47 protein-coding genes, 1 tRNA gene and 1 other annotated feature are annotated in these 54279 nt (G+C 49.2%); of the genes, 8 read left to right on the forward strand and 40 right to left on the reverse strand.

Annotation, left to right across the window (positions count from 1 at the left end):
- Positions 1 to 641: 641 nt before the first annotated feature.
- The 10 genes from SOI44_RS04470 to SOI44_RS04515 form a co-directional block, all read right to left on the reverse strand.
- Positions 642 to 1607 carry a PhoH family protein gene (locus SOI44_RS04470; protein WP_331348027.1) on the reverse strand — a complete coding sequence of 322 codons (966 nt, stop codon included), beginning with the start codon at positions 1605 to 1607 and terminating at the stop codon, positions 642 to 644.
- 66 nt (positions 1608 to 1673) lie between these two features.
- Complete coding sequence (rpsU, locus tag SOI44_RS04475) at positions 1674 to 1856, reverse strand: 30S ribosomal protein S21 (RefSeq protein ID WP_108774035.1); 183 nt, start codon at positions 1854 to 1856, stop codon at positions 1674 to 1676.
- Positions 1857 to 1924: 68 nt separating this feature from the next.
- The gene (gene deoC, locus SOI44_RS04480; RefSeq protein WP_331348028.1) at positions 1925 to 2560 is read right to left on the reverse strand and encodes a deoxyribose-phosphate aldolase; all 636 of its coding nucleotides are present in this window, start codon (positions 2558 to 2560) and stop codon (positions 1925 to 1927) included.
- Positions 2547 to 4016 (reverse strand): UDP-N-acetylmuramoyl-L-alanyl-D-glutamate--2,6-diaminopimelate ligase, encoded by a 1470-nt coding sequence (locus tag SOI44_RS04485; RefSeq protein WP_331348029.1) that lies wholly within the window; start codon positions 4014 to 4016, stop codon positions 2547 to 2549. Before SOI44_RS04485 ends, deoC begins: the two co-directional genes overlap by 14 nt.
- The gene (gene mtaB, locus SOI44_RS04490) at positions 4013 to 5290 is read right to left on the reverse strand and encodes a tRNA (N(6)-L-threonylcarbamoyladenosine(37)-C(2))-methylthiotransferase MtaB (RefSeq protein ID WP_331348030.1); all 1278 of its coding nucleotides are present in this window, start codon (positions 5288 to 5290) and stop codon (positions 4013 to 4015) included. Before mtaB ends, SOI44_RS04485 begins: the two co-directional genes overlap by 4 nt.
- Complete coding sequence (locus SOI44_RS04495; RefSeq protein WP_331348031.1) at positions 5271 to 6008, reverse strand: RsmE family RNA methyltransferase; 738 nt, start codon at positions 6006 to 6008, stop codon at positions 5271 to 5273. The genes mtaB and SOI44_RS04495 overlap by 20 nt, the downstream gene beginning before the upstream one ends.
- 21 nt (positions 6009 to 6029) lie before the next feature.
- On the reverse strand, positions 6030 to 7313 hold the full coding sequence (locus SOI44_RS04500) for a hemolysin family protein (RefSeq protein WP_331348032.1): 1284 nt from the start codon (positions 7311 to 7313) through the stop codon (positions 6030 to 6032).
- Positions 7314 to 7512: 199 nt separating this feature from the next.
- Positions 7513 to 8325, reverse strand: a complete 813-nt coding sequence (locus SOI44_RS04505; protein ID WP_331348033.1) for an SDR family NAD(P)-dependent oxidoreductase — start codon at positions 8323 to 8325, stop codon at positions 7513 to 7515.
- A 148-nt stretch (positions 8326 to 8473) separates the two neighbouring features.
- A complete protein-coding gene (gene ftsZ / locus SOI44_RS04510) occupies positions 8474 to 9601 on the reverse strand; it encodes a cell division protein FtsZ (protein WP_331348034.1) in 1128 nt (375 codons plus the stop codon).
- Positions 9602 to 9616: 15 nt separating this feature from the next.
- Positions 9617 to 10882, reverse strand: coding sequence for a cell division protein FtsA (locus SOI44_RS04515; protein WP_331348035.1), 1266 nt, complete (start codon positions 10880 to 10882; stop codon positions 9617 to 9619).
- 159 nt (positions 10883 to 11041) lie between these two features.
- Here SOI44_RS04515 and rpmB point away from each other — a divergent pair, with 159 nt between their 5' ends.
- Positions 11042 to 11260, forward strand: coding sequence for a 50S ribosomal protein L28 (gene rpmB, locus SOI44_RS04520; RefSeq protein ID WP_108774045.1), 219 nt, complete (start codon positions 11042 to 11044; stop codon positions 11258 to 11260).
- 49 nt (positions 11261 to 11309) lie between these two features.
- Here rpmB and SOI44_RS04525 read toward each other — a convergent pair whose 3' ends face one another.
- The 8 genes from SOI44_RS04525 to priA are packed head-to-tail and all read right to left on the reverse strand — an operon-like array spanning position 11310 to position 20475.
- On the reverse strand, positions 11310 to 11915 hold the full coding sequence (locus tag SOI44_RS04525) for a thiamine diphosphokinase (protein WP_331348036.1): 606 nt from the start codon (positions 11913 to 11915) through the stop codon (positions 11310 to 11312).
- Positions 11912 to 12559, reverse strand: coding sequence for a ribulose-phosphate 3-epimerase (gene rpe, locus SOI44_RS04530; protein WP_331348037.1), 648 nt, complete (start codon positions 12557 to 12559; stop codon positions 11912 to 11914). The genes SOI44_RS04525 and rpe overlap by 4 nt, the downstream gene beginning before the upstream one ends.
- Position 12560: 1 nt before the next feature.
- Positions 12561 to 13418: a ribosome small subunit-dependent GTPase A gene (rsgA, locus tag SOI44_RS04535; protein WP_331348038.1), complete on the reverse strand. Its 858-nt coding sequence runs from the start codon at positions 13416 to 13418 to the stop codon at positions 12561 to 12563.
- A 2-nt stretch (positions 13419 to 13420) separates the two neighbouring features.
- Positions 13421 to 15271, reverse strand: coding sequence for a Stk1 family PASTA domain-containing Ser/Thr kinase (pknB, locus tag SOI44_RS04540; RefSeq protein ID WP_331348039.1), 1851 nt, complete (start codon positions 15269 to 15271; stop codon positions 13421 to 13423).
- A complete protein-coding gene (locus SOI44_RS04545; protein ID WP_331348040.1) occupies positions 15268 to 16017 on the reverse strand; it encodes a Stp1/IreP family PP2C-type Ser/Thr phosphatase in 750 nt (249 codons plus the stop codon). Before SOI44_RS04545 ends, pknB begins: the two co-directional genes overlap by 4 nt.
- Positions 16014 to 17060, reverse strand: a complete 1047-nt coding sequence (gene rlmN, locus SOI44_RS04550; protein WP_331348041.1) for a 23S rRNA (adenine(2503)-C(2))-methyltransferase RlmN — start codon at positions 17058 to 17060, stop codon at positions 16014 to 16016. Before rlmN ends, SOI44_RS04545 begins: the two co-directional genes overlap by 4 nt.
- A gap of 23 nt (positions 17061 to 17083) precedes the next feature.
- Entirely contained in the window at positions 17084 to 18304 is a 1221-nt protein-coding gene (rsmB, locus tag SOI44_RS04555; protein ID WP_331348042.1) for a 16S rRNA (cytosine(967)-C(5))-methyltransferase RsmB, read from the reverse strand.
- Between the two features lie 2 nt (positions 18305 to 18306).
- A complete protein-coding gene (gene priA / locus SOI44_RS04560; protein WP_331348043.1) occupies positions 18307 to 20475 on the reverse strand; it encodes a replication restart helicase PriA in 2169 nt (722 codons plus the stop codon).
- An 87-nt stretch (positions 20476 to 20562) separates the two neighbouring features.
- Here priA and proB point away from each other — a divergent pair, with 87 nt between their 5' ends.
- From proB to proC, 3 genes are read left to right on the forward strand one after another with little or no spacing between them, the layout of a single operon-like run.
- The gene (gene proB / locus SOI44_RS04565) at positions 20563 to 21345 is read left to right on the forward strand and encodes a glutamate 5-kinase (protein WP_331348044.1); all 783 of its coding nucleotides are present in this window, start codon (positions 20563 to 20565) and stop codon (positions 21343 to 21345) included.
- The gene (locus tag SOI44_RS04570; protein ID WP_331348045.1) at positions 21342 to 22583 is read left to right on the forward strand and encodes a glutamate-5-semialdehyde dehydrogenase; all 1242 of its coding nucleotides are present in this window, start codon (positions 21342 to 21344) and stop codon (positions 22581 to 22583) included. Before proB ends, SOI44_RS04570 begins: the two co-directional genes overlap by 4 nt.
- Entirely contained in the window at positions 22580 to 23392 is an 813-nt protein-coding gene (gene proC / locus SOI44_RS04575) for a pyrroline-5-carboxylate reductase (RefSeq protein WP_331348046.1), read from the forward strand. The genes SOI44_RS04570 and proC overlap by 4 nt, the downstream gene beginning before the upstream one ends.
- A 66-nt stretch (positions 23393 to 23458) precedes the next feature.
- Here the strand turns inward: proC and SOI44_RS04580 are convergent, their stop codons facing one another.
- From SOI44_RS04580 to sufC, 9 genes are all read right to left on the reverse strand, one after another.
- Positions 23459 to 24766, reverse strand: coding sequence for a CpXC domain-containing protein (locus SOI44_RS04580; RefSeq protein WP_331348047.1), 1308 nt, complete (start codon positions 24764 to 24766; stop codon positions 23459 to 23461).
- Between the two features lie 118 nt (positions 24767 to 24884).
- A complete protein-coding gene (locus SOI44_RS04585; protein ID WP_331348048.1) occupies positions 24885 to 26105 on the reverse strand; it encodes an MFS transporter in 1221 nt (406 codons plus the stop codon).
- Positions 26106 to 26208: 103 nt separating this feature from the next.
- Positions 26209 to 26280: transfer RNA gene (locus SOI44_RS04590), tRNA-Val, on the reverse strand.
- Between the two features lie 10 nt (positions 26281 to 26290).
- Positions 26291 to 26839 (reverse strand): 5-formyltetrahydrofolate cyclo-ligase, encoded by a 549-nt coding sequence (locus SOI44_RS04595; protein ID WP_331348049.1) that lies wholly within the window; start codon positions 26837 to 26839, stop codon positions 26291 to 26293.
- Entirely contained in the window at positions 26832 to 28250 is a 1419-nt protein-coding gene (sufB, locus tag SOI44_RS04600) for a Fe-S cluster assembly protein SufB (RefSeq protein WP_331348050.1), read from the reverse strand. Before sufB ends, SOI44_RS04595 begins: the two co-directional genes overlap by 8 nt.
- Entirely contained in the window at positions 28247 to 28702 is a 456-nt protein-coding gene (gene sufU / locus SOI44_RS04605; protein WP_331348051.1) for a Fe-S cluster assembly sulfur transfer protein SufU, read from the reverse strand. The genes sufB and sufU overlap by 4 nt, the downstream gene beginning before the upstream one ends.
- 12 nt (positions 28703 to 28714) lie before the next feature.
- A complete protein-coding gene (locus SOI44_RS04610; protein WP_331348052.1) occupies positions 28715 to 29935 on the reverse strand; it encodes an aminotransferase class V-fold PLP-dependent enzyme in 1221 nt (406 codons plus the stop codon).
- Positions 29923 to 30729: a SufD family Fe-S cluster assembly protein gene (locus SOI44_RS04615; RefSeq protein ID WP_331348053.1), complete on the reverse strand. Its 807-nt coding sequence runs from the start codon at positions 30727 to 30729 to the stop codon at positions 29923 to 29925. Before SOI44_RS04615 ends, SOI44_RS04610 begins: the two co-directional genes overlap by 13 nt.
- Positions 30726 to 31568 carry a Fe-S cluster assembly ATPase SufC gene (sufC, locus tag SOI44_RS04620; RefSeq protein WP_108774063.1) on the reverse strand — a complete coding sequence of 281 codons (843 nt, stop codon included), beginning with the start codon at positions 31566 to 31568 and terminating at the stop codon, positions 30726 to 30728. The genes SOI44_RS04615 and sufC overlap by 4 nt, the downstream gene beginning before the upstream one ends.
- 218 nt (positions 31569 to 31786) lie before the next feature.
- Here sufC and SOI44_RS04625 point away from each other — a divergent pair, with 218 nt between their 5' ends.
- The 4 genes from SOI44_RS04625 (at position 31787) to SOI44_RS04640 (ending at position 34817) form a co-directional block, all read left to right on the forward strand.
- The gene (locus SOI44_RS04625; protein WP_331348054.1) at positions 31787 to 32842 is read left to right on the forward strand and encodes a peptidylprolyl isomerase; all 1056 of its coding nucleotides are present in this window, start codon (positions 31787 to 31789) and stop codon (positions 32840 to 32842) included.
- Complete coding sequence (locus SOI44_RS04630) at positions 32842 to 33792, forward strand: hypothetical protein (RefSeq protein WP_331348055.1); 951 nt, start codon at positions 32842 to 32844, stop codon at positions 33790 to 33792. Before SOI44_RS04625 ends, SOI44_RS04630 begins: the two co-directional genes overlap by 1 nt.
- A gap of 126 nt (positions 33793 to 33918) precedes the next feature.
- Entirely contained in the window at positions 33919 to 34314 is a 396-nt protein-coding gene (locus tag SOI44_RS04635; RefSeq protein ID WP_331348056.1) for an HIT family protein, read from the forward strand.
- On the forward strand, positions 34314 to 34817 hold the full coding sequence (locus tag SOI44_RS04640; protein WP_331348057.1) for an NUDIX hydrolase: 504 nt from the start codon (positions 34314 to 34316) through the stop codon (positions 34815 to 34817). Before SOI44_RS04635 ends, SOI44_RS04640 begins: the two co-directional genes overlap by 1 nt.
- Positions 34818 to 34840: 23 nt before the next feature.
- On the opposite strand, the gene SOI44_RS04645 is transcribed toward SOI44_RS04640, so the two are convergent.
- From SOI44_RS04645 to SOI44_RS04705, 13 genes are all read right to left on the reverse strand, one after another.
- Entirely contained in the window at positions 34841 to 35587 is a 747-nt protein-coding gene (locus tag SOI44_RS04645) for a type 1 glutamine amidotransferase (RefSeq protein WP_331348058.1), read from the reverse strand.
- Positions 35578 to 36894, reverse strand: a complete 1317-nt coding sequence (locus SOI44_RS04650; protein WP_331348059.1) for a MurT ligase domain-containing protein — start codon at positions 36892 to 36894, stop codon at positions 35578 to 35580. The genes SOI44_RS04645 and SOI44_RS04650 overlap by 10 nt, the downstream gene beginning before the upstream one ends.
- 5 nt (positions 36895 to 36899) lie before the next feature.
- Positions 36900 to 37844 (reverse strand): 3'-5' exoribonuclease YhaM family protein, encoded by a 945-nt coding sequence (locus SOI44_RS04655; RefSeq protein ID WP_331348060.1) that lies wholly within the window; start codon positions 37842 to 37844, stop codon positions 36900 to 36902.
- Positions 37837 to 39834, reverse strand: coding sequence for a glycosyltransferase (locus tag SOI44_RS04660; protein ID WP_331348061.1), 1998 nt, complete (start codon positions 39832 to 39834; stop codon positions 37837 to 37839). The genes SOI44_RS04655 and SOI44_RS04660 overlap by 8 nt, the downstream gene beginning before the upstream one ends.
- Positions 39831 to 40946 carry a lysylphosphatidylglycerol synthase transmembrane domain-containing protein gene (locus tag SOI44_RS04665; protein WP_331348062.1) on the reverse strand — a complete coding sequence of 372 codons (1116 nt, stop codon included), beginning with the start codon at positions 40944 to 40946 and terminating at the stop codon, positions 39831 to 39833. The genes SOI44_RS04660 and SOI44_RS04665 overlap by 4 nt, the downstream gene beginning before the upstream one ends.
- 20 nt (positions 40947 to 40966) lie before the next feature.
- A complete protein-coding gene (locus SOI44_RS04670) occupies positions 40967 to 41989 on the reverse strand; it encodes a glycosyltransferase family 4 protein (RefSeq protein ID WP_331348063.1) in 1023 nt (340 codons plus the stop codon).
- 89 nt (positions 41990 to 42078) lie between these two features.
- Positions 42079 to 45627 carry a pyruvate:ferredoxin (flavodoxin) oxidoreductase gene (gene nifJ / locus SOI44_RS04675; protein ID WP_331348064.1) on the reverse strand — a complete coding sequence of 1183 codons (3549 nt, stop codon included), beginning with the start codon at positions 45625 to 45627 and terminating at the stop codon, positions 42079 to 42081.
- Between the two features lie 271 nt (positions 45628 to 45898).
- Positions 45899 to 46147 carry a YneF family protein gene (locus SOI44_RS04680; RefSeq protein WP_331348065.1) on the reverse strand — a complete coding sequence of 83 codons (249 nt, stop codon included), beginning with the start codon at positions 46145 to 46147 and terminating at the stop codon, positions 45899 to 45901.
- A 74-nt stretch (positions 46148 to 46221) separates the two neighbouring features.
- Positions 46222 to 47613, reverse strand: coding sequence for an ROK family protein (locus SOI44_RS04685; RefSeq protein ID WP_331348066.1), 1392 nt, complete (start codon positions 47611 to 47613; stop codon positions 46222 to 46224).
- A 252-nt stretch (positions 47614 to 47865) separates the two neighbouring features.
- A complete protein-coding gene (gene aspS / locus SOI44_RS04690; protein WP_331348067.1) occupies positions 47866 to 49623 on the reverse strand; it encodes an aspartate--tRNA ligase in 1758 nt (585 codons plus the stop codon).
- Positions 49620 to 50894 carry a histidine--tRNA ligase gene (gene hisS, locus SOI44_RS04695; RefSeq protein WP_331348068.1) on the reverse strand — a complete coding sequence of 425 codons (1275 nt, stop codon included), beginning with the start codon at positions 50892 to 50894 and terminating at the stop codon, positions 49620 to 49622. Before hisS ends, aspS begins: the two co-directional genes overlap by 4 nt.
- Positions 50895 to 50926: 32 nt before the next feature.
- Positions 50927 to 51133 (reverse strand) — a binding site (T-box leader).
- Positions 51134 to 51157: 24 nt separating this feature from the next.
- On the reverse strand, positions 51158 to 53368 hold the full coding sequence (locus tag SOI44_RS04700; protein WP_331348069.1) for a RelA/SpoT family protein: 2211 nt from the start codon (positions 53366 to 53368) through the stop codon (positions 51158 to 51160).
- 54 nt (positions 53369 to 53422) lie between these two features.
- The gene (locus SOI44_RS04705) at positions 53423 to 53950 is read right to left on the reverse strand and encodes an adenine phosphoribosyltransferase (protein WP_108774078.1); all 528 of its coding nucleotides are present in this window, start codon (positions 53948 to 53950) and stop codon (positions 53423 to 53425) included.
- Between the last annotated feature and the right edge of the window lie 329 nt (positions 53951 to 54279).

Below are 54279 nucleotides of genomic sequence, written 5' to 3' on the forward strand. Positions count from 1 at the left end.
GTTTTGAAAACCACAAAACACTCAAATATAGAGATCTTTTTAGCGTAAACAAGCCACAATCAGAGAATAAATAGACCCACTGTGCAAAAACAGCATCTTTCTTTTTCATCATAGACTCCTTTGAAAAAACAAGGGCAATGAAAAACCGCCCTTATTTTCTTACTTCAGATAGTCAGATGCTGGTAATACGCCAGATTCATAAATACTGTCAGGACTCCAGTAACCAGATGCAGTGCCTGCAGAAGATTGATGATGACCATAAACTCCCGCAGTAGAATAACCGTTTTCTTTTGAGGCTTCTGGCATGATTGTGGGTAAACCTGCACTATCTGTTAGATAACAAAAATTGAAAAAGCCATCCTGGTTCTTGTAATGTTATATGCGCCAATAACCCCTGTCTCCATTCTTATATCGCCCCATCATATAATCTCCTTTACATTTTTACAGAAATCCTTGATCTTCTAATTAGTATAGCAATGTAACCGGATACATTCAACAACGTAAGATCGTTTTTTTGTTCGCCATTAAATTATTTCAGTATATGCATCTTCAATGCTGCAAGAATAGGAATCATGGGGGAATACATTTGTTTTCCTGCTGGTACAAATGAATGATGAGATATCAATTCTTTTCAGCTTGACTTAATGCCTTTCAAAGCGGCTGTATCTTTCAATGATTTTCTGAACTAATGGATGCCGGACGACGTCATCAGCACTGAGTTCAAGGATGGCAATATCATCCATGCCGGACAGGATCCTCCGGGCTGAAAGAAGACCACTCTCAACTCTTTCATTCAGGTCAATCTGGGTAACATCTCCTGTGATGACCATATGAGAATGAAAACCAAGTCTTGTCAGAAACATCTTCATCTGGGAACTGGTTGTATTCTGTGCCTCATCAAGAATGACAAAGGCATCGTTGAGGGTGCGGCCGCGCATATAGGCCAAAGGTGCAATTTCGATGGTTCCCTTCTCCATCAGTTTTTCTGTCTGTTCATTGCCAAGCAATTCATGCAGGGCATCATAGAGAGGGGTCAGATATGGATCTACTTTTTCTTTCAGATCACCAGGAAGAAAGCCAAGGCTTTCTCCTGCTTCCACAGCAGGTCTGGTCAGAACAATACGGCGCACTTCTTCTTTCTTCAGTGCAGCAACGGCAGCACTGACTGCCAGGAACGTTTTGCCGGTGCCGGCAGGCCCGATGGCAAAAACAACCGGTTTTTCCGCCATTGCTTTGACAAAGTCGTACTGTCCCTGGGTCTTGGGATAGATGGGACGGCCGGAAAATGTACGGCATACGGTCACGGTTTCAAAGTTGGAAAACTGGACATCCTGGTGTGACTGGATGCGGCGGATGGCATAGCGCACATTCTGCTCACTGACTTCTTTTCCAGAACTGCTGATCTGCCGCAGAGCCTGCAGCACCTTTTCAATCTGCGAAAGGGTATCCTGTTCACATGCATCAAGCATGAAGGTATGATCCCGGAAACTCACTCTTGTATCAAATGCATCACTGATGATCTGCAGATTGCGGTCATTTGTCCCAAGCAGAGCTGCTGCTTCATCCGCGCCCAGATCCTCAACTGCCAGTATTCTCTTCTCTTTCAAAGCTGTACGCCTCCTGTATGTATCTCTTTCATTGTATAAAAAAAGAGAAGCTTTCGCTTCTTCTTTTTACTTGCCTCTTCTGCGTGCCTTACGTGCAGCTTCGGACTTCAGCTTTCTCTTGACGCCCGGCTTGACGTAGTACTCTCTCTTGCGAGCTTCAGCGAGGGTTCCATTGCGGGATACCTGACGCTTGAAACGGCGCAGCGCATCATCAAGGTTTTCGTTTTCTTTCACGACAACTCTAGCCATCTTCCAAACCCCCTCTCTGTTTCAACGTTACGATTATACCAAACCCGTATTGTTAAAGCAATTGCTTTTTACATCAGTTTGGTGCCGTTGCTTGTGCCGATTCTTTCTGCACCTGCCGCAATCATGGCATCCATGGCTTCCTTTGTACGGATACCACCGGATGCCTTGACCTTCAGGCGGTCACCAACCGTCTTCTTCATCAGAGCAACATCTTCCACTGTTGCTCCACCTGTGGAGAAGCCGGTGCTTGTCTTGACAAAGTCAGCACCTGCCTTTTCGGCATCCTGGCATGCTCTGACTTTTTCATCATTGGTAAGCAGGCATGCTTCAATGATTACCTTGAGAACATGATTGCCAACTGCTTCCTTGACGGCCTTGATCTCATTGGTCACAGCTTCATCATCGCCATCTTTCAGCCAGCCGACATTGATGACCATATCGACCTCATCTGCGCCTCTTTCAATGGCATCTTTTGCCTCAAATACCTTGGAAGCACTGGTCATGGCACCAAGCGGGAAGCCAATGACCACACAGACATTGACATCACTTCCGGCAAGTTCTTTTCTGGCCGTTTCAATCCAGCATGGATTGACGCATACCGACGCGAAGTCATATTCTCTGGCTTCCTTGCAGAGCTGAATGATCTGTGCCTTGGTTGTGTCCGGCTTGAGCAGCGTGTGATCGATGTACTTACTTCTCTTCATTTTCCTCTTCCTCCTGCGTGAAATAGTATTTATGCAGAACCTCACGGGCGATGGCATCGTCTCCCTCATAAGGCTCACGTCCGAATTCACGGTAGATGAACTTTTCATCTCCCTTGCCTAAGATAATGATGGTATCGTTGGGATCAGCGAGTTCAACTGCCTGACGGATGGCATCATATCTGTCTTCAATAATAATATAATTCGTTTTCTTGATGCCGGACGCAATTTCATGTGCAATTTCGATCGGATCTTCATCACGCGGATCATCTTCCGTCAGAATGATCATATCCGTATAGCGGTCCAGAATCTCACCGAACTGGGGACGCTTCTCGGTATCACGCTTGCCGGCACTGCCGGTGATGGCAATGATGCGCTTGCCCTTTGGCGTGATGGCACTGGCAAACTGGCATACCTGTTCAATGCCGTCCGGTGTATGGGCAAAGTCAACGATGATGTTGAAGGGCTGACCTTCATCAATGCGCTCCATTCTGCCTTCAATCTGCTTGAGATGCCGGATCTGCGGCAGCATCATCTCGATCGATATTCCTTTGACATGGCATGCCGCAATCGCTGCCACAAGATTGTAGACATTGAGCTTGGCAACCAGGTTGGTCTCAATTTCATATTCCATGTCACCGATTTTCAGCGTAATTCTCGTCTTGTCGGCAAGCAGCTGGTATTTGGTTACCTGATAGTCTGCCTTGTGGTTGACGCCATAGGTAATGACTCTGGCCGGGCAGTCTTCCACAATCCGCATACCATAGGGGTCATCCACGTTGGTGATGGCAATGGCATCCGGCTTGAGATGGTCAAACAGCTTCTTTTTGGCAAGGAAGTACTTTTCCATGGTGCCATGGTAATCCAGATGGTCATGGGTCAGGTTGGTAAAGACCGCCACATCAAAGTCAATGGCATCCACCCTGCCCTGCTCGATGCCGATGGAGCTGGCTTCCAGAGCACATGCCTTCATACCAGCATCTACCATATCGCGCAGAATGCCATGGAGATCATCAATGTTCGGGGTTGTCAGCAGCGGCGGCAGTTTGACGTTGCCATATTCAATAGAGATAGTGCCGATATATCCGGTTGGCTCAATCTCGTTCATGATGTCGCGGATGATGCAGGAGATGGATGATTTGCCGTTGGTGCCGGTCACGCCGAACATCAGAAGATCATGGCTTGGATAGCCATAGAACGCATCTGCTACGGCATTGAAGGCAGCAGTGACATCCTTGACTTTGATATAGACGATATCATCCCGCATATGATCCAGCGGTTCACTGTAAACAATTGCTCTGGCACCATTGGCAATGGCCTGGTCTACAAAGTTGTGGCCGTCGCTCATGATACCCTTGACACAGAAAAAGATGGAATCCGGCCGTTTGGTACGGGAATCTGCCATCAGGCTCTTGATTTCAATATCAGGTACATTCTCGAATAATGCTGAAAGTTTCATATGCTCTCCTTCACGCAGCCATACAGGGCATGCGATTCATATGCCTGCACATGTACATCATACATGCCTCTTGGCAGGCTCCCTCTGATACTGACAGGAAAATACTGCGACGCATGGCCGACAGAATATCCGTCTTTATGTGTTTCCACAATGACCTGCACATCTTTGTCAAGCCACTGCTGCTGGTAGGAATCACTGAGCATCTCAGACATTTCCATGACCCTGCGGGTGCGTTCCTTCTTGATGCGCGGATCAATCTGGTCCTCCATGCCCGCGGCCACAGTCCCCTGGCGCATGGAGTATGGAAAGGCATGAATGAATGAGAACCGGCATTTCTGCAGGAATGCCAGTGTTTCTTCAAACTCCTGTTCCGTTTCGCCCGGGAAGCCGGCAATCAGATCACATGAGATGGCAATGTCCGGGATTGCTGCACGGATCTTCTCTAGTTTGGCAAAATAGGCAGCCGTATCGTATGGCCTTCTCATGCGTTTCAATACCGTATCACATCCAGACTGCAGTGGGATATGCAGATGGCGGGCAATGCGCGGTTCCTTCCTGATCAGATCAATCAGTTCATCGGTAACTTCATTCTGTTCAATGGAGGAAATGCGCAGCCGTTTCAGAACCGGTGCTCCCTGCAGGATGCGCTGCATCAGCTGGGCAAGGGTAACACCATACTCCCTGCCATAGCGGCCGGTATGAATGCCGGCCAGCACGATCTCTGGATAATTTTCAGAAAGACGTTTTGCTTCCTGTACAACTGCATTCGGTGCCATGGATCTTTCCTGGCCGCGGGCATAGGGGATGATGCAATAGGAACAGAACTGACCACAGCCATCCTGCACTTTCAGATAGGCGCGGGTATGGTTTTCAAACTGGGTTGTTTCCAGGTTATCAAAGGTCAGATGGTCAAGCCCGCCGCGCAAAGAGATGCGCCGGTGATTTTCCATGTATTCTTGCAGATGCTGCGGCACATTCTTCTTTTCACGGGTGCCGATGATCAGATCTGCATCCGCAAGATCCTCATCTGCCACCTCGGCATAGCAGCCGATCATGGCAATGGCTGCGTCGGGACTGATACGTCTTGCCCGGTGCATCATCTTTCTGCTTTTCTGGGCAGCCATGTTGGTGACGGCACAGGTGAAGATCAATACGGCATCGGCGTTCTGCTCAAAGTCAACTCTCTGCCAGCCCTCTTCTTCCAGCGTGTGGGCAATGCTCTCTGCTTCAAAGGCATTCACTTTGCAGCCTAAATTACATACTGAAAACTTCATTCTGATCTCCTGCTGCCTCGCTCAATACACTGCCGGCATAGATTGCGGCTGTTTCTGCCCGCAGTATGCGGGATCCAAGTGTTACGGCCTGATAGCCATGGTCCATGAGCCATTGTACCTCATCAGGGCTGAAACCGCCTTCCGGACCAATGACAATGGCAGCGCTCTTCTGGCCATGGTACAGATGGGAAAGCCGTTCAGATGTGCCATAGGCATTTTCATAGGCTGCTGCTTTGAGCTGTGCATGGACCTGATCCAGATGGTCAAAAGGAATGGTTTCAGAAAGGGATGGGACAAGGTTGCGCTTGCACTGCTGTGCCCCTTCCAGCAGAATGGACTGCCAGCGGGCCGCAACCCGTTCCTTTTTGTCATGTTTTTCCTTCACCACACAGCGGCTTGAAACAAACGGAACGACTCTGGCAAAGCCGATTTCACTTGCTTTCTGCAGAACAAGTTCAAACTTCTCACGGCGGATCAAAGCCATGCACAGTGTCATCTCACAGGCACATTCATGTACCTGGGGATCTTCTTTTTCCACCATGGCCGCAAACTCTCCGTCGATCGTACAGGTAACACCGAAATACGCTTTTCCTTCATACACAAGACGGACGGTTTCCTGATGCAGACGGACAACATCACTGGCATGATGGGCCTGTTCCTTTGTAAAGAAATATGGGTTCCCCACCACAAGGGGTGTATTGGCAAAATACTGCTGCATACTGATGTGAAAAGAAAAGGATTATTCCTTTTCCTCTTCCTCCTGTTTCTTCTGCGGATTTCTGATTTCTACTTTCAGCTCAATGACTTTGCGCTGGTCAGCTTTTGTGATGGTGACATGCAGGTTCTTGAAGTCAAATTCTTCACCGACCCGGGGAATATGTTCCAGTTCGTGGATTGCCCAGCCTGATACCGTGATGTAGTCATCATCGTCATCCTCATCATCCACATCGACGCCAAAACGCTCAAACATGTCATCCGCATCCGCATCTGCCTTGACCAGATACGTCGTCTCATCGATCTTCTGATAGTATTCCTTCACAGTGTCATGCTCATCCCAGATCTCACCGACAAGTTCCTCAATGATATCTTCCAGCGTAATGATGCCCTGGGTGCCGCCATATTCATCCAGCACCACAGCAAGATGCAGCTTAGCACCCTGCAGCTGTTTGAGCAGCGTCGAAATCTTGACATTGGTGCTTGTATAAATCACCGGCTTGATGATCTTGCGGATCGGGCAGTGCTCATACTTCATCTGGGCATAAAAGTCCTTTTCATGAATGACACCGACAATGTTGTCGATGGAATTCTCATAGACCGGCAGACGTGAAAAAGAACTGTAGCGGAATGTCTTTTCAATCTCGTTGGGCGGCGTGGTAATGTCAATCGCCAGTACGTCTACACGCGGGGTGAGAACATCTTTTACATCCAGATCATTGAATTCAATGGCAGCTGAGATCAGATCACTCTCATGTTCTTCCAGATCACCGTCTTTTTCAGCCTCGTCTACCATCGTAATCAGTTCATCCTGGAAGTCAGAATCGTCATCCTTCACCTTGATGAAGCGTGTCATCAGCTTCTGCAGCAGGTTGAAGAGAAAAGACAGCGGGGTAAAGACAAACTCACAGAAATGAACGAATCCTACCGTATGGACGGCAATGCGCTCCGGCATGCGGCTGGCAAGTGTTTTCGGCATGATTTCGCCAAAGATCAGTACGACAATCGTGATCACAATTGTCGATACGGTCGGTCCGTTGGTGGACCCAAGCCATTGGGTAAACAGCAGTGTGCCGATGGTTGCGGAAGCGATATTGACAATGTTGTTGCCAATCAGAATCGTCGTCAGGAAACGGTCGAAATGATCAAGAATTTCCAGGACAACACCTGCTTCGGCGTTGCCATCGTTTTCCATGTTCTTCAGCCGGATCCGGTTTACGCTGGAATAGGCAGTTTCAATAGCAGAGAACAGACCGGAAAGTGCAACCAGTATAATCAGGGTCAGTAAATATTCACTTGAACTGCTCATTTCTGCCACCCTTTCATATTCAGTTTATTCAGTTTTTGAAAAAGCGGATAACAGGAAGAATCATCCATATTTTCTGCATCACCTTTCAGTGGTGCAATTATAACATTATGGCTGTTGGCAGGCAAACCAGCCCCCAGACAGCAGGCATAAGAAAAGGATCTTCCTGCATGCTGCAGAAGATCCTCTGTTTCCTTGCATTTTAATCTTTCTTCATAGCACCGAACGCAGCCATGATGGTAGCCGGGCTGACCTGTCCCATACCGCCGTCAATCTCAATGATCTGGCCGTTGATGTAGGATCCCTGCTCACTGGCAAGGAAAGCCAGCAGCGGTGAAACATCCTCATATGGCTTGCCAAAGACACCAGTAGGTGCCAGTGCATTCATGATGTTGACCGGAATGGCGGCTGCTGATGAGCCGTTTTCAAAATACTGATTTGTCGCAACCGGCAGGAAGCAGTTTGTTGTAATGCCATATTTGCCAAGCTCCATGGCAGCCGTTTTTGTTAATGAGATGATAGCTGCCTTGGCCATGCCATAGGCACATGTATTTGGCGTATAGCGGATGCCTGCCCCGGATGCACATGTCAGGATGCGTCCATAGTGCTGTTTCTTCATGTATGGCAGGCATTTCTGGATCATTTCCAGGGTATATACCGGTCCGCCCTCCATGAATGCTCGCACATTTGCAGCATCGGTATGCTCAAAGTCACGCTGGTCATTCAATGCCCCCTGGGCAATGCAGGCAAGAATGTCCACCGTTCCATAGGCAGAAACAGCCGCATCCAGAATACGGTCCAGATCACCTTCGGTATCCACGTCACATTTCACCGGTGTGATCTTACCTGTAAAGCCGCGCTTTTCAGCATCATTGGCAAGTTCTTCCAGCTTGTTCAGCCTTCTTGCCCCGGCAATGACATTGGCACCCTCCTTGGCATAGCGGAGTGCCGTTCCATAGCCAACACCAGAACTTGCACCAATGATAATTGCGGTACGATTTTCAAGAATTCCCATTATTGTCTCCTTTGCTATAAAAGTCTCTTGTGAGATTTACAAGTATTATAACATTTTGCAGAGAATACAATCGCAGGATGCTCAGAAAACAGTAAAATTGTACAAAAAGCAGAAAAGGCAGAAAAAAACCGGCCTCAGCCGGTTTATGTCAGTTTCTCTTGAAGAAGCCCGGGATGCCGTCATCGTCATCCTCTTCCTTGGCATTGCTGTCAAAGGAGGAATTGAAGCCCAGACTGTCATCATCATTTGTTTCTGGAACAACACCCGGATCAGCAGGCTTGGTGCCGATAATCGGCTGTGTATCCTTAGCCGGCTTATCGCTCTCAATCATTTCCGGACGCGGCAGGTCAAAGCCTGTAGCGATGATGGAAACAATGATGGAATCACCGATCTTATCGTTGATGGCAACACCGAAGATGATATCGATATCATTGCCGGCTGCCTCACGGATATAGTCAACTGCCTCACTGGCATCATATGCAGACATGCTGGCACCGCCGGTGACGTTGATAATGGCATTCTTTGCACCCTTGATCTGTGCTTCCAGCAGCGGTGACTGAATGGCACGCTCAGCAGCTTCCTTAGCCTTATTCTCACCATCTGCCATGCCAATGCCGAACAGTGCAGAACCCTGCCCCTGCATGACACTCTTGATATCTGCAAAGTCGAGGTTGATCATTGCCGGAACTGCAATCAGATCTGTAATGGTCTGCACACCCTGACGCAGAATATTGTCTGCTTCCTTGAATGCATCTTCGAACGGAATGTGTCCGATAACATCCAGTACCTTATTATTGGAAATGATGATCAGGGAATCCACATACTCTTTCAGCTGTTCCAGACCCTGCTCAGCCTGTACCATTCTGCGCTTGCCTTCAAAGGAGAACGGTTTGGTAACAATACCAACTGTCAGACATCCAAGTTCCTTGGCAATCTTGGCAAACAGAGGAGAAGCACCTGTACCAGTGCCGCCGCCAAGACCTGCTGTCAGGAATACCATGTCTGCGCCTTCCAGTGCCTTGCGGATTGCATCCTCGCTCTCCACTGCTGCTTTGCGTCCATTGTCAGGATTGCCGCCAGCGCCAAGGCCTTCCTTGCCAAGCTGAATCTTATTCGCAACAGGCGAAACATCCAGTGCCTGTACATCAGTGTTGGCTACATAAAATTCAACGCCCTGGACACCTTCCTGCACCATCCGGTTCACGGCATTTCCACCGGCACCGCCAATGCCGAAAACCTTGATTTTTGCTACCTGGTTATACGTTAAGTCTGCCATAAATTCTACCTCACATTACCTTTTATTATCCAGGAACAGACCCTTGAGCTTACTTGTCAAAGTGTCCTCTTTTGCGTTCCCTTCATTTTTCTTATCTCTGTAGGATACAGCCTTGATAAATGCATCCATATCAATGCTGTCATCGGTATAGCCGGTGATCGGCAGACGATCCTGATATGCATAGAACAATCCAAGGCAAGTTGTCAGCCCCGCATTTCTGCCCCCCAGAGTATCAGGCACATAGCTGCGGACATTGACCTGCAGCTTTGCACCAAGCACCTCTGCAAGCCCCTGTGTCTCGCCGCCTTCGCCTGTAATAATAACAGCAGTCTGGCCTGCTTGCAATATCGGGGCGCACGTTTTTTGGATATAGGAAGCCCATGCATTTACGCCTGGCATCACACAGTCAATCAGCTGCTTTTTCGTAATTGTATGTGTTTTTCCGCCTGCTGACCAGATATGAACCGGATTGTCAGACGGATTCGGATTGTTCAGAACCGCACTGTATTTGAACAGTTCAACTGCATTTTCCGGAGAGATTGCATACTGATCTGTCAAAGCACCGGCAATGGTGCCAATACCAATCGGCATGACCATCGCGGTTGTCAGTCTGCCCTTGCGCAGCAGACCGAGCGATGTTGACTGACGTTCCACCTTCAGCACAATCATCTGCTGATTGACAGACTGTTCAAACAGAGCTGCTTCTTTACCGGCAGCATAAACATCCAGGAAGATGTCCATGATCTTGATGCCGGCCTTTTCCACACAGCTGCACATTTCATAGGACAATGTCCGGTTTGCACACAGCAGGTCAATATCAACGGACATCGAAGAACACTTCTCACCGATCGGAATCCGCCGGGTAGAAATGCCATTCACGGTGTAGCGCACATTCACTGTCTGGATCAGGGCATACTCTTTGCCGATATCCATATTCTGTGCCTTTGCCATTGCATTGCGCACATCCTGTACCGTTACAGTCTGGTCAATACCGGTAATATCCACGGTTGATTTGAAGCTGTAACGCTTCATGCCATAGGATGGCATTGCCAGAATCGCACTCTTGATTGACGCGCCAATCATCTTATGTGCATTATCCACTGCCTGCTTCACGGCACTGGTCACGGCAGCGGGATCCGTAATCTTTACCCCATCAAAGCCGCTGCAGGCGACGCGTTCTACTTTAATAATATTAAAACGGGTATTGAAGAACTCACCGACAATCAGGCGCACCTCATGGTCGCTGACTTCAACCGCCGCAAAAATCTGTTTATCGTTCACTTGCCAGCCGCTCCCTTCCTTAACAAAAGTTATATTATCACACTTCCTTCACAGGTCCTAGGATTTTTCCCATCCAGCAGGGTGCCGACTTTGTTTTTTGTTGCAAATGAAATTGAAGCATGATAAAGTATTTTAGCATTATGTGAAGGAGGTTATGGTATGTCCAGAGTTTGTGCCGTATCCGGTAAGAAAGCTATGTCAGGAAACAGACGTTCACACTCCCTGCGCGCAACTCGCCGCAAGTGGAACGTTAACCTTCAGAAGGTTCATATGGTCGTAGATGGAAAGCCTGTGACCGTTAAGATCTCTGCCCGTGCTCTCAAGACACTGAAGGGAACAGGCAGGAAGGCAAAGACAGCTGAAGCTGCTGCTGAGTAAGCATTAAGAAAAAGAATCCCGAAGGATTCTCTTTTTTTTGCTCTTTTCTTTAGTCTCTGCACTGCAGCACCATGACACGGCCCTTCTTCACATCCACAATGCCCGTGTCACTGAGAATTTCATTGGATACTGTATAGAGATCTGAAGATGTCAGCGTGCGGTCTGTCAGAGGATACTTGAAGCCTGACAGTGTAATGACGGCATCTTCCCAGGTGAAAAAGGAAATGTAATCATAGCCGTTCTTTTTGATTTCATGGCGGCCCGGACCAATGACATAGGCATCATTTTCAGCATCCCACAGTTCCAGGCAGTCTGCATACTTCCAGAGCAGACGCAGATTGACCAGGGCATGGTCTGCCCTTCCGCCAAAGGCACCGCACATTACAATCTGATCATATCCCAGATCAATGGCAGTCTTAACAGCATGCTCGGAATCGGAATCATCCTTGATCGGATTCAGACGGATGACCTGATCGCTCCACTTTGTAATTAAACTGATATCTTCTTCTCTGACAGAGTCAAAATCACCAACGGCACATACCATATGCCGATGCTGCTCTGCTAATGTCAGTGCTCCCTTGTCACAGCCGATCAGGTCTGCTTTTCCTTCCGGCAGCTGATCTGCCAGTTTCAAAGCAATCAGGACTATCTTCATTTCTGCAGACTCCTGACGGCAGTACAGATATCATTCTTGAAAACATAGGAGCCTGCCACCAGAACATCGACACCAGCCTGTGCGCACTGTGCACCTGTTTCCGCATTGATGCCGCCGTCCACTTCCACCAGGGCATCCGGATGGACCTCATTGAGCCATGTGCGCAGGGTATGAATCTTATCCAGTGCAGACGGCATGAACTTCTGGCCGCCAAAACCCGGATTGACAGACATCACCAGGAACAGATCAAAATCTTTGAGAAGATCTTTCAGTACAGCAGGATCTGTGGCCGGCTTGATGGCGATCCCGGCTTTGCCGCCGGCTTCATGAATATGAGCTGCCAGCTGCTTCATCTGGGTGATATTTTCCATGGCTTCATAGTGGAAGGTCACAAGATCTGCGCCTGCCTTCAGAAAGACATCCGCAAAGAAAGCAGGATCGGTTACCATCAGGTGTACATCCTTGTACAGTGGTGAAGTACGTACAAAGGCTTTGAGAATATCCGGGCCAAATGTCAGGTTCGGCACAAAGTGACCATCCATGACATCGAAGTGCAGCCACTGTGCACCGGACTTGTTGAGCTCTTCGATCTGGCTGGGAAAGCGGCTGTAATCGAGTGATAAAACAGACGGTGATACGATCATGTTAGTACTCCCTTCTTGTATGAATCAGTTTCAATACATCAAGATAATTCTGATATCGCCGGGCTGGAATTTTCCCCTGTGCCACGGCATTTTTAACAGCACAGTCCGGCTCATTTTCATGAATGCAGTCATTGAAGCGGCATTTGCCAAGATACGGCTGGAAATCCAGCACACAGGCGGCCAGTTCATGCTTATCCATGCGGCTGAAATCCAGAGAGGAAAAGCCCGGTGTATCGGCAACCAGACCGCCGGCGACGGCATGCAGCTCATTGTGGCGGGTTGTATGCTTGCCTCTGCCCAGTGCCTTGGAAATCTCCTGGGTAGCCAGATGGAAGGAAGGATCCAGCCGATTGAGCAGGCTGCTTTTGCCAGCGCCGCTCTGTCCGGTCAGAACAGATATCTTCCCTTTGAGTACATCGGCCAGCGCAGGTTCCAGATAATCCTTTGTGGAGCGGATAACCTGCATCGGTCCCTGCTCGTATTCTTCAATCGCCTGTTTCGTGTCATCCGACATGCCCAGATCACACTTGGTCACAATCAATACCGGCGTGATATGGGCCTGCACAATCAGGAAAGACAGCCGGTCTACAAGGGCTGAAGAAAATTCCGGATCATGGGTACTCATGACGATCAGTGCCTGATCGACATTGGCACATGCCGGTCTGACAAGATAGCTTTTTCTTGGCAGGATTTTCTGTACGGTCCACTGACCGGAAATCTGTTCACATTCAACCAGATCGCCGGCAACCGGTTTTGTCTGCAGGCGGATCTTGCCCGTCAGAACGGCTTTTACCCGCATGCCTTCTTCGGTATACAGGGTATACTCACGGGATACGATTTTAATGATTCTTGCCTGCATAATCAGTTTCCATCTGTCTGTGATGCGGTTGTATCACTGCTTTGGGTCTGGCTTTGATCAGAGGATGATACATCCTGATAGGAATAGTAATAGAGCGTAATGGCATTGTTTCCCTTCTGCGTATAGGTACTGCCGGCAGATGGGGTGGAATACTTGACTGTGCCAACCAGGTTGTTTTTGGAGATTTCCTTGAGCTCATCATCAGACAGCGTGGATGGATCAATTTCAGAGGCATATGCCTGGGCACCCATGCTTTCAAGAAGTGAAGCAGCGGAATTGACGTTCATGCCAATAATGGAAGTTGGAATGGTGAAACTGTCATAGGCAGAATAGACAAGTGTCATTGTATTGTCCTGGTCTGGATCAAACAGATCGCCTGCCGCTATGCCTTCCTGTGAAATGACGGTACCTGGTGTTTCATCACTGTCTCTGGCCTCTGTTTTCACGGTCAGATGGGAATACTTTTTTAATTCTTCTGTCACCTGATCTACATCCTGCCCGGTATAGTCGGCCATCTTTTCACCAATGCCGCTGGATGCGGTCACCGTGACGCTGCTCTTGCGGTCAACCTTTGTACCGGCAGAAGGATCACTGGAAAGAATGATGTCCTTCTGGGTATCTTCGGTCAGCTGATATGTGACATTGTCCTGATCCAGAACAAGGCCGCTCTTTTCACAGGCTGCCGCCGCATCCTCCAGGCTCATCCCGCTCAGAGCAGGGACCGTAGTCTGCCCCACTGGCAGTGAAATATAACCTTTGCGGCCAGCTGCATATACACCTGCTGCTGCCAGTGCACATACCACAAGCACAATCAGGAATTTTGGCAGAAAACGGTGCTTCTTCTCTGGCTTGTCCTTCTTTTCTTCTTTCTGTTTCTCCTTACGGTGAAAATGCGGAAACAGAGCATCCTCATCCTCTTCTTCCTCATCGTCATCATCTTCATCCACCGGTCTGCCTTCATCAAAGCTCTTCGACTGTGCCATTTTGATATCCGCAAAAGGCCTTGTTTCAATTCTTGGCTCATTGGCTCTTGCCGGATCCAGACACGTGGAAAGATCGGCCAGCATATCCGCTGCACTCTGGTAGCGGTCAGCCGGATTCTTGGCAGCTGCCTTGAGAATGATGTTTTCCATCGGCTGAGGCACATTGGGATTGATCTGTCTGACATTGGGCAGCGGATCGCGCATATGCATCAGGGCAATCTGTACCGCCTGATCTGCTTTGAATGGCACATCGCCAGTAAGCATCTCAAACATGACAATGCCCAGGGCATAGATATCCGACTGCACCGTTGCCGGCTCACCCTTGGCAAGCTCCGGGGCAAGGTAATGCACGGATCCCATGACATTGTTTGCCTGGGTCAGCTGCATGGACCCTTTGGCTGTAGCAATGCCAAAGTCCAGGATCTTCAGGGTGCCGTCTGATTTGATGATGACGTTCTGCGGTTTGATATCACGGTGAATGATGCCGCGGCTGTGTGCTTCGGAAATAGCACTGACAAGCTGCTTCATGATATCTACTGTTTCTTCATTGAGCAGCGGTCCTCTTTCCCGGATAATCTGTTTCAGTGTCTTGCCGGGCACATATTCCATGACGATATAATGATGTCCCTTGTAATCACCGACATCATAGATTTCCACGATATTGGGATGGGCAAGGGCTGTGGCGGCCTGGGCTTCCCGTTCAAAGCGCAGGATACTGACCGCATCTGTGGACAGATCGGCACGCAGGATCTTGATGGCAACCTGCCGGTTGAGAATGGTATCAATGGCAAGGAAGACATCTGCCATGCCTCCCTGTCCGATATGCTGAATCACTTCATAGCGGTTGGCGATCATATTCTTGCCGCTCATATCATGTCACCCTCTTCCAGATCAATCAGAATCACCGTCACATTGTCAAATCCACCTGCATCCAGACTTGCCTTGACCAGCTTGCGGGAGCGCAGTGCCGGATCAAATTCCTTGTCCAGAACGATAGAGCGGATCTTTGCCTCATCCACATATGAATGCAGGCCGTCCGAACACAATAGAATCCCATTGAGATCTTCATGATGCACATCAATATCACTGCGCACACTTTCCCATACGCCAACCGCATTGGTCAGCACATTCTTGCGTGGGAATGTTTTCGCCTGCTCCTTGGTCAGCTCACCATGCATGATCATGTCATTGACAAGTGTATGATCCATGGTCAGCTGCCGGAATTCACCATTGTTTTTAAAGCCATAGGCGCGGGAATCACCGACATTGACGATGAAACGCCCCACCCTTGTCAGCATTGCCCCGCACAGGGTTGTGCCCATGCCATGCAGATCCGGACGGGACTGGCCCAGATCATAGATCTGCTTGTTCACCGTACGGATGCCATTGGCAATGAAGGCACGGGCATCATCTTCCCCTGCAAAGCCCTTGTTCTCAGAGAAAGCAACGGAAAACCAGCTGACCGCCATACGGCTGGCAACATCTCCGCCGAGATTGCCGCCAATGCCATCACACACAAGTGCGAAAACATCCCCTGCTTCATTGCAGGCGATGACATAGCTGTCCTGATTGGTTTTCCGCATCTTGCCGCGGTCGGTCAGGCCGTAATACTTCATTGTGCTTCTTTTTCCCTTTCATGCTTTGCCCGCAGCTGTCCGCATGCCGCATCAATATCATCGCCATGCTTTGTACGCAGGGTAGCCTTGACGCCATGCTTCATCAGCACATCATAGAAATGCAGTGCTGTCTTTGCGTCAGTTGTACGGTAGCCGTTTTCATCCACCTCATTGTAGGGAATCAGATTGACATAGGCATTCATGCCCCGGATCAGATTGGCCAGTTCAATGGCATTTTCATCCCGGTCATTCACATTGCGCAGCAGAATGTATTCAAACGTCAGCCGGCGGTGGTTGTTCTCACTGTACCTCTTCAATGCGGCTATCAGCTGATCCATCGGATATGCCTTGTCAATCGGCATCAGTTTGCGCCGCAATGCATCATTGCTGGCATGCAGGGAAACAGCCAGGTTGTACTGCAGATGCGCATCCGCAAAATCATTGATGCGGGGCACAATGCCGCAGGTACTGATCGTAATATGGCGGGCTCCGATGGCCAGGCCATGATCTGAGTTGATGATGGCACAGAAGCGCATCACATTGTCATAGTTATCAAACGGTTCCCCGGTGCCCATGATAACAATGTTGTCGAGCCGGCGCTGATCTTCATCCAGCAGCTCCTGCACAAACATGGCTTCACCAGCCATCTCTCCAGCGGTGAGGCTGCGCTGCTTCTTCAACAGGCCGGAGGCACAGAATGTGCAGGCCATGTTGCAGCCAACCTGTGAAGATACACACAGGCTCTCACCATAGGCAAAGTGCATCAGCACACTTTCCACACTGGAACCATCCTGCATCTCAAACAGGAATTTCATCGTACCATCATGAGCAACCTGACGGTCAATTTCCTTCAGCGGCATGATCACAAAACGCTGCTTCAGCTCCTGGATCAAAGCTGCCGGCAGATCGCTCATTTCATCAAATGTCTTTGCTCTTTTACGATAGAGCCAATTAAAAAGCTGCTTTGCACGGTATGGCTTCTGGCCCAGGGTGCCAAGCATCTCTTCTAATCCTTTTAAATCAAAATCATATATTGTCTGCATACGCCGCTATTCTACCATGTTTTTTATGATCTTTTCTGTTTCTCTTCTCGGATTAGCTGTGCTGCATAAAAGCCATCCCCATCTGTTGGAAACCATGTCTTTTCCTTGAGCAGCTGATACTCCGGATGCCGCTGCAAAAAGGCGTGGATCTGTGCCTCATTCTCCTTGCGATTCAATGTACACGTACTGTAGACAAGAATGCCGCATTCCGCAAGCAATGGTGCAATGGCATCCAGAATCTCTTTCTGTGTCCTGACAATCTCATCCAGACTTTGCGGACTTACCCGATAGCGGATCTCCGGCTTATGGGACAGATCGCCCAAGCCAGAGCACGGTGCATCCAGCAGGATGCGGTCAAATCTGGGATTGTTTTCCCATTCTTTCCTGCCATCATGCACACATGTCTTTACGATACTGACACCGGTGCGCTGCATCAGCTGATCAATCAGTTCACAGCGGGCCGGATACAGATCACAGGCTGTGATCTCGCCTTTGTTTTCCATCAGCATTGCCGTTTCCTGCGTCTTGGTGCCGGGAGCTGCACATACATCCAGCACCTTCATGCCGGGTTTGACATCCAATAGCAGCGGCACCATGGCCGAATGTACATCCTGAATGACATACTTTCCTTCTGAAAGCATGGGATCAGAGGCAAGCGGGAAATCGGCCGTAAAGGATAGATCATTGACGAAGTGGCAGCGGGGATCAAGGCGCAGATCTTCACCCTGTTTTAATGTATTGATGCGGCCATAGACATGGGATGGCTGCTGGTCTGCTTTTGCAATTTCAAGTGCCTTGTCTTTGCCATAATGTGCTTTCCACATCTGCAGCAGCCACTGGGGATGGCTGTAACGGATGCCGGCATGTTCAAAATCATCCGGTAGCATCTGCAGGCCAGCCTGCTGTACTTTGCGCAGCACAGCATTGACAAAGCCGCGCTCCTTCCTGCCTGCCAGAGATACGGTGCTGTTAATGGCCGCATAGGCTGGCACGCCATCCATGAAAAACAGCTGACAGACACCAAGATTGAGCAGAACGGCTGTTTCCCGGCGCACCTTGTGCTGTATATACGGGTGCCACTGTGCTTCCAACAGATACTGATTGCGAAGCGTTTCATAAACCATGGCCGTGATCTGGGCCATTTCCCTGCTGTCTGCCTGTACATGGCGCAGCAGCAGGCCGGCATAGGCATTGTCCTTTTCTACCCGGCAGAGTATTTCATATGCTTGTTTTCTTGTATCCATAGCTACTCCAGTACAAGTGGATTGACATCCACCTTGATGCGGTTGATGCGGCCGCTGCTGTCACTTTGCAGCAGTGCTGCCGTATCATGGCGCATTTCCTCCAGATTCTTTCCTTTGAGAATCACCCGGCAGCGGAAAAGATCCCGCAGCTTCAAAAGTGAAATAACACCGATCGTTTTATAGTTTCCATGCAGATTTTCCCGCAGCCATACAGCATCCCGCATGGCCTGGCGTTCATTGGCACTGGCCACAGTCAAAGAGATGAGATAGGTATAGGGAGGATACTGGCCGGCATGGCGGAACTGCATTTCATGCTGAAAGAAGGAACGGTAGTCCTGTCTGGCCGCACACTGTACAGCATAGTGATCCGGATCAAAGACCTGGTATACGGCTTCCCCGGCATCTTCCCCTCTCCCGCTGCGGCCGGCTGCCTGCATCAGCAGATCGAAGGCACTCTCACAGCTGCGGAAATCATTTCTGGCCATACCGGCATCACCATTGATGACACCTACCAGCGTGACATCGGGATAATCCAGTCCCTTGGCAATCATCTGGGTGCCAAGCAGTATGTCTGCCTCGCCTCTGCCAAAAGCAGCCAGCAGTTTCTGATGAGCATCCTTGCGGGAAGTGGTATCGGCATCCATACGGATGGTACGGGCAGAAGTAAACAGGCGGTGTACTTCTTCTTCCAGTTTTTCCGTGCCAAAGCCATAGGTCATGAAACCCTCCTGTGCCCCGCAGGAGGGACAGCGCTGCGGCACTTTCATCACGGTACCGCAGGCATGGCATTTCAGCAGGCGTTCATCCCGGTGGTATGCCATGGCCAGCTCACAATGCGGGCAGAGAATCACTTCCCCGCAGGAACGGCAGCGCAGCTGGGGGCTATAGCCCCTTCTGTTCAGCATCAGAATGACCCGCTTCTTTGCCGCAAGCACCGCTGCCATCTTTTCCTGCAGAGGACGGGAGATAATGCCGTCTCCTCCAGCCTTCATTTCCTGTTTCATGTCAATGATTGAAACACGGGCCGGCTGCTGGTTGATTCTTTCATCCAGCTCGACAAGATGGTATACCCCGCGCAGTGCCCTTGCATAGGAATCCAAGGATGGTGTGGCAGAGCCAAGCAGAACCATGCAGTGATGGTATTTTCCGCGCCATATGGCAATATCGCGGCAGTGATAGGCTGGCATGCTGTCCTGTTTGTAGGAGCTATCATGTTCTTCATCCATCACAATCAGGCCAAGATTGACAAAGGGCAGAAAGACAGCACTGCGCGTACCGACAACAATGCCCGCCCTGCCGGATCTCACTTTAAGATACTGCTCATATTTCTGCTGAGCATTGAGGCCGCTGTGATAGATGGCAGCCGCTGTGCCAAAGCGGGAAGTCACCCGCTCCACCATCTGTGGTGTCAAAGAGATTTCCGGCACCAGGATCAATACCTGTCTGCCAAGGGCTAGCTGTCTGGCCGCAAGGTGCAGATAGATTTCCGTCTTGCCAGAGCCTGTAGCACCCCGCAGCAGGGTTACACCATCCGGATGAGAAAGTATCTCATCCATGGCTTTCTGCTGGGCAGGTGTTAACTGCAGGCCTGGTCTGCACTGTATCTGTACCTCTTCACTCTGCCGCTGTACTTCTTCCACCACTAAAGCACCAAGCTCAATGAGCTTCCTGGCCTGATTGGGATATTTCTGGCGCAGCAGATGGTATGGCATGCGGCCGGCAGCCTGTACATACTGCCAGGCTTCCAGCTGCTTTGGTGTCAAGGATGTTTCCTGATCTGAGACTTTGACCCAGCGCTCTGTAACTGCCCTTTTCTCACTGGCAGAAAGAGATGGCTTGATGATGCCCGGCAGCATGCATGAAAAACAGGATATGGTGGGAGACAGTGTCATTTCTTTCATGGCAAAGGCCAGCTCATGGAGTTCCTCAGAAAGCAAAGGTTCATGGTCCAGCACGGAAGACACCATTTTCACCTGATAGCCAAGCCGCTTTGCAATCTGGGATGATGATTCCTGTGTTTCCTGTACACTTTCCACAAAGCCGATGGTGCGGCGGTGATTGAAATCAACCATGACACGGCACAGCGGCTGTACTTCCTCTGTGCATAAATAGGTAAATGTTCGATCGATGGAACGAACGGGATGTTCGATCCAGCACTCCAGTATTCTCATGGCCTTATCTTACTATTTTTGCAAAGACTCTGCACAGGTGTATCAGGCAGGTGTGTATAATAAGACACAACAGGAAAGAGGTATTTCATGAACGCATGGAAACGTATTGTTGTCAAAGTCGGCACATCAACAATCTGCCGCAGCGACGGCACGCTGAATCTGCGCAAAATTGAGCGTTTTGCCAGAATTCTGACAGATCTGAAAAATGAAGGCCATGATGTGATTCTGGTGACATCCGGTGCCATCATGGTCGGTGCCCATAAAATCGGCTGGGGGAAGCGGCCGGCTACCATAGCTGGCAAGCAGGCAGCTGCGGCCATCGGCCAGTGCGAGCTTATGTCGATCTATGACCGCTATTTCATGGAGTACGGATCCACGACTGCTCAGCTGCTGCTGACCAAAGATGTGACCGAAAATGAAGAGGCCCGCAACAACGTGATTGCGACCTTCCAGGAACTGCTCAAAACCCATGCCATTCCGATCATCAATGAGAATGACTCCATTGCCACCGAAGAAATCGTCTATGGTGACAATGACACCCTCTCTGCTGTGGTGGCTTGTCTTTGTGATGCAGATCTGCTGATTATTCTGTCTGATATCGAAGGGCTCTATGAAGCCGATCCCAGCATTCATCCGGAGGCACGGCTGATTCCGGTCGTGCATGATCTGGATGCGGTGATCAAGGCAGCCGGCGGCTCCCATACTGAAAACGGCACCGGCGGCATGGTAACCAAGCTGCATGCCGTATCCATTGCCGCAAAGCAGCACATCCCGGTCATCATTGCCTCGGGCGAAGATCCTCATATTCTGTATGACATCAGTGACGGCCATCAGCGCGGTACACTGTTTGAGATTGGAGATGCAAAATGAAAGTACTGGAACAGGCAGCCAGAGCAAAGCAGGCATCAAGGAAAGTCAGACAGCTTCCCCTTTCAATGCGCAATCAGATCCTGAAAGATTTTGCGGAAAATCTGCGCAATCATACAGAGCCCATTCTTGAAGCTAACCAACAGGATATGGCCGAGGCAAAGAAAAACGGAATGCGCCAGTCCATGCTGGACCGGCTTGCCCTGGATGAGGCCCGCATTGAGCAGATGGCTGTTGGCATTGAAAAACTGATAGACCTGGCAGATCCGTTAAACATTATCCTGGAAGACAGAGTACTCAAGAGCGGTATTCATCTGCAGAAGATTTCCGTACCGCTTGGTGTGGTGGCAATTATCTATGAAGCACGGCCCAATGTGACTGCAGACTGTGCAGCATTGTGTCTGAAAGCAGGCAATGCCTGTGTGCTCAAAGGCGGCAAAGAGGCATGGCGTTCATCAAATGCCATCATAGCCTGTGTCAAGAAAGCACTGCATGACAATGGTGTTTCTGAAGACAGCATCATGCTGTGTGATCCGATCTCCCATGAGGAAACAGATGCCCTGATGCAGGCACGGGAATCGATTGATGTATTGATTCCCAGAGGATCCAGAAGACTGATTCAGGCAGTGGTTGCCAATGCCAAAGTGCCGGTGATTGAAACCGGAGCCGGTGTGTGCCATGTGTATGTGGAAAATACAGCGCAGCCAGAAATGGCAGACAGGATCATCGTCAATGCCAAGTGTCAGCGTCCATCGGTATGCAATGCCATGGAGACACTGCTGGTAGAAAAACAGATTGCCACAGCATATATTCCACACATTGCCGCCATCATGCATGCGCATGGTGTCACCATGTATGGCGATGCGCAGAGCTGTGCGCTCAGTGACCTGATTATTCCAGCCAGAGAAGACAGCTTTGATACCGAATATAACGATCTCATCATGAATGTGGGCGTTGTGAAGGATACGCTTTCAGCAATCGAACATATCGAAAAGCATGGCACCCATCATTCCGATGCCATCATCACCGAGAATGATGCTGAAAAAGAGCTGTTCTTTGCCGGGGTTGACAGTGCCTGTGTCTATCACAATGCCTCTACCCGGTTTACCGATGGCTTTGAATTCGGACTTGGTGCCGAGATTGGTATTTCTACCCAGAAACTGCATGCCCGCGGTCCGATGGGACTGCAGGCTCTGACAACCTATACATATCACCTGGAAGGGAAAGGAGAAATCAGATGAGAACAACGAAGAAGTACATGCTTGGTTTTATCGGCTGCGGCCACATGGGTATGGCAATTGCCCGCGGTGCTGTTGCCAAGGAGTATCTGGAAAGATATCAGCTGGTTGTGTATGACCACCATGATACCAATATGAAGACAGCCAGAGGAGAACGCTTCGGGCTGGCAGAGGATGAGGCAGATGTGGCTGAAAATGCCCATATCGTTCTGCTTGCCGTCAATCCTACCCAGGCTGATGCCGTGCTGGAAAAGCTGAAAGAGCATAAACCGGAATGCCTGCTGTCTATTGTGACAGGGCTGTCCATTGCCCATATCCAGAATATCCTTGGCAAAGATACACAGGTCATCCGGGCCATGCCGAATACACCATTACAGATCGGGGAAGGCTCCACTGCCCTGTGCAAGTCTGAGAACTGCAAGGCAGATGAATATGACTTCATCTTCCAGATGTTTGCCGGCATGGGTGTTGCCCGCACCATTCCGGAGGAGCAGATGAATGCGATTGTGGCTGTTCATGGTTCTGTGCCTGCCTATGTGTATTACTTCATTGAGTGCATTCTCAAGGATGCTGTATCCCGCGGCATTGATGAGGAAGCTGCCCGTGCCCTGCTTGTGCAGACTGTGATTGGATCCGGCAACCTGCTGAAACAGAATGCCGGCAAGCCGATTGAAGAGTTCATCAATGAAGTTGCCTCCAAGGGCGGTACTACCATTGAAGCCATTAACACCTTCAAAGAACTCAATCTTGCTTCGATTATTCATGAAGCAGATGAAAAGTGCGTCAAGCGTGCTGAAGAACTGTCACATTGAGAAAGAAGCGTAAAAGCCGCCATGGGATCATTAAAGTGATCCCAATGACGGCTTTTTGCTTTGGTATCAGACAATCGAAGACGACTTTCTCAATATTTCTGCCTGCCTGACTTTTGCGTCCTGTCTGCATTCCCGATACACATTCTCACAGCTGTCATACAGCCAGGAATCGCCGCTTTCTTTCATTGGCATGGAAAGATAACGGTCTGCCAGCTTTTCTGCCTTTTCAAGATCATGATTTATCAGATACAGATCAACTTCACTGGCTGCCACATAGGCACTGCCCGGCTCTTCCTTCTGCCACTGCTGCAGATACTGCTTAGCCGCATCCATTCCTTCACTGTAGTAGATGCATTCCAGAATATTTCTTTTGAGATTATGATAGGCGAGCCGCTCCCCATCCAGATTGATTTCCTTCAGCTGCAATTCACTGAGTTTCCTGGAATAGTCATAGGCTCGGGCATTGTTCAGAATCATGTCAAGTTCTTCGAGCCAGTTAGGCACATACTCATCATAGGGATCTTCCTCGATATCAAACAGAAGCTTGTCGTTTTCATCTTTCTTTGCATGCTTTCTGATGATTGCCCAGATCTTATCAAAATTCTTCTTGAGATAGGCAGCTGCCGAATCATCATAAAGATTGCCCTCCAGCTCATAGAGCTTATCGACAAAGGCATTGACTGCATCTGTGTCATCAAGCTCATCCAGCGGAATCTCATCCTCCAGAACAAGATCCTGATGTTCCTGGGCAAACTTCAGCAGATTCTGAGCCCAGTTCTGGTCAACTTCCAGACAGCTGCCCGGATAGTTGTCAATGTAAATATCAAATTCATTCTCCAGCTGCTCAATCTTCAGTCTATTGAAAGCCAGTGCCTGTGCCTCCACAATTCCTTCTGTTGTATAAGGAAACAGCCCATCAGATTCACTGCCATCCTCACAGACGCCGACATTGAACAAATAGCCAAGATACTCCGGATGTTCTTTATGGTGCAGATCAAACATCAGTTTTTTAAAGATCTCAATGATTCTGTCATCATAGCCACTGTCAAAAATGAGTGCTTTCTCACTGAAGGAGCGGGTGTCTCTGACAATCCGGTCAATGCCTTCTTCTTCCGCTTCCTTCACAAACTTCTGATAAGCCGCATCATCTGCTGCATAGGCAATAAATTTATCCTGAGACAATTCATGATAGACAGTACTGTACGGAATCTCACTGTCTGTTTTGCAGAACGGACAGCGGACATGAAAGAACATTCCCTGAAAAATCTTCTCCCGCACAGACTGTTTTGCACTGTCAAATGCCGGATAGCGTTTTACCTTGATGGACTTGCCGCATACTGGACAAGCAATACGATCCACTTTATATGCTGTCATGATACATTTCCTCCCAGGTTTCTGCTTTGATTATCTCATACGATACAGATCCGTCCAAGTGCTCACAGAATCAAAAAAAGATGCCTGCCGCATTACTGTGGGTAAGCATCTTCTGACATCAAAGAGAACGGATCGTTTCTTTCGGGAAACGCTTTGGATCGGTTGCAAGGAAAATCAATACAAAAGCAATGATATTTGCCACCAGGCCAACCCCAAGGATGACCGGAATGGATACCCTCTCCAGCAGGAAGCCGCCGATCAGGTTGGCCAGCATCATACAGATACCGCCGGTCGCAATTCCCATGATGGCCTGTCCTTTGGCAATATCGCCAACGCCGACAATCCGATAGACGTAATAGACAGCTGCGACCTGATAGAAGCCGGAATACAGAAGATGGGCAATGTTGCACCAAACAAAGAAATGGATGCCTGGAGAAATCAGGAAGAGAACAGCTTTCAGGATACCGCCGAAGGCAGAGATTCTCAGCATGGTATCGGCACCGATGCGGCCCATCAGATTAGTGCCGAACATGACCGCAGGGATTTCCGAGAATGCCATGACGGCAAAGGCAAGTCCCATGTCAGACTGGCCGCCGCCAAAGTATCTCACAAAATAAATCATGTATGTACCAAGCAGTGAGTTGAGGAACCATTCCAGAATGAAACCTGCCATCAGCAGTTCAAACCGATGATACTTCTGAAAGAATTCCTTCATGGTGCTTGGCTTTTCATCTTTCAGAATTTCATTGCCGGCAATCGGTTTACTGACCGCAGCCGAGGGAACCGGAAAACTTGCCAGAACCAGCAGCAGGATGAAATAGATGACCATGTAAATCGGCAGAATAATCTCAGCCCCGAAGTGTTCGGTCACATTGCCCATGATCAAGGCGCCGGTGGCGTAGCCAAAGGATCCCATGGATCGAGCTAAGCCAAAGTTCATGTTGTAGCCATGGTTGGTAAACTGCAGGCACAGTGAATTCAGCAATGGTGCAATGCTGGACTGCAGTGTAAAGGCAACGGTGTAGAACACCAGTGTGGATGCATAGTTTTTCGGAAAGATCTTCAGCATGGCAAAACATGCCACACAGGCAATGAAAAAACCTGCGATCATATACTTCAAAGGACGTTTGGTACGGTCGGCAATATCACCGGATACCTGCTGCAGGATGCAGCTTGCCAGTGCCCCGGCAGATGTGATGCCGCCGATGGCAGCCGTGGAAAAGCCGCGGCCGGCAAGAAAAACAGCCGCAAAGCTGTTGATAATCAGGTAATCAATCCAGAATCCGGCCTGGATGATGCCGTAGCGGAATGTTGGTCCATTTCTTACAGTTTCTGACATAGCCCCACCTCGAACAGACATATATATTATGGTCCCTTCAGAGAACCTGCAAGCATAAAAAAAGGATTCATCAATCATTACGATCATGAATCCTCATCATCAGTGGAGAATATGGGGTTCGAACCCATGACCCCTCGCACGTGAAGCGAATGCTCTCCCGCTGAGCTAATTCTCCGCTGACTATTTTACCATGGTTTCACAAATATGGAACCCTTTTCCGTCACAATCCCATCCAGCGTGACATCATGCGGCTCCACATCAATTTCAGCCATCTGCTGCACAGAATAGGCCACACCAATCTTGTGTCTGGCACGGTTCAGGACACTGTCATAGTACCCTTTTCCATAACCCGTGCGATGGCACTGGCTATCAAAAGAAGAAAGCGGCACAATGAACAGATCCATCTCCTCTACCGGCTTGATCGGTGTATCAACAGGTTCCTGTACACCGAACCTGGATGTGGCATATACCGTATTCGATGTAATCTGATGAAAGATCAGAGTGCCTTTGCGTACCACCGGGGCATAGACATGAATGCCTTTTGCATAGCAGGTCTGGATCAGCGGATCAATATCCACCTCTTCTCTCATGGGCAGATAGACACCAATACAGGAGATATCATCCAGGTATGGCAGCAGCTTCTGAACAATTGCCATACTCATTGCTTTTCTTTCACGGGATGACAGTGCCTTTCTTGCCTGCAGGCCGGCCTGCCGGGCAGCTTGTTTATCCAATGGAGTCAGTCATGTCGATCTTCAGAAGCTGATTCAACTCGACTGCATATTCCATCGGCAGCTCACGTGTGAACGGCTCCAGGAATCCCATCACAATCATTTCCGTTGCCTGGGCTTCACTCAGGCCGCGGCTTTCCAGGTAAAACAGTTCATCCTGGGAAATCTTGGAAACGGTTGCCTCATGTTCAATGGTGCTTGTCGCATTCTCATTGATATTCAGCGGAATGGTATCACTGCGGCTCTTCTCATCCAGGATCAATGTATCACACTCGATCTTGGTCTTGGAGAAGTCTGCCTTCTTGCTGAAACGGATCCAGTCACGGAAGTTGGTTACGCCGCCATTGCGGGAAACCGACTTGGAAACAATGGAACTGGATGTATGCGGGGCAAGATGAATCATCTTGGCACCGGTATCCTGGAACTGGTTATGAGAGCCTACGGCAATGGAAATACACAGGCCATGGGCATATTCACCTGCCAGGATGCAGGCCGGATACTTCATGGAAATACGGGAACCGATGTTGCCGTCAATCCACTCCATGGTGCCATGGGCATCGACCTTGGCGCGCTTGGTAACCAGGTTCAGAATGTTTCCAGACCAGTTCTGTACGGAGGAATAACGGCACTTGGCACCCTTGCCGACAAAGACTTCAACAACTGCCGCATGCATGGAATCCTTGGAATACTGCGGTGCTGTGCATCCTTCCACATAAGAGCATTCCGCACCATCATCAACAATGATGATGGAACGCTCAAACTGTCCCATGGATTCGGAATTGATACGGAAATAGGACTGCAGCGGTTTCTCCAGCTTAACACCCTTTGGTACATAGATGAAGGATCCGCCTGACCATACGGCACTATTCAGTGCTGCCAGCTTATTATCCGTAGGCGGCACAATGGTCGCAAAGTACTTTCTGAACAGTTCCGGATATTCACGCAGACCGGAATCAATATCCAGGAAGATGACGCCCTTCTGCTGTACTTCATCCAGCATGTTGTGATAGACAGCCTCGGATTCATACTGGGTTGTCACACCAGCCAGATATTTGCGCTCTGCCTGAGGAATACCAAGCTTTTCAAAGGTATTCTTGACTTCTTCCGGCACTTCATCCCAGCTCTTTTCCGCTTCATTGGAAACGGTCTTAAAGTAGGTAAAATCCTGGAAGTCAATCTCGGACAGATCCGGTCCCCACTTTGGCATAGGCAGTTTTTCAAAGGTATGGAAGGCCTTCACTCTGAATTCTGTCATCCATTCCGGCTCATGCTTATACGCAGAAATCTTTCTGACAATGTCTTCATTCAGACCTTTGCCAGTATCAAAGACTGCTTTGACATCATCGTCATGGAAGCCGTATTTATAATCATCCTGCGAATAAATGGCCTCATTGTTGCGGTTGGCTTCGCTCATTTCTTCGCCTCACTTTCTTCAATCATTTCCTGCATTGCTTTCCAGCCGATCGTTGCACACTTGATGCGGTTGGCCTGCTTGTAGACGTTCTTCATGGCAACTGCCTCTTCCAGAACATCCGGGTCATACTGCTTGTTTTCAATCATCGCAAAGTAATTGGCAATGATCTTCTCTGCTTCCTTGACACTCTTGCCCTTGAGCAGATCTGTCATCATGCTGGTGCTGGCTGTAGAGATCGTGCAGGCAATGCCATCAAAGCGGATATCCTGAATCACACCGTCCTTGATCTTGCTCTGTACAGTAATGTCATCGATACAGCTGTCACTGGCCATATGGCGTGACTGGTAACCGGGATCCTTGGTCAGTTCATGGTTATGGGGATACTGATAGTGATCCATGATCAGCTCACGCAGAACTTCCGGATCATTCAACAAACTGTTTTCATCACTCATCACATTCACCTCTTAAAAGAAGATCCCGACCGCATTCTCAAGGTTGATGTTCTTAGCCTCTTCCACAAAACGGTCCACTTCATCTTTTGTATTGTAGAAATACAGAGAAGCACGGATTGTCTGGTCCGTACCGATGACATTGTGCAGCAGCTTTGCACAGTGGTTGCCGCTGCGCACCGCAATATTCTTACTGGCCAGATAACCGGCCGCATCCTGGGCAAAGACACCCTTGGCATTGAAGTCTATCGGGCCGTATTCATTGTCCGGATTATAGAGCACAATGTTATCCAGCTGCTGCATCTTCTCACAGAAGTATGCACGCAGCTCTTTCTCATAGGCATGAATGTTGTCCATGCCGAGGGACATCAGATAATTGGCAGCTGCTCCGGTGCCGATCACACCTTCAATATTCGGCGTGCCGGCTTCAAACTTCACCGGTGTTTCCTTGAGAATGCAGGAACCATCATTGGCAAAGCGCGCATTCATATCGCCGCCCATGATCATCGGACTCATGCGGTCCAGCAGTTCCTTCTTGCCATAGAGAATGCCAACCCCGCCGGGTCCGCACATCTTATGGGCGGAGAAGCCAAGGAAGTCGATATCCGCATCACGGACATCCACTTTCATATGCGGTACACTCTGGGCCCCGTCAACGATCATATAGGCACCATGTTTGTGGGCAATGGCACTCATCTCCTTGATCGGCTGCACAGAGCCAAGCACATTGGTTACTTCTGCAACAGAGACTGCCCTGACACCCTCATGGAAACACTTCTCATAGTCTTCCAGATGAATATTGCCTTCCTTGTCAGTCGGAATATATTCAAAGCGGATCCCGGCTTCCTGCTGCAGGCGGAACCATGGCAGCACGTTGGAGGCATGTTCTGCTTCCGAAATCAGCACCACATCCCCCTTCTTCAGGAAATCATGGCCAAGGCCCCAGGCAATCTGGTTCATGGACTGGGTCACATTGTGAGTATACACAACTTCCTTGGGATCACAGTTGATGAACTTTGCAATGATACTGCGCACACCGTCATACAGACGGTCATTCTCCGCGGCAATGGCATAGTCACCGCGGTGAACGTTGGAAGTATGTCTGGTGTAGAAATCTGTTACCGCATCAATCACACACTGCGGTTTCAGGGAAGTTGCCGCACTGTCGAAATAGATCAGATCGGGATTGTTCACGATCATCGGAAAGTCTTTTCTGATTTTCTCTACATCGAGCATAATGCGTTCATCTTCCTTTCCATTTCCTTGGCCAGCATTTCCTGCAGCTGCGGATTGTCCAGAGTTCTGGCAATCGGCATCAGATAGCCGGAAGAAATCAAAGATGTGCACTGTGACCGGCTCAGGCCGCGGCTCATCATATAATACATCTGGTCTTCATCCACCGTACCCATGCTCAAGGCATGGCTTGCCTGCACATCATCTTCATCAATGAGCAGCTCCGGCAGAATCTCAGCACGCTGACCCTGGGCAAACGCCAGGGCACGGCTTGTCTGGTGGGACTGGGCGCCATGGGCACCCTTGACGATCTTGCCAATGGCATCAATCATCAGATTGCCCTTTTCCAGAACAACGGCATAGTTCTTGATATCGCCATAGGTATCCGGTGCATAGTTGACAACCTGCATGTTGTAGTTCTTGCGGCAGTTGACAAGCGTTGCACTGGAAAGCAGTGCCTTGGCATGGTTCTGGCGCAGAGCAACATAGACATTGCGGTCTGTTTCCGCCTGATTGCACTCGCCATAGGCAACCGTCAGATCACCACTGCCCATGACTTCATGCGACTCATCCACGCTCAGCTTCTGCTCGGTATTGTTCCAGAAAAGATAGGAGATTTTTGCACCGGCTGCGGCATAGGTGCGGATACGCAAAGCACCGCATCTTTTAATCGATACAAAGACATCGCTCTGTTCACTGCCGCGGAAGGTAATCTCCAGATCACGGTCTGAATCAATCTCATAGGAACTGTAGCCAGGCTGCAGGGCGATATCCATATTGACATGGATCGGCGTCATTTGCGCGCAGCTCCTTCGGCGGCCTGACGAACCGCACATGTACCAAGGGAAACAGGCTGTACTTTCTTCTCTTCAACCTCAGCTGCCGGCTGAGCACCTGTTTCAGCATAGATCCAGTCATAGCCTTCCTGGTCAATCTTTCCAGCCAGATCGCCTTCACCGTTCATGACAATGCGGCCATCAACCAGAACATGTGTGAAATGCGGTTGAATCTGCTCATAGAATCTTTCATAGTGGGAAACAACCAGCAGTGACATACCTGTTTCCTTATGCATCCGGTTGATCGCATCAGAAACAATCCGCAAGGCATCCACATCCAGGCCGGAGTCCAGCTCATCCAGCATCGCAAAGCTTGGCTTGAGCATTTCCATCTGGACAATCTCATTGCGCTTCTTCTCGCCGCCGGAGAAGCCTTCATTCAGGAAACGGTGGGCAAGATCCGGCTTCATCTGCAGATCATTGATGGTCTTCTCCATCTCTTTGATAAAGGTAAACAGCGGCACCGGCTTGTCACGGCGCACATTCATGGCTGCTCTCAGGAAATCGCTGTTGGTAACACCGGGAATCTCCTGAGGATACTGCATGGCCAGGAACAGGCCTGCCTTGGATCTTTCATCCACCGGCATTGCCAGTACATCTTTGCCATCATATGTAATGGAGCCCTGGGTCACTTTGTATTTCGGATGGCCCATGATGGCAGCCAGCAGTGTTGACTTGCCGTTGCCATTGGGGCCCATCAGTGCATGTACTTCTTTTTCATTTACCGTCAGATCGATTCCTTTCAGAATCTCCTTATCCTCAACGGAAACATGAAGATCTTTTATCTCGAGAGTTCTCATAATTCCTCCTGTTTTTCAACCGTGCATGATTATAACATCAATTTACTAGGAAATGTTGGCAGACGCTTTGTCCCCTATTCAAGGCATTTTATCGTGTTTTTCCATACATTCGGTCAGAAGGAATGTGAAAGAAAATTCAGACAGGCTAAATTGCAAAAAGATATATGCTATTTTATAATGATTTAGCGTTTTTTTCATAATGAATTAAAGGAGGCTCTATGGGCAAATTCTTGAAAAAGAACTGGTTCGTAGCACTGATCATCGTGATTTTTGCATGCATCAGTGTGTATTACATCTACGATACGAACAAGGGAAAACTGAAAGGAAAGACTTCCGATGGCGAAGGCGTCGTATATTCGGTGAATGATACCGATGAGACGGCTTCCCAGTTCTATGATGATCTGTACAAGTCCAGCGGCAATAATGCTGCCCTGTCACTGTTTCAGAAAGCTGTTGCGGACAGTTCCTACAAGACAACCAAGGAGATCAAGACAAAGGCTGAGTCACAGGCCGAGTCCATCAAGTCCAATTACAGTTCCAGCTATGGTTCCAGCTCTGAAACACAGCTGGCCAGCGATCTGGCTTCCACCGGCTACACGGATCTGACAGATTATCTGATCACGCAGATCAAGCTGAACAAGGTAACCGGCGAATATGCAGCCAACCATTTCGATGATCTGCAGATCCGGGAAGTATCCTATATCCTGATCAAGTTCACTGATTCCAGCAACGTCACAGATACACCGACCGATGATGAGCAGTCCCGCATGGATGCTGTAGATGCAGCACTGTCAAGTGGCACAAGCTTCTCTGATGCAGCAACACAGTATTCTGAAGACACATCCACAGCCAGCAACGGCGGCCTGCTGGGTGTCATCGATAAGAACACAACGTCACTTGATTCCACCTTCCTGTCTGCTGCCCTTGCCCTGAATGAGGGTGAGACATCTGACTGGGTCAAGTCCAGCAGTTTCGGCTACTTCAAGATTTACTGTGATGCCTCCACAGCAGATACGCTGGAATCCAATGGCAAGGTTGATTCTCCGTATGAATCTCTTGTTTCAACGTATGATACAACGCTGCAGAACACCGCAATCTGGGCAAAGGCTCAGGAGCTTGGCATTGATTTCAATGGCAACGATGATCTTGAGAAAGAGATCAAGGCTGCCTATGGCGTTGAGGATGATTCAACTGATGCAGGTGCATCTGCTTCTCCGGAAGCTTCTGCCTCTGCATCCGCGAGTGCATCTGCCACTGCAGGAGGTACAAACTGATGCTGAAAATGAAGAAAGCAATTGTGGCTGGTGCCGCTGTGGCAATGGCTCTGACACTGGCTGGCTGCAAAGATGCAAGTGCAAAACTGAAGGACAGCTCCACCGTCCTGTTTACGGTCGGCAAGAAGAAAGTTACCAAAGGCAATGTGTATGAGACCATGGTAAACATGGCCGGTGCTTCCACTGCCATTAACAATGCGACCACTACCATCGCTTCCCAGGAAGTTGAAATTACCGACGATATCAAAGCCCAGGCACAGTCTACTCTGAATACATACAAGTCCATGTATGGTGATACCTTCACTTCTTATCTGAAGCAGTCCAACATGAGCGAGGATGATTATCTGAATGATTATCTGATTCCTTCGCTGCTGGCTTCCCAGCTGACTGACAAGTACATTGAAGCCAAGTGGGATGATCTGATCAGTATGTACAAGCCGTGCAAAGCAACGGTACTGTCCTTTACCAGCCTTGATGATGCCAATGCGGCTCTGGATGAGCTTAAGGCAGGTACATCTGATGCGGCCACAGCTGCTTCCAACCATAACAGTTCTTCCGATGGCACATCTGAGATTTACACAACCCAGTCTTCTTCTCTGGATTCCATGGTCAGAGCAATTCTTTCTTCCCTGACACCGGATGATGGCTGGAATGAGGTTACCGGATCAGACGGCAGTACATATTATCTTGTCAAGGTAGACAGCAATGATACTGACAGCATGCATGATGATATCGTCTCTGCCCTGTCTTCCATCAGTAATGTCTCCTCCGATGCAACGACATACTTCTTCCGCAAGTATAAGTTCCATGTGTATGACATTACGCTGTACAATGCCATCAAGGCATCCTATCCTGACAATCTTGTTCAGGATATGGCAGAATCCACTGCTTCTGCAGAGGCTTCTTCCTCTGCCAGTGCAAGTGCTTCTGCATCATCATCCAGCAATTGAGCGCAATGCACAGGAAGTGATTTTCACTTCCTGTTTTTTTTTGTGGCGCAGCCATCATTCATACGCCATGAATGCATATCAACCGGCAGGCAGAATGTTATAATAAGAGCCAGGAGGAAATGAATTATGTGTGTATTCTGCGATATCATTGCCCATAAGATTCCATCAAAGGTTGTGTATGAAGATGATGATGTGATTGCGATTCTGGATATTTCTCAGGTTACCAGAGGGCATACAATTGTCATGCCAAAGAAGCATGTCAGGAATATTCTGGAGGCTGATGATGAGACCGTTGCCAAGGTGATGGCTGTCACGGCAAAGCTGGCCCGCCAGATTGTGAAAAATACTGGTGCCATTGGTGTGAATATTCTCAATAACACAGGTGAAGCTGCCGGTCAGTCAGTTGATCATATGCATGTGCATATCATTCCGCGCTACGGCAAGAATGATGCCTGCCATTTCACATTCGGCAAGAGTGCACCGCAGGATCTGGATGAAGTGCTTAAAGAGGTCAAGGGGTAATGCCGACGGCTCTCTATTACCTGCATGATCCCTTTGCCCCGGATCCAAACTGTCCTACCCGCTTTGGTTCTGCCCTGGTAATCAGTGCAAAAGGCAAGATTCTTCTGGAACAGCGGGCTGACAATTTCCGCTGGGGGATTGTCTCCGGTGATCTGCATGATACCGAAACCTTCCGTGACTGTGCGATCCGCCAGGCGATCAAGGAGACCGGCATTCATCTGTACCATGACCAGCTGAATGAACTGAAGGTATTCGATGATCCAAGCCGGATTGTATCCTTCCTGGATGGCAATATTTACCGCATTGTCTCCTTTGCCTTCTTTGCCGATCTGGATGAGATTCCCCAGACGACTGTAGGCAAGGGTTCCATTGAGCTGCGCTGGGTAGATCCACATGATCTGCCTGACTATCAGTTTGCCATTACCCATCAGGAAATTCTGGAGTACTACCTGCTGAAGAAGAATCTGCATATCACCCTTCCGCAGCCATCATTCCTGCAATAGAAAAAGAGGGCGCTGCCCTCTTTTCATCTGCCTTCCTTCTCCTTGATACCAAGCCTTTCCAGCATCACATCTCTCGCCTTGTTTTCCAGCGTATCATCCAATGGTGCCAGATCTACCCTGCCATAGCGCTTCCGCAGTCCTCTGGCAATGATATGATCCGCAATCTTTGGATTCTTTGGCAGCAGCGGTCCGTGCATATAGGTAGCCAGCACATCCTCATTGACAAAGCCTTCCCAGCCGCCGTCATATGTGTTGCCATGGCCTTTCAATACTTTTCCAAATGGTGAAGATACCTGCATGGTCTGACCGCCGTGGTTTTCAAAGCCGACGGCATCAAATTCTTCCCCATCCATCCTGGCCCGGATGGCAATATTGCCAATGCAGCGGTGGTCACGGTCACTGGCCTCCGTATAGTAATCAAAGAAGCCAAGTCCCTGGATCATGCCGCCATCCTGATCGCGGTAATACTTTCCAAACAGCTGATAGCCGCCGCAGATCAGCAGAAAGGCCGTATGTTCCTTCATGGCAGCGGCGATCTGATCCCGACGCGCAACCAGATCGTGATAGATCAGTTCCTGCTCATGGTCAGCACCGCCGCCCATGAAGAAGATATCATAATCCGGAATATTTCTTTTCTCTCCGATTGTACACGTGTCAATGGTGCACTGAATGCCCCGCTTTTCACTTCTGACACGCAGCACTTCGGCATTGCCTTTATCACCATAGAGGTCCATCAGGTCATGGTACATCCACAAAATTTTCAGTTCCATTTCTGTGCCTCCTTTGCCAGCAGTGCTCTGGTGCTGTGCAGGGCCGTATAGGTAGAGATCACATAGCTGTCAAGATTGGCATCATCCAGCCATTTCACAGCTTTCTCGGCACTTTCTTCCACATGAATCCGATCTTCCAGCCCTTCATACTTCAGCCGCAGCGCCATGTCATAGGCACGCGTCCCGCTGCAGACAATCGTCTTTACTTCCGGCACATTCAGCCGTTCAAAATGGGCATCCCAGATCCAGCTCACATCATGGCCGTCCTGATCATTGTCATTGAGCAGAATCAGAACATTCTTATCACCAGGACGGTTGAGAATATACTTCAGCACTTCATTGGTGCCGGTAGGATTTTTTGCCAGGTTGATGATACATGGCTTTGAGAGCCTGAACAGCTCATTGCGCCCTTCTTTCATGACAAAGCTGCCAAAGACCTTGTTGGCAAAGGAAGAATCAATGCCATATACCTTCATCACCGTAAGTACGGCAGCACAGTTATAAACACCGTAGATCGTATTCACAAATGACTTATAGGAATGTCCATCTGCAGTAAAGGTACCATTCTGGAAATCTATATCCGTGACTTCAATATCATACGGCACTTTGCCAAAGCCATCATTGGGACACCAGAACTTTCCAATATGGGAATACTGGTAGTATTCATAATGCAGACGGTTTCCGCAGATCGGGCAGAACTTGCCTTCACTTGCTTCATTGGTCTTCTCCTGTGACAAAGAACAGCGGTCCACGGCAAAATAATGCTTTCTGGCCTTTTCTGCATTCAACCCGATGCGCAGGACATTGGGGTCATTGCCGTTGAGGATCAGGTCTTGCGTAAAGTCCTTTGTGACATCCATGATTTTGCGGATGATGGTCTCCATTTCCCCTGCTCTGTCCAGCTGGTCCCGGAAGAAGTTTGTCACAACCAGAGCAGTAGGATGCAGATTGGCAAACTGCCGGTACAGGGTCAGCTCATCGACTTCAATGACAGCGGCGTCTGCCTGCACGTGATAGTGCATATCACTGTTGGCTGCCAGCAAAGAGGCAATGCCGACATTGAGATTGTCGCCGCGGGCATTGTTAATGACCTTGAGACCGGATGCACGCAGGGACTGAGCAATCAGATTCTGGGTTGTGGTTTTGCCATTGGTGCCGGTCACCAGAATGACAATTTTCGGCATCTGGAAGCGGGCAATGAAGTCATGATCCATCTTCAGTGCCAGAGTGCCTGGAAAGGAACCGCCCCTGCCTGCCTTTTTCAACAATGAAGAGACACCTTTTACAAGTGCTAGCCGCATATCCATATGCATCACTCCTTCTTCAGCGTTGGCTTATAGAACTGCCGGTTATCCAAAGCAAACAGCTTGCTTGTCCAGTTTCCTGGTGCAGTGGCATCCAATGCCTGTTTCAGTGTATTCATACGGGCATCCAGGTTGTCCATCAGGGACAGTACTTCAGCCTCCTGTACCATTGGCAATACCGGTGAGCCATATTCATAATGGCCATGGTGGCTCAGGATCATATGATGCAGCAAGGTGGCTTCCTCACTGCCTTCCAGGCCAAGAGAATCGGCCACTTCACTGAGAATGCCATTGGCAATGGAGATATGCCCTTCCAGGCGTCCCTGCAGGGTATATTCCGTGGTGATCGGGCCGCTCATTTCAATCGTTTTGCCAACATCATGGATCAACGCACCGGCAATCAGCAGATCCCGGTTGAGCTGGGGATAGTGTTTACATACTTCATCGCACATCTCGGCAATGGACAGTGAATGCTCGGAAAGACCACCGAGAAAGTTGTGATGGATTTTGGAGGCAGCCGGATATGTAAAGTATTTGTCTGCTGTCATCCGCAGAACGCCAACGACAAGTTTGCGCAGATTCTCATTTTGAATGCTGTAGACGAATTTCTTGACCTCCGCCTGTCTGTCCGCAAGCGGTCTGGAACTTGCGGCCACAAATGATTCCAGATCGACGGTGGACTGGTCAAGATCCTGTACGTGATTGATACGCAGCTGCAGGCTGTTCTTGTAATCCAGCACTTCAAAAGTGATCTCTTCCACATGGCCGACATGAATGCCGGCAGTATCTTCCGGTTTGACATCCCAGAACTTACCATCAATCATGCCGGTATTATCTGCCACCGTAATGGTCAGATAGGCAGCACCCTTGTTTGTTGTTCCATTTTTAACATCTTTGATCAGCAGGGGAATTGCATAGCGCTCCTGCGGTTTAAAATCCTTTATCTTAGTCATTCTGATCCCACTCCATTCCATCCATGACAGCATAAATATCATCGCCGTCATAGCCCTGGGCAGCACAATAGCGGAATACCCGGTTGCGCAGCATCGTACCGGTATATTTGCCCTGATAGCGCCGTTTTGCTTTGGCTGCACAGTGCTTGAGATTGTCCAGCTCACGTTCTTCCTGACGGCCCAGATCCAGCGATGCAATCGCCTTCTCTGCCTGTTCACGGGTAAAGCCGCGCTGCACCAGCTTGCCGGACAATGTATATTTCATCTTCCGGATTGAATCATGTTTCATGGTACCGGCCATCTTCTGGGCCGCAAGGATGCAGTCATCCATAGATGTGTCCGGTTCTTCTTCAATGACCTGATGAACAAGTGCAGCCGGCAGACCCTTCTTCATCAGACTGCGCACAATGCGGTCTGTGCCCATCAAAGAAGCTCGCATGCTGTGAACTGCATCACGGCAGTACCTTTCATCATCGATATAGCCGCGGTTTTCCAGCTTATCCACAATCTTGTTAATTGTCGTGATATCACACGATGTTTCCTGGGTCAGCCAGTCATACACTTCCTTGCGGGTACGGTCCTTGATGGCAATGCGGCGCACACAGCCCTGGTATGCCTTGACACCTGCTTCTTTCTCCTGCAGATGCTTTACTGTCGTATTGGCAATGGTACCGCCTTTGCGCAGGCCAAGATTGGCATAGTCATCCATCGTCACCTGCAGGCGCAGCTCTTCCTTGCGGCCATTGATCAGATACAGCTGTACAAAGGAATCCTTCACCTGCACATCATCAATCGTACTGACATCATGATACATGGCAATGGCCTTCTCATAGACGGCAAATACCTTTTCACCAAAGATGCGGGCACTGTACGGCTCCACATGTTTCAACGAGGATGCCGACATCTCTGCTTTCTGTTCTTTCGATAGAGAAAGGAATACTTTCAGCTTGGTGACAAAGTCATCCGGATCTTGATAGTACCAGCCGTCTTCGCCATCGCTGACAAGATCCTGCAGAACCTCATCATAGCGCACCAGCAGCGGCAGGCCGGAGGCGAGTGCTTCAATAAAGGTCATGCCCTGTGTCTCACTCAAAGAAGCAGACGCAAAGATATCACAGGCACGGTACAGTGATGGAATCTCTTTCCTGGGTACAGCACCAGTCAGAACGATTTCATTTTCAAGATGCAGATCTGTTACCATCTGTTTCATGCGTTCAAAGTCAGGTCCATCGCCCGCAATCAGCATCTTTACAGGCAGGCCTGCTTTGATGGCATTGGCAAATCCCTGGATGACAACATCCAGCGACTTTTCCTGGGCGATACGGCCAACCGATACGATTACGGTATCATCATCACGGAATCCATACTTTGCCCGGATTTCAGCAGTTTTTTTGGCATCACTGAGAGATGGATGGAATTCATCCAGGTCCAGGCCGGTAGGAATAACGTCAATATCGCGGCGGATATGGTAGCCGATGAGCATATCCTTTGTTTTCTTTGAGGGTGCAATAACCGAGATCGAAGCATCGCCATACAGGCGTGATACTTTGGCAACACCCTTTTTCGCATAAGAATCTACCGTTCTTGAATGAATGAAGTTTACATAGTGTGTGTAATCTTCATAGGTTGTATGGTATGTGGATACCAGCGGGATGCCCAGCTGCATGGCGCAGATATGGGCGAAGATGCCAACGCCGAATTCGGTCTGGTCATGAATGATATCCAGCTTCAGTTTGCCGATTTCCTGCAGAGCAAGAAAATGAAAAGGTGACGTTGCCACATAGCCGTACAGGAACTTGAGTTCTGCTCCCTTCAGCCGCAGTGTATGGCCGTCATCTTCCCAGTGTGATGCAACTTTGCCAGAGGAATTGGTTGTGATGACATAGACTTCATGGCCCATCTTTTCAAGCTGTGTGCGCAGGATGAATGTACTGTTGGCAACACCGTTGATCTCGGGCGGATAGGTATCTGTAAACAGACCGATTCTCATCGCTCTTCCTCCTTGGATTTCTGCTCTATTTTACCATTGGTTTCTGTCTGTGCCGGTATTTCCTGCATATTATCATGAATCACCACCGGCTGCATCCTTGCCCAAAGATATACGCCAGCTCCCACCAGGGTCTGGAAGTAATACGTGACAACTCGCCAGAGGATCATGATGGTCTTTGCCTTGACGGTGCCGAAAATGGTAGAAAACATCAGGACAAAGGTGGCTTCGGTGCCGCCGGCAGAGCCTGGCATCGGCATGAAGGCATTGACCATGGCTACAAAGGAGCTCAGGGCAACCGTATCGATGTACAGCTTCCAGCTGAGCTGAAAGTGCAGTGCTCTAGCCGCAATAAAGGCAATGCTGTAATACATGAGCAGACGGACCAGATTGCTCAGAGAGACAAGGAAGATCATCTTCTTGTCACAGCTGATCATATCGATCTGTTTTTCAAACCGTTCCAATTGCTCATCCAGTTTCTGCTTGGCTTTGTCACGGTCTTTGATCAGGTGCAGACGGATGCCGATATTGAAACCGGTTGTTGTCAGCCAGTGGTAAAACCGCGGAAATTTCACGGATGCCCACAGTACAAAGATCAGGGCACTGTTGACGATGAAGCCAAAGATAACAATCAGGAAGAACTGTGAATAGTGCCCATAGAAGTAAGGAAAGCGCAGCAGAATCAGGGCCAGAACAAATACGCTCATCGTTGTCTGGTAGTTGATGAAATCCATCCAGAGCACACTGATGGCACTGGAAACATCCAGTCCCTGCTTGCGGAAGATATAGATCTGAGCAAACTGCCCGCCGGATGCACTCGGCGTAATGTTATTGAACAACGATGCGGTATAGGCATCCACAAAGCCCTGGCTGACCTTGTAGTCCTTCTTGAAGACTCTTGCCTCAAGGGAAAGGCCCCAGCCGTCAATCCAGCGCTCTATGACCATCAGAACAAACATGAAAGCCAGCAGCCACTTGTTGGCGCCTCGGATCATGCTGATAATTTCACGGCCGTTGTCTTTCAGAGAAAACCAAAGAACAAGGACCGTCAGGCCGATGATTAATGCAAAATTGAAAACAGGACTTTTGAGAACCTTTTTCAAGTTAGTTTTCATATATCTTATCTGCTAACCTTTCAGAGTACCGGTTTGCCAGCTGCCTGCAGAACGTTGGTATACACCTGTTTCAGCTGAACGCCAATGCGGTCAATGCTGCGGTCCTTTGCCGTCTGATAACCGGCATCGGTCAGATCAGGAATCTGATGTTCCACAATCTTCACGATCAGATCTGCAAATTCCGCATTGTTATGCCCCATCCAGCAGTTCTTACCATTCTGCAGCCATGGATCATATGCCCCGATATCACGGACAAGCATCGGGCATCTGGCTGCCAGTGCCTCCAGTACAACAATCCCCTCTGTCTCCTCATAAGATGGGAAGAAGAAACAATTGGCGCTTGCATAGGCCCCTTCTATGATCGCACCCTTGACATAACCCGGAAAGATGACATTTTCCGGTGCATTTTCCATTGCCTCTGTAATCTCGCGCGGAATAATCAGTTTGTTGATATCGCCAAACCAGATGAACTGATACTGTGGCAGCATTCTTGCGACTTCAATAAAATCCAGCAGTCCCTTGCGCTGAAACAGCAGACCCACGCCAATCACGGTCTTAGCATCATCGGAAAGCGAAAAGTACCTCCGGAATGCCTTCACTTTTTCATAGTCATAGGCATAGCGCTCCAGTACGATGCCATTGGATACGGCATAAATGGGAAGCGTCATTCCATACTTCAGCAGCAGAGAACGGGAATATGGCGTTGGTGTGATGATCGCGTCTGCCTGACAATAGCGGTTCACAAGCCATGTCTTATAATATGGTGCAATCTGATTGCTGAAGAGAAAACTGTTCTTGAAATCTTCTTCTGTCGAATGAGCATGGTAAATGACGCACTTGCCGTTTTCCCTTGCGCTGCGGATGATGGCATCACTGTTAGCCATATAGGTATTGATATGCAGAATATCGTAATCCGTATCCCATGGATCTGTTGTATAAGCAATATGCTGTGATGTCAGAGCAAGCTTCTGATGCTCGAAAGCCCGTCCCATGCCTGAGATCTTGATCATATCCTGATTCTCGAAATACAGTAAAATCTTCATGCAATCACCATGTTTATTATACATCTGCCTATAACGCAAAAAAAGACGATGGAAACCCATCGTCTTTTACAAACGCTTAAGATTGATGATCAGTTCTGATCGTTAACCTTCTTGACCAGCTTCTCATAACGAACCTGAGCGTCATGCTTTGTCTTGGCAAAAGCAGCTTCAGCAGCTTCCTGGCCTCTCAGCTTCGGCAGGTTGAAGTAACGAGCCTCACTCATCAGGAAGTCATGGAACTTATCCCAGTTCGGCTCCTTGGAGTCAAGCTGCAGCGGCTTCTCAAGTCTAGGATCATAGCGGTACAGAACGACATAGCCGCAATCTACAGCATCCTTTTCAACCTGAGGCATATGGCCAAGGCCGCCCTTGATACCCTGCTCAATGCACGGGCTGTAGGCAATGATCAGAGAAGGTCCATTATAGGATTCAGCTTCCTTGAAAGCCTTGATGCACTGTGCCTGGTTAGCGCCCATTGCAACAGATGCAACATAGACGTGACCATATTCCATGATGATCTGGCCCAGATCCTTCTTAGCCATCTTCTTGCCGCCTGCTGCGAACTTCGCAATAGATGCAGCCTGAGAAGACTTGGAGGACTGTCCACCAGTGTTGGAGTAAACCTCAGTATCCAGAACGAGGACATTGACGTTCAGATCGTTGGCCATGACATGATCAAGTCCACCGTAACCAATATCGTATGCCCAGCCATCGCCGCCGACGATCCAGACAGACTTGGAAACAAGATCTCTCTTCATCTCAAGCAGAGCCTTGACATCCTGGTTAGCAGAAGCTTCAACGTTCTTCACCAGAGAATCAACAACAGCTCTCTGCTTGTCACGGTCATCACCTGCAGCCATGTAAGCATCGAAGTCAGCCTTCAGAGCCGGCTCAACCTTATCCAGGTTGTCTTCCATGATCTTCAGGATCTTGGCAGATCTGTAGGACTGTGCAACAGCCATACCGAAGCCATACTCAGCGTTATCCTCGAACAGGGAGTTAGCCCATGCAACACCATTGCCATCGTTATCAACAACGAACGGTGTGGAAGGTGTAGCGGAGCAGTAAATCATAGAGCAACCTGTTGCATTGGCAACCAGCATATCCTTACCAAACAGCTGGGAAGCGAGTCTGTAGTACGGAGCCTCGCCGCAGCCCGGGCAGGAACCGGAAACCTCGAAGTAAGGCATCATCAGGGAAACACCTGTTACAGTGTTCGGGTTGCCATACTGAGGCTTGTACTCTGTCTCCTTGTACAGATAGTCGGAAACAGGCTCTTCACCCTCAGCCTTGACAATGTCAACAGCAGACAGAGCCTTGGTCGGGCAGACATTGATACATACGCCGCAGCCTACGCAGTTCATCGGAGAAACTTCGATTCTGTATACCAGGCCGTCAGCCTTAGCGTTCTTGTAAGCAGCACTCGGCTCCTTTGTATCAAACTTGAAGCCGCACTTCTCAGAGATTTCAGCAGCCTTGGCAGCCTCATCCTTGTTCAGCAGGAACGGACGGATTGTTGCATGCGGGCAGGAGAATGCACACTGGCCGCACTCAATGCACTTCTGAGCATCCCATACCGGAACCATAGCAGCAATGTTTCTCTTCTCACGGAAGGCAACATTCTCAGGGATGGAACCATCGATGACATCCGGCTTTGTGAACTCAGATACCGGCATATCATAGCCGCCCAGAGAGTTGATAACCTGAACATTTGTATCGAAATGCTCATCGCCAGTCAGCTCAAACAGCTGCTTCTTGACAGGCAGGTTGCTCCACTCAGGCTTAACCTTGACCTCAACCAGTCCGGAAGCACCCTTATCGATAGCGTCACAGTTGTTGTTAACAACATCCTGACCCTTCTTAGCATATGTCTTGCGGGCAGAATCCTTCATCAGCTCAAGAGACTTGCTGAACGGCATGATCTGTTCATTGAGCTTGAAGAATGCAGACTGCAGGATTGTGTTGGTATGACGGCCCATATGAGTCTCCATAGCCAGCTTGTTAGCATTGATGATGTAGAACTTGGCATGATGATCAGCCAGACCCTTCAGCATTCTGTTAGGCAGTCTGTCTTCAACCTCGCTGGCATCCATTGTTGTATTCAGCAGGAATGTGCCGCCATCCTTCAGATCACGGACCATATCGAACTTGAATGCATAGGACTCCAGAGAGCAGGAGATGAAGTCTGCCTTATCAATGTAGTAAGGAGAATGAATCGGGCTCTTGCCAAAACGCAGATGAGATCTTGTAACACCGCCGGACTTCTTGGAGTCGTATGCGAAGTATGCCTGAGAATACAGATCTGTGTTGTTGCCGATGATCTTAACGGTAGACTTGTTAGCACCGACAGTACCATCAGAACCAAGACCATAGAACAGGCAGGATGTATAATCAGCATCCACATGGATGTCAACCGGATCCAGAGACAGATGTGTTACATCATCGACAATACCAATGGTGAACTCTTCCTTCGGATCATCCTTCTTGAGTTCCTCATAAACAGCATTGATATCAGACGGGTTGGTATCCTTGGAGGACAGACCATAACGGCCGCCGATGAGCTTGATGTCCTTGTGGTTGCGCAGTGCATACTCAACATCCAGGAACAGCGGCTCACGTGTGCCGACTTCCTTGGCTCTGTCAAGAACAGCAATCTTCTTAACTGTCTTCGGCAGAACAGCTTCCAGATACTTCTGGGAGAACGGACGATACAGATAAACCTTGATCAGGCCGACCTTCTCGCCTCTCTTGACCAGCGTATTGATTGTCTCTGTGATTGTATCTGTCACAGAACCCATAGCAACGATGACTCTCTCAGCATCCGGAGCACCGACATATGTGAACGGTGCATAGTTGCGGCCTGTATGCTCACTGACAGCCTTGAAGTACTTGGCAGCGATGTCAGCCACAGCATCATAATGCAGGTTCTGAGCCTCAGCAGCCTGGAAGTAAATATCATCGTTCTGAGAGCCGCCTCTTGTTACTGCATTTCCATGCGGATTCAGGGCATGAGCGCGGAATGCTTCCAGCTTGTCCTTCGGCAGCAGACTCTTCAGGAAGTCATAGTCCATGACCTCGATCTTGTCGATTTCATGAGAAGTACGGAAACCATCGAAGAAGTGCATAACCGGAACAGAACCGTCAATAGCGATCAGGTGGGCAACGCCAGCCAGATCCATGCAGTCCTGAACGGAATGAGAGCACATCATGACGACACCTGTCTGACGGCAGGCATAAACATCCTGATGATCACCGAAGATAGACAGAGTATGTGTAGCCAGAGATCTTGCAGCAACATGAATGACTGCCGGCAGCATTTCACCCTTCCACTTGTACAGGTTCGGGATCATCAGCAGCAGACCCTGCGAAGCAGTAAATGTTGCGGCCAGAGCACCAGCCTGCAGAGCACCATGAACAGCACCAGCGGCGCCGCCCTCAGCCTGCATTTCAACAACCTTTACCTTGTCTCCGAAAATGTTCTTCTTGCCGGCTGTAGCCCAGTCGTCAATGTGTTCCGCCATCGGAGATGATGGTGTGATCGGATAGATACCAGCTACTTCTGTAAACGCATAAGCGCTGTAAGCGGTAGCAGTATTGCCATCCATAGCTTCGAAAACCTTTTTGTTTTCTGTACTCATATATCCTCCTAAACTCTTAGTCATTATACTCCTTGCCTTTTTGCATTTCCACTTTCCAAAAATTGATATTTGGTAATATTTTTGCAAAAAATACAAGTTCAGAGAAGAAATGAAAGCGCTTGTCCGCTTACATGAAAATGCATTCAGTTTTCATATACTTTTATACCATTGAATAACCGCAGAAGACTGCCTTTCACCATCGCGTTCCCCTGTTTCTGGTATTATTTTGCCAGCAAGTGTAAAGCCAGCAAAAAAGCAGCATTCCTGCTGCTCATTTCTTTGACTTGGATTTTCCGGAAGGACCAGCCGCTGAATTCATTGCCCGCATCACCTGCTTGATCTGCGCCTCGGTTGGCTTTCTTCCCATCTGCATGTACATTGCCCGGATCATCTTTTCATTGATCGGAGGATTGTCGCGCAGCTGTTTCTCAAACGATCTCTTTGTGAAGTAGAAAGAAATCGCTGCACCGACAAGACCGCCGGCCAGAAACCACAACAAACTTGACCAGAATACTGACATATTTGACACCACCTTACTTTGCAATCAATATACCTGCTCATTTTACCTGCTGCTGGGCTTCTTTGCAAGCTGTCTCAGCGGCACCTCAGATACAGAAGGCCGCCGTCAAACATATAGTTCAGACTGCCGTCTGCCTTGATCAATCTGGGCAGATACTGCGCCGGAATATAGGTGGACAGCTGCTGTTTCAAAGCCGCAAGATCCGTGATCATGCCAGCCGCAATCACCACTGCCTCCGGATCCACGCAGGCAATGACATTCACCAGCATTTCCGAGGCAATTTCCAGATTGCCGCTCACCGTTCTGGCAAGACTCTCCATCTGGCTGCCGCAGTGGGTTGTTCTGATCACAAACTGCATTTCACCGGCAATATTGTGTATGCCTGTCATCAGATGATCATGGACAATGATGCCGACACCTGCTGATCTTCCTGCCATCGGCTGGAAATAGAAACAGAAATCATGCAGGGATGGATGGCGGTAATGATACCCAAGCGCCATGGCATTGGCATCATTGAGAAACAATACTTCACACTGGTACCTGGAGGAAAACCGGCAGCTGACTTCTTCATTGTAGATACCAGGCTGCCGGAAGGTCAGATGTCCCTGGTCAATAATGCCTGGTGTGACAACCATCACACGGGCAATATCCGGATGTCTTGCCGTAGCAAAATCCAACATATCCTCAAGATCCCGCAGCCGGTAAAGATCCTTGCGGGTCTGACCGAAATCAGCCAGTCTGCCGTTTTCATACAGCCGCCAGGCAATCCGCACGGCATGGGATTCAATCAGCACACAGACGCACAGTGCATGATGCAGGCCATGCCATTCCTCATCCCCCTGCAGTGCACCCGGATCCGGATGGGCAGCAGGCAGGGAAGCTTCTATCAGCCGGAACATACCATTGACGTCATATGCTGCAAAAACAGATACCGGTATAGCTGCCACCGGCTTGTCGCCAAAGGCTTCCTGTACCTGTTTTAACCGCCAGGAAATCTGCGGTGCCAGCAGAATCACATCTGCTCCTGCCCCCTTTTGAAACAGACGGTCATAGGATACTGCATCAAAGGCATATGGCAGCTCCATCATCCTGGCAGCATCTTTCAGTCTGGCTGTGAAATACGATGTCGTAATGCCGCTTGTACAGCATAACAGCACGTGAACTGTCCTTGTTTCAGACAGCTTCTTCAATGAAGCAATCATCTCATGGAACAGATCAATGGCATGGGACAGATCGTTCAGTTCGAAGTGCAGATAAAACGGTGTGCGGCCGGTCTTTGTACTGACAATGCGCAGCTCACAGATTTCTGTGCCGTTGATGGTATGCATGGTCACAGAAGCACTGGCTTCCTGCGTTTCAAAGAAAATATGACTGCCCTCTTCATCACTGCCTTCCCGGATGGTATACGATGAATCTTCCTGCTTCAGCAGGTAGCAGCGGAATTGTTCCCCAATTGTTTTTTCCATAATTCCAGTATACAAAAAGCTGTCCCCTGTGGGACAGCAGATTTTCATATTGGGCTGAAGGGGTGATATGTTCCCTCTTATGTAGAGGTGGGTGTCCTTGGTCATCCATCAGGATCCCCGAGCGTATCGGGTATTCAACACAGAACTCTCCAGTCAGAACTCCCTGATATCAAAATGTAGGAAAAATACGAATTCCTCCAGCCGATTTCATTATAGCAGTGTCTTTTTGCAAATGCAGTCTTGACACTCCGATTATTTGGCCTTGTCCGAAATCTCAATGCCAAGTACTTCCAGCTGGGCTGGATCTACCTGGTTCGGCGATTCACTCATCAGATCCATGGAACTGTTTGTGGTCGGGAAGGCAACAACATCACGGATGTTGTCTGTGCCAGCCAGTACCATGGTCAGTCTCTCCAGGCCGATGCCAACGCCTCCATGGGGCGGGGTGCCGTACTTGAAGGCATCCAGGAAGAAGCCGAACTTCTTTCTTGCCTCCTCCATGCTCAAACCGATTGCTTCAAACACTTTCTCCTGCAGATCCTGGTCATGAATACGGATGGAACCGGACAGCAGCTCATAGCCGTTGAGCACAAGGTCATAGGCACGGCTGGACACATGAGCCGGATCAGAGAACAGTTTATCGACATCCTCTTCCTTTGGTGCCGTGAACGGATGATGGGCCGCGACCCAGCGGTGTTCTTCCTCACTGTATTCAAACATCGGGAAATCTGTCACCCACAGGAAGCGGTATACAGGCTCCTTTGGAATCAGGCCAAGCTCATGGGCAAGACGCACACGCAGAGCGCCTAAGGATGTCTCAGCGGTCAAAGGTTTGTCTGCTACAACCAGCACAAGATCGCCTTCCTTCAGGGCAAACTTATCGATCAAAGCCTGCTTTTCTGCATCAGACAGCGGCTTGACAATCGATCCGCTCAGGCCATCCTTTCCCATCTTGAGATAGGCAAGTGCTTTGGCATTAAAGCCATGGCGGACAAATTCCTGCAGCTGGTCCAGATGCTTGCGGCTGTACTTATCAGCGGCATTTTCAAACTTAATGCCATCAATCTCGCCGCCATCCTTCAGAACATTGGCAAACACGCCGAAGGATGTATTGGCAAAGATGTCATTGAGGCAGACAATCTCGTTGCCAAAGCGCAGGTCCGGCTTATCAGAGCCAAAGCGTTTCATGCATTCCTGCCATGGGATACGGATGAAATGATCTTCCAGGTCAATATTCTTGATACCCTTGAAGATTCTCTGCATCAGTTCCTCAACTGTTTTAAAGATGGTTTCTTCATCGCCGAAGGACATCTCGATATCAATCTGGGTGAATTCCGGCTGGCGGTCAGCACGCAGGTCCTCATCACGGAAACATCTGGCAATCTGGAAATACTTCTCCATGCCGGCAATCATCAGCAGCTGCTTGAAAATCTGCGGAGACTGCGGCAGAGCCCAGAAGTTTCCCTTATAGATTCTGGAAGGCACCAGATAGTCACGGGCACCCTCCGGTGTGGAACGGGCCAGGATCGGTGTTTCCACTTCCACAAAGCCGTTTTCATCCAGATAGTTGCGGGCAATCATGCAGATCTTATGTCTGAGCATCAGATTCTTCTGCAGAAGGGGACGGCGCAGATCCAGATAGCGGTACTTCAGGCGGGTATCCTCATTGGTACGGGTATCATCACTGATATCAATCGGCAGTGTTTCCGCACTGTTGACGATATTGACATCAGTGGCAGCGACTTCCACATCGCCGGTTGCCATCTTCGGATTGGCTTCCTGGCGCATCTGTACTTTACCTGTCACCTGCAGAATGTACTCATTACGCACATCCTTGATCTTTTCACTGATCTTCTCATCAAAGACAATCTGGGCCAGACCGCTGCGGTCACGCAGGTCAATAAAGACCAGTGAACCAAAGTTGCGGCGCTTGTTGACCCAGCCGATCAGGGTTACTTCACTGCCGGCATTCTCAGCCCGCAGCGTTCCGCATCCACACGTTCTCTTCATTTCGTTTCGCTTCCTTCCATCACTCGCAGTGTATTGACAAGATCTTCCCTCTTCAGGGATGTCTGTTCCTTATCACCGCTGCGTTTCAGATTCACTGTACCCTGGCGTACTTCATCCTCACCAAGGATGACAACATACTTTGCACCGGCACGGTCCGCACTCTTGAACTGTGCCTTCAGGCTGCGTCCATACAGGCTGCCATCAGCTGTAAAACCGCCCTTGCGCAGATCAGACAGTACCTGCAGAACCTGATCCTGCACATCACCAAGGCCAATGACATATACATCACAGCTGCGCTCTTTGCCAAAGTCATGACCTTCTTCCTCAGCAAAAGAGATCAGGCGTTCCAGACCGATTGCAAAGCCGATGCCGCTCATCTGCGGGCCGCCATAATACTCAACAAAGTGGTCATAACGGCCGCCGCCGAAGATCGTTGCCTGCGAGCCGGAATCCGGTCTTGTTGAGACAACTTCAAAGACGGTATGTGTATAGTAGTCAAGGCCTCTGACAAGGCGCTCATCAATCTCATACGGAATGCCAAGGCAGTCCAGTGCCTTCAACACGCGCTGGAAGTATGCCTTGCTTTCTTCATTGAGATAATCAGACAGCTTTGGTGCATCCTTCATGAATGGAGCATCATGGTCTACCTTGCAGTCCAGAATGCGAAGCGGATTCTGTTCCAGACGGCGGTGGCAGTCAGAGCAAAGCTCATCCAGATGCGGTGTGAAGTACTCCTTCAGTGCGGCGCGGTAAGCTGCCCGGCTTTCATCATCGCCAAGCGTATTGATGCATACTTTGACATCATGAATATCCATGGCTTTGACAATGTCATAGCCAAGGGCAATCGTCTCGGCATCAATCTCAGGTGACTTGACACCGATGTTTTCCACGCCAAACTGATTGAACTGACGCTGTCTGTTCTTCTGAGGACGTTCATGCCGGAACATAGCTCCCATGTAGTAAAACTTGGCCGGCAGCTCCATGGAGCCATACAGCTTGTGCTGGTCAAAGGCACGGATGACACCGGCTGTGCCCTCCGGCCGCAGTGTGTAGGAATCACCGCCGACGGAGAATGTATACATCTCCTTGTTGACCATGTCCGAGCTGTCATTTTCCCTTGAGAATACCGATGTGTTCTCAAAGTACGGCGTACGGATTTCCCGGTATCTGTACAATTCTGTCTTTTCACGAATCACACGTTCCACATCATGCCATTTGTAAATCTCATCCGGCAGGATGTCATACGTGCCGCGGGGTGTCTGATATTTCATCTCTTTCCTCCTGATAAATAAAAAGCGCCCTTTCCAAGGACGCTTGATGCGCGGTACCACCTCAGTTCAGGACAGCATCTGTCCTGCGCTTTTGCCTTAACGCGGCATACGTTTCTTCCTACTAGATTCAGAAGAAATTCTCCAGAGTGTCTTTTCTGTACCCATACAGAGGCTTTTTCACCATACCGCCTTCTCTATTCTGCTGCATGTACAGAATCTTTCTCTTTCAGCGAATTTACGGGGCCATTATAGCAGAAAACACTTCAGTGTGTATGTCTTTCCACGGAAATCACCGATTCCACTTTGCGCAGGTTGGCAATGACAAGATTCAGCTGATCAAGATCATGCACCTGGATCTGCAGTTTGACGGTGGAGATCAGGGTTTCACGGTTGACGACTGCATTGATGGAATTCATCGGTGTCTTGCAGGATGACACAGCAGTGACAATATCGGTCAGTAAGAAGGAACGGTCATAGGCCTGAATCAACAGATCCGAGATGTAGGTGCGCTCCGGATCCTTTGCGGCCCACTGAACATCAATCTTGCGTTCTTTCAGATTGGCAACATTGGGACAGTCCGCCCGGTGCACTTTGACACCGGCGCCTTTGGTAATGTAGCCGACAATCGGATCGCCATACACCGGCTGGCAGCACCCTGCTAATGACATCTTCATCGACTCAATGCCTGGTATCAAGACACCGCTGCGGCTGGTAGTCTTTTCTTTGGCCGGCTCCCGGTTCATCATGTGGGTGATGGCCTCATCTGTCATCATCGGCCGTTTCTGGTTGGTCAGCTTCTGGCAGACATCCGTCACATTGATGGAATGCACACCAATGCCATACATGAGATCAACATAGTTGGAGACATTGAAACTCTTGGCGATGGCTTCAATCTTCTTGCGGTCCATGTATTCTTTGGTATCAAAGCCGCGTTTGCGCAGTTCTTCCGCAAGTGCCTTTTCACCATCCGGCACCTTTTCCTGCTTGCGTTCTGTCTCTTTGCGGGTCAGATAGGCACGGATCTTATTTTTGGCCTGATTGGTTTTGACAAACTTCAGCCAGTCCTCACTCGGACCGGTACTCTTGAGTGTCTTGATCTGCACGACATCGCCGGTATGCAATGGTGTATTCAGAGGCACCATGACATCATTGACAATAGCACCGACGGCCGTATGGCCGACATCGGTATGAATGCGGTAGGCAAAGTCAATCGGCGTTGCCCCGTTTGGCAGGTCAATGACCCTGCCCTTTGGCGTCATGACATAGACATTAGCCTCAAAGACATCATGCTGGAGGGTTGCCATGTATTCCGATGCATTCTCATTGCCGCTTTCTTCTTCAGAATAGGTCGCAAAGTTCTTGAACCAGGAAAGCTTTTCCTCGATTTCCTTCTGTTCCTTCTTGGCATCGTACTTGGTGCCTTCCTTGTAGCGCCAGTGGGCAGCAATACCACGTTCAGCCACCTCATCCATCTCTTCCGTGCGGATCTGCACTTCGAAAATCTTGCCATCATCACCAATGATGGTCGTATGCAGAGACTGATACATGTTGGTCTTTGGAACAGCAATATAATCTTTCAGACGGCCCGGGATCGGCTTGTATTTGGCATGGATATAGCCAAGGATTTCATAGCAGTTCAGCTCGGTCTTGGTCACGATGCGGATGGCCAGCAGATCTAAAATCTCATCGAAGCGCTTGTGCTTCTTGATCATCTTGTTATAGATCGAGTACAGATGCTTGGAGCGGCCGAAGATGCGGAATTCCAGATTCTTCTCTTTCAGCATAGCCGAGATTTCCTCGATCATGTGATTGACGGCCTTATCACGTTCTGCTTTCTTGTCTTCGACAAGTTTGGCAATACGGTAATACTCTTCCCGGTTCAGGTAATAGAAGGAAAGATCTTCCAGTTCATTCTTGATGGCACTGATACCTAAGCGGTGAGCAATCGGCGCATAGACATCCAGGGTCTCTGCGGCAATGCGCTTCTGGGCAGCCTCAGGCTGATACTGCAGGGTGCGCATATTATGAAGTCGGTCGGCCAGTTTGATCAGGATCACGCGCACATCCTTGGCCATGGCAATAAAGATCTTGCGGTGATTGCTGGCCTGGTATTCCGGATCATCCTTGCCCTTGTATTTCAGGGTGCCGACTTTGGTGACAGCTTCAACAAGATCAGCAATTTCCTCATCAAACTCAGCAGCTAATTCTTCCTTGGTAACACCGGTATCCTCAATCGTATCATGCAGAAAACCTGCAGCGATGGTCTTGGGGCCGGTATGCAGTGTCGTCAGGATATAGGCAACGTTGATCAGATGGACAATGTACGGCTCCCCGGATTTGCGGAACTGCCCGGCATGATGTTCCGTGGCATAGTTCGCTGCATGCGCAATTAATGCAAGATCCTGCGGATTGGTAATATAGGTCTTTGCATTGTTCATGACATCCTCAACACCAACATTCTGATGTTCAGCCATATCGTCCACCTCCTTTTTGCAAAAAATCGAAGAGAAGCTCTTCGATTCGTATGATTATTGATCGCTGAGATCCATCAGTTTGAAGACATCGTACTGTTTCAGAGCTTCGTCCTGTTTGATGCCAGTCAGATTGATGACAAAGGCAACTCCGGCAACAACGCCGCCAAGCTGCTCAATCATGCGGGCCGTTGCCACGGCGGTACCTCCGGTAGCCAGCAGATCATCCACAATCAGAACTCTCTGACCCTTCTTGATAGAATCCTTGTGCATGAACAGCTCATTGGATCCATATTCAAGATCATACTTGACAGAGACTGTCTCACGGGGCAGCTTGCCCGGCTTGCGTACCGGTACAAAGCCAATGCCAAGTGCATAGGCAACCGGTGCACCGAAGATGAAGCCTCTGCTCTCCGGTCCTACCACCACATCCGTATGAACGGAACGGGCAAAGTCAGCCAGACGGTCAATTGCCTCATGGAATGCCTGTCCATCCTGAACAAGCGGTGTTACATCACGAAACAGGATTCCCTTGGTCGGGAAATCACGGATTGATGCAATATAATCTTCCAGATTAAGTGCCATATTTACTTTCCTCCGAATTGAAATAACAAAAATATTATACACGATTAAATTCATTTTGATGCATTCTGCAGGCATAGCACCTCATCTTAGAAGTGAATGTTTCAGTGTGGCTTGAACCAGCCAAATTGAAATTCACCACAAAAAAGATCAGACAAGAAAAATCCGATCTCTTAAGGAACATATTGGTTTCCTGCAATCAATATTTTGAATGTTAATGCTCTGATGGACTGACCAGTTTCTGCTCTCTCCAATTGTCCGGAAACTGCCCATTTTCATGTCACTTTCATTCCGACCATAAAACAGCCCGGTCTTTGCCGGGCTTGTGTTAT

The sequence above is a fragment of the Lactimicrobium sp. genome, assembly GCF_036453465.1.
Taxonomy (GTDB): Bacteria; Bacillota_I; Bacilli_A; order Erysipelotrichales; family Erysipelotrichaceae; genus Bulleidia.

Excerpts from the sequence above, each read along its gene's own strand:
- SOI44_RS04610 (WP_331348052.1), bottom strand. The coding sequence starts at position 29,935 with ATGCTCGATGTAGAGAAAATCAGAAAAGACTTTCCGATGATCGTGAAC.
- SOI44_RS04650 (WP_331348059.1), bottom strand. The coding sequence starts at position 36,894 with ATGGATATGCGGCTAGCACTTGTAAAAGGTGTCTCTTCATTGTTGAAA.
- rpe (WP_331348037.1), bottom strand. The coding sequence starts at position 12,559 with ATGATCGTATCACCGTCTGTTTTATCACTCGATTACAGCCGCTTTCCC.
- SOI44_RS04505 (WP_331348033.1), bottom strand. The coding sequence starts at position 8,325 with ATGGGAATTCTTGAAAATCGTACCGCAATTATCATTGGTGCAAGTTCT.
- priA (WP_331348043.1), bottom strand. The coding sequence starts at position 20,475 with ATGAGAATACTGGAGTGCTGGATCGAACATCCCGTTCGTTCCATCGAT.
- SOI44_RS04500 (WP_331348032.1), bottom strand. The coding sequence starts at position 7,313 with ATGAGCAGTTCAAGTGAATATTTACTGACCCTGATTATACTGGTTGCA.
- SOI44_RS04495 (WP_331348031.1), bottom strand. The coding sequence starts at position 6,008 with ATGCAGCAGTATTTTGCCAATACACCCCTTGTGGTGGGGAACCCATAT.
- rsgA (WP_331348038.1), bottom strand. The coding sequence starts at position 13,418 with ATGCAGGCAAGAATCATTAAAATCGTATCCCGTGAGTATACCCTGTAT.
- mtaB (WP_331348030.1), bottom strand. The coding sequence starts at position 5,290 with ATGAAGTTTTCAGTATGTAATTTAGGCTGCAAAGTGAATGCCTTTGAA.
- SOI44_RS04705 (WP_108774078.1), bottom strand. The coding sequence starts at position 53,950 with ATGGCACTTAATCTGGAAGATTATATTGCATCAATCCGTGATTTCCCG.
- rlmN (WP_331348041.1), bottom strand. The coding sequence starts at position 17,060 with ATGCAGACAATATATGATTTTGATTTAAAAGGATTAGAAGAGATGCTT.
- SOI44_RS04655 (WP_331348060.1), bottom strand. The coding sequence starts at position 37,844 with ATGACTAAGATAAAGGATTTTAAACCGCAGGAGCGCTATGCAATTCCC.
- SOI44_RS04525 (WP_331348036.1), bottom strand. The coding sequence starts at position 11,915 with ATGAAGATAGTCCTGATTGCTTTGAAACTGGCAGATCAGCTGCCGGAA.
- SOI44_RS04625 (WP_331348054.1), top strand. The coding sequence starts at position 31,787 with ATGGGCAAATTCTTGAAAAAGAACTGGTTCGTAGCACTGATCATCGTG.
- nifJ (WP_331348064.1), bottom strand. The coding sequence starts at position 45,627 with ATGAGTACAGAAAACAAAAAGGTTTTCGAAGCTATGGATGGCAATACT.
- SOI44_RS04645 (WP_331348058.1), bottom strand. The coding sequence starts at position 35,587 with ATGGAACTGAAAATTTTGTGGATGTACCATGACCTGATGGACCTCTAT.
- aspS (WP_331348067.1), bottom strand. The coding sequence starts at position 49,623 with ATGAAGAGAACGTGTGGATGCGGAACGCTGCGGGCTGAGAATGCCGGC.
- SOI44_RS04640 (WP_331348057.1), top strand. The coding sequence starts at position 34,314 with ATGCCGACGGCTCTCTATTACCTGCATGATCCCTTTGCCCCGGATCCA.
- proC (WP_331348046.1), top strand. The coding sequence starts at position 22,580 with ATGAGAACAACGAAGAAGTACATGCTTGGTTTTATCGGCTGCGGCCAC.
- SOI44_RS04670 (WP_331348063.1), bottom strand. The coding sequence starts at position 41,989 with ATGAAGATTTTACTGTATTTCGAGAATCAGGATATGATCAAGATCTCA.
- ftsZ (WP_331348034.1), bottom strand. The coding sequence starts at position 9,601 with ATGGCAGACTTAACGTATAACCAGGTAGCAAAAATCAAGGTTTTCGGC.
- rsmB (WP_331348042.1), bottom strand. The coding sequence starts at position 18,304 with ATGGATACAAGAAAACAAGCATATGAAATACTCTGCCGGGTAGAAAAG.
- SOI44_RS04680 (WP_331348065.1), bottom strand. The coding sequence starts at position 46,147 with ATGTCAGTATTCTGGTCAAGTTTGTTGTGGTTTCTGGCCGGCGGTCTT.
- rpsU (WP_108774035.1), bottom strand. The coding sequence starts at position 1,856 with ATGGCTAGAGTTGTCGTGAAAGAAAACGAAAACCTTGATGATGCGCTG.
- SOI44_RS04630 (WP_331348055.1), top strand. The coding sequence starts at position 32,842 with ATGCTGAAAATGAAGAAAGCAATTGTGGCTGGTGCCGCTGTGGCAATG.
- SOI44_RS04545 (WP_331348040.1), bottom strand. The coding sequence starts at position 16,017 with ATGAAGTATTACGGCCTGACCGACCGCGGCAAGATGCGGAAAACCAAT.
- SOI44_RS04485 (WP_331348029.1), bottom strand. The coding sequence starts at position 4,016 with ATGAAACTTTCAGCATTATTCGAGAATGTACCTGATATTGAAATCAAG.
- SOI44_RS04615 (WP_331348053.1), bottom strand. The coding sequence starts at position 30,729 with ATGACGCCGATCCATGTCAATATGGATATCGCCCTGCAGCCTGGCTAC.
- sufB (WP_331348050.1), bottom strand. The coding sequence starts at position 28,250 with ATGAGCGAAGCCAACCGCAACAATGAGGCCATTTATTCGCAGGATGAT.
- pknB (WP_331348039.1), bottom strand. The coding sequence starts at position 15,271 with ATGAGCGGCAAGAATATGATCGCCAACCGCTATGAAGTGATTCAGCAT.
- SOI44_RS04570 (WP_331348045.1), top strand. The coding sequence starts at position 21,342 with ATGAAAGTACTGGAACAGGCAGCCAGAGCAAAGCAGGCATCAAGGAAA.
- SOI44_RS04700 (WP_331348069.1), bottom strand. The coding sequence starts at position 53,368 with ATGGCTGAACATCAGAATGTTGGTGTTGAGGATGTCATGAACAATGCA.
- proB (WP_331348044.1), top strand. The coding sequence starts at position 20,563 with ATGAACGCATGGAAACGTATTGTTGTCAAAGTCGGCACATCAACAATC.
- SOI44_RS04685 (WP_331348066.1), bottom strand. The coding sequence starts at position 47,613 with ATGGAAAAAACAATTGGGGAACAATTCCGCTGCTACCTGCTGAAGCAG.
- sufU (WP_331348051.1), bottom strand. The coding sequence starts at position 28,702 with ATGAGTGATGAAAACAGTTTGTTGAATGATCCGGAAGTTCTGCGTGAG.
- deoC (WP_331348028.1), bottom strand. The coding sequence starts at position 2,560 with ATGAAGAGAAGTAAGTACATCGATCACACGCTGCTCAAGCCGGACACA.
- sufC (WP_108774063.1), bottom strand. The coding sequence starts at position 31,568 with ATGAGAACTCTCGAGATAAAAGATCTTCATGTTTCCGTTGAGGATAAG.
- SOI44_RS04580 (WP_331348047.1), bottom strand. The coding sequence starts at position 24,766 with ATGACAGCATATAAAGTGGATCGTATTGCTTGTCCAGTATGCGGCAAG.
- SOI44_RS04660 (WP_331348061.1), bottom strand. The coding sequence starts at position 39,834 with ATGAGAATCGGTCTGTTTACAGATACCTATCCGCCCGAGATCAACGGT.
- SOI44_RS04665 (WP_331348062.1), bottom strand. The coding sequence starts at position 40,946 with ATGAAAACTAACTTGAAAAAGGTTCTCAAAAGTCCTGTTTTCAATTTT.
- rpmB (WP_108774045.1), top strand. The coding sequence starts at position 11,042 with ATGTCCAGAGTTTGTGCCGTATCCGGTAAGAAAGCTATGTCAGGAAAC.
- hisS (WP_331348068.1), bottom strand. The coding sequence starts at position 50,894 with ATGAAATATCAGACACCCCGCGGCACGTATGACATCCTGCCGGATGAG.
- SOI44_RS04585 (WP_331348048.1), bottom strand. The coding sequence starts at position 26,105 with ATGTCAGAAACTGTAAGAAATGGACCAACATTCCGCTACGGCATCATC.
- SOI44_RS04635 (WP_331348056.1), top strand. The coding sequence starts at position 33,919 with ATGTGTGTATTCTGCGATATCATTGCCCATAAGATTCCATCAAAGGTT.